This is a genomic window from Bartonella sp. HY761 (genome assembly GCF_026743145.1).
Lineage (GTDB): Bacteria > Pseudomonadota > Alphaproteobacteria > Rhizobiales > Rhizobiaceae > HY038.
This window is the reverse complement of sequence record NZ_CP104887.1, coordinates 3,190,344-3,248,014: the sequence shown is the minus strand read 5'-3', so window position 1 is coordinate 3,248,014 and position 57,671 is coordinate 3,190,344. Positions and strand designations below refer to the sequence as shown.

General features: G+C 41.0%; 45 protein-coding genes and 1 pseudogene (2 of these 46 cut by a window edge). 17 read left to right on the top strand and 29 right to left on the bottom strand.

Features of this window, described 5'->3' with window-relative positions; all coding sequences use genetic code 11:
• The 3 genes from N6A79_RS13935 to N6A79_RS13925 form a co-directional block, all read right to left on the bottom strand.
• On the bottom strand, positions 1-1,099 hold the 5' portion of the coding sequence (locus N6A79_RS13935) for a saccharopine dehydrogenase family protein (protein ID WP_182418214.1). The gene continues 140 nt to the left of window position 1, outside the view; only the first 1,099 of its 1,239 coding nucleotides appear in the window; the start codon lies at positions 1,097-1,099; its stop codon lies beyond the left edge, outside the window.
• Positions 1,100-1,362: 263 nt separating this feature from the next.
• On the bottom strand, positions 1,363-2,475 hold the full coding sequence (nspC, locus tag N6A79_RS13930) for a carboxynorspermidine decarboxylase (RefSeq protein ID WP_268546410.1): 1,113 nt from the start codon (positions 2,473-2,475) through the stop codon (positions 1,363-1,365).
• A 199-nt stretch (positions 2,476-2,674) separates the two neighbouring features.
• Positions 2,675-3,586, bottom strand: coding sequence for a DMT family transporter (locus N6A79_RS13925; protein ID WP_371739851.1), 912 nt, complete (start codon positions 3,584-3,586; stop codon positions 2,675-2,677).
• A gap of 612 nt (positions 3,587-4,198) precedes the next feature.
• Here N6A79_RS13925 and N6A79_RS13920 point away from each other — a divergent pair.
• Positions 4,199-4,324, top strand: a pseudogene (locus tag N6A79_RS13920) (DDE-type integrase/transposase/recombinase); the annotation flags it as partial.
• A gap of 220 nt (positions 4,325-4,544) precedes the next feature.
• Positions 4,545-5,534, top strand: a complete 990-nt coding sequence (locus N6A79_RS13915) for an asparaginase (protein WP_268546409.1) — start codon at positions 4,545-4,547, stop codon at positions 5,532-5,534.
• A 50-nt stretch (positions 5,535-5,584) separates the two neighbouring features.
• Here the strand turns inward: N6A79_RS13915 and N6A79_RS13910 are convergent, their stop codons facing one another.
• From N6A79_RS13910 to N6A79_RS13845, 14 genes are all read right to left on the bottom strand, one after another.
• On the bottom strand, positions 5,585-6,547 hold the full coding sequence (locus N6A79_RS13910) for a CobW family GTP-binding protein (RefSeq protein ID WP_268546408.1): 963 nt from the start codon (positions 6,545-6,547) through the stop codon (positions 5,585-5,587).
• Positions 6,544-6,843 (bottom strand): hypothetical protein, encoded by a 300-nt coding sequence (locus tag N6A79_RS13905; protein ID WP_268546407.1) that lies wholly within the window; start codon positions 6,841-6,843, stop codon positions 6,544-6,546. The genes N6A79_RS13910 and N6A79_RS13905 overlap by 4 nt, the downstream gene beginning before the upstream one ends.
• Before the next feature lie 9 nt (positions 6,844-6,852).
• Entirely contained in the window at positions 6,853-7,602 is a 750-nt protein-coding gene (locus N6A79_RS13900) for an SDR family NAD(P)-dependent oxidoreductase (RefSeq protein ID WP_268546406.1), read from the bottom strand.
• 90 nt (positions 7,603-7,692) lie between these two features.
• Positions 7,693-8,460, bottom strand: coding sequence for an SDR family NAD(P)-dependent oxidoreductase (locus tag N6A79_RS13895; protein WP_268546405.1), 768 nt, complete (start codon positions 8,458-8,460; stop codon positions 7,693-7,695).
• A 12-nt stretch (positions 8,461-8,472) separates the two neighbouring features.
• Entirely contained in the window at positions 8,473-9,810 is a 1,338-nt protein-coding gene (locus tag N6A79_RS13890; protein WP_268546404.1) for an MFS transporter, read from the bottom strand.
• A gap of 45 nt (positions 9,811-9,855) precedes the next feature.
• The gene (locus tag N6A79_RS13885) at positions 9,856-10,737 is read right to left on the bottom strand and encodes a polysaccharide deacetylase family protein (protein ID WP_262079186.1); all 882 of its coding nucleotides are present in this window, start codon (positions 10,735-10,737) and stop codon (positions 9,856-9,858) included.
• 392 nt (positions 10,738-11,129) lie between these two features.
• Positions 11,130-12,302: a VWA domain-containing protein gene (locus N6A79_RS13880; protein WP_268546403.1), complete on the bottom strand. Its 1,173-nt coding sequence runs from the start codon at positions 12,300-12,302 to the stop codon at positions 11,130-11,132.
• On the bottom strand, positions 12,299-14,728 hold the full coding sequence (locus tag N6A79_RS13875; protein WP_268546402.1) for a DUF5682 family protein: 2,430 nt from the start codon (positions 14,726-14,728) through the stop codon (positions 12,299-12,301). The genes N6A79_RS13880 and N6A79_RS13875 overlap by 4 nt, the downstream gene beginning before the upstream one ends.
• Before the next feature lie 110 nt (positions 14,729-14,838).
• On the bottom strand, positions 14,839-15,918 hold the full coding sequence (locus N6A79_RS13870; protein ID WP_262079183.1) for an ATP-binding protein: 1,080 nt from the start codon (positions 15,916-15,918) through the stop codon (positions 14,839-14,841).
• Positions 15,915-17,201 (bottom strand): DUF5691 domain-containing protein, encoded by a 1,287-nt coding sequence (locus N6A79_RS13865; RefSeq protein WP_268546401.1) that lies wholly within the window; start codon positions 17,199-17,201, stop codon positions 15,915-15,917. Before N6A79_RS13865 ends, N6A79_RS13870 begins: the two co-directional genes overlap by 4 nt.
• 178 nt (positions 17,202-17,379) lie before the next feature.
• The gene (locus N6A79_RS13860) at positions 17,380-18,801 is read right to left on the bottom strand and encodes an SWIM zinc finger family protein (RefSeq protein ID WP_268546400.1); all 1,422 of its coding nucleotides are present in this window, start codon (positions 18,799-18,801) and stop codon (positions 17,380-17,382) included.
• Positions 18,802-18,992: 191 nt separating this feature from the next.
• Positions 18,993-19,724, bottom strand: a complete 732-nt coding sequence (locus N6A79_RS13855; protein ID WP_268546399.1) for a hypothetical protein — start codon at positions 19,722-19,724, stop codon at positions 18,993-18,995.
• A gap of 70 nt (positions 19,725-19,794) precedes the next feature.
• Positions 19,795-20,619 (bottom strand): DUF6210 family protein, encoded by an 825-nt coding sequence (locus N6A79_RS13850; RefSeq protein ID WP_268546398.1) that lies wholly within the window; start codon positions 20,617-20,619, stop codon positions 19,795-19,797.
• 52 nt (positions 20,620-20,671) lie between these two features.
• Positions 20,672-21,247 carry a cob(I)yrinic acid a,c-diamide adenosyltransferase gene (locus N6A79_RS13845; protein ID WP_262079173.1) on the bottom strand — a complete coding sequence of 192 codons (576 nt, stop codon included), beginning with the start codon at positions 21,245-21,247 and terminating at the stop codon, positions 20,672-20,674.
• A gap of 388 nt (positions 21,248-21,635) precedes the next feature.
• Between N6A79_RS13845 and N6A79_RS13840 the strand changes: the two genes are divergently transcribed.
• The 3 genes from N6A79_RS13840 to N6A79_RS13830 all read left to right on the top strand — a co-directional run bounded on the left by N6A79_RS13840 (position 21,636) and on the right by N6A79_RS13830 (position 25,474).
• Positions 21,636-22,715 (top strand): NAD(P)H-dependent flavin oxidoreductase, encoded by a 1,080-nt coding sequence (locus tag N6A79_RS13840; protein WP_268546397.1) that lies wholly within the window; start codon positions 21,636-21,638, stop codon positions 22,713-22,715.
• Positions 22,716-22,847: 132 nt separating this feature from the next.
• The gene (gene rocF / locus N6A79_RS13835) at positions 22,848-23,774 is read left to right on the top strand and encodes an arginase (RefSeq protein WP_182418195.1); all 927 of its coding nucleotides are present in this window, start codon (positions 22,848-22,850) and stop codon (positions 23,772-23,774) included.
• Between the two features lie 578 nt (positions 23,775-24,352).
• Positions 24,353-25,474 carry an iron-containing alcohol dehydrogenase gene (locus tag N6A79_RS13830; RefSeq protein WP_268546396.1) on the top strand — a complete coding sequence of 374 codons (1,122 nt, stop codon included), beginning with the start codon at positions 24,353-24,355 and terminating at the stop codon, positions 25,472-25,474.
• A 169-nt stretch (positions 25,475-25,643) separates the two neighbouring features.
• On the opposite strand, the gene N6A79_RS13825 is transcribed toward N6A79_RS13830, so the two are convergent.
• Positions 25,644-25,850: a DUF1737 domain-containing protein gene (locus N6A79_RS13825; protein WP_182418193.1), complete on the bottom strand. Its 207-nt coding sequence runs from the start codon at positions 25,848-25,850 to the stop codon at positions 25,644-25,646.
• 632 nt (positions 25,851-26,482) lie between these two features.
• Here N6A79_RS13825 and N6A79_RS13820 point away from each other — a divergent pair.
• Positions 26,483-26,749: a DUF6460 domain-containing protein gene (locus tag N6A79_RS13820; protein ID WP_182418192.1), complete on the top strand. Its 267-nt coding sequence runs from the start codon at positions 26,483-26,485 to the stop codon at positions 26,747-26,749.
• A 108-nt stretch (positions 26,750-26,857) separates the two neighbouring features.
• Here the strand turns inward: N6A79_RS13820 and N6A79_RS13815 are convergent, their stop codons facing one another.
• The gene (locus N6A79_RS13815; protein ID WP_268546395.1) at positions 26,858-27,619 is read right to left on the bottom strand and encodes an XRE family transcriptional regulator; all 762 of its coding nucleotides are present in this window, start codon (positions 27,617-27,619) and stop codon (positions 26,858-26,860) included.
• A 492-nt stretch (positions 27,620-28,111) separates the two neighbouring features.
• On the opposite strand from N6A79_RS13815, the gene N6A79_RS13810 reads away from it, so the two are divergent.
• Complete coding sequence (locus tag N6A79_RS13810; protein WP_268546393.1) at positions 28,112-28,747, top strand: hypothetical protein; 636 nt, start codon at positions 28,112-28,114, stop codon at positions 28,745-28,747.
• Between the two features lie 153 nt (positions 28,748-28,900).
• On the opposite strand, the gene N6A79_RS13805 is transcribed toward N6A79_RS13810, so the two are convergent.
• The gene (locus N6A79_RS13805) at positions 28,901-29,260 is read right to left on the bottom strand and encodes a hypothetical protein (RefSeq protein WP_268546392.1); all 360 of its coding nucleotides are present in this window, start codon (positions 29,258-29,260) and stop codon (positions 28,901-28,903) included.
• A 180-nt stretch (positions 29,261-29,440) separates the two neighbouring features.
• Here N6A79_RS13805 and N6A79_RS13800 point away from each other — a divergent pair, with 180 nt between their 5' ends.
• The 4 genes from N6A79_RS13800 to dnaQ are packed head-to-tail and all read left to right on the top strand — an operon-like array spanning position 29,441 to position 32,188.
• Positions 29,441-30,034, top strand: a complete 594-nt coding sequence (locus N6A79_RS13800) for a Maf-like protein (RefSeq protein ID WP_262079164.1) — start codon at positions 29,441-29,443, stop codon at positions 30,032-30,034.
• Positions 30,027-30,878, top strand: a complete 852-nt coding sequence (locus tag N6A79_RS13795) for a shikimate dehydrogenase (protein WP_268546391.1) — start codon at positions 30,027-30,029, stop codon at positions 30,876-30,878. The genes N6A79_RS13800 and N6A79_RS13795 overlap by 8 nt, the downstream gene beginning before the upstream one ends.
• Positions 30,879-30,882: 4 nt before the next feature.
• Entirely contained in the window at positions 30,883-31,482 is a 600-nt protein-coding gene (gene coaE / locus N6A79_RS13790; protein ID WP_268546390.1) for a dephospho-CoA kinase, read from the top strand.
• Positions 31,475-32,188, top strand: coding sequence for a DNA polymerase III subunit epsilon (gene dnaQ / locus N6A79_RS13785; protein ID WP_268546389.1), 714 nt, complete (start codon positions 31,475-31,477; stop codon positions 32,186-32,188). Before coaE ends, dnaQ begins: the two co-directional genes overlap by 8 nt.
• A 398-nt stretch (positions 32,189-32,586) precedes the next feature.
• On the opposite strand, the gene N6A79_RS13780 is transcribed toward dnaQ, so the two are convergent.
• From N6A79_RS13780 to zwf, 3 genes are all read right to left on the bottom strand, one after another.
• Positions 32,587-41,205, bottom strand: a complete 8,619-nt coding sequence (locus N6A79_RS13780; protein WP_268546388.1) for a GH36-type glycosyl hydrolase domain-containing protein — start codon at positions 41,203-41,205, stop codon at positions 32,587-32,589.
• Positions 41,206-42,303: 1,098 nt separating this feature from the next.
• A complete protein-coding gene (gene pgl, locus N6A79_RS13775; RefSeq protein ID WP_268546387.1) occupies positions 42,304-43,170 on the bottom strand; it encodes a 6-phosphogluconolactonase in 867 nt (288 codons plus the stop codon).
• A 10-nt stretch (positions 43,171-43,180) separates the two neighbouring features.
• Positions 43,181-44,656 carry a glucose-6-phosphate dehydrogenase gene (gene zwf, locus N6A79_RS13770; protein ID WP_268546385.1) on the bottom strand — a complete coding sequence of 492 codons (1,476 nt, stop codon included), beginning with the start codon at positions 44,654-44,656 and terminating at the stop codon, positions 43,181-43,183.
• Between the two features lie 417 nt (positions 44,657-45,073).
• Here zwf and N6A79_RS13765 point away from each other — a divergent pair, with 417 nt between their 5' ends.
• From N6A79_RS13765 to N6A79_RS13750, 4 genes are all read left to right on the top strand, one after another.
• Positions 45,074-45,742 carry an SDR family NAD(P)-dependent oxidoreductase gene (locus N6A79_RS13765; RefSeq protein WP_268546384.1) on the top strand — a complete coding sequence of 223 codons (669 nt, stop codon included), beginning with the start codon at positions 45,074-45,076 and terminating at the stop codon, positions 45,740-45,742.
• Complete coding sequence (locus N6A79_RS13760; RefSeq protein WP_268546383.1) at positions 45,739-45,873, top strand: SDR family oxidoreductase; 135 nt, start codon at positions 45,739-45,741, stop codon at positions 45,871-45,873. Before N6A79_RS13765 ends, N6A79_RS13760 begins: the two co-directional genes overlap by 4 nt.
• Positions 45,874-46,144: 271 nt before the next feature.
• Positions 46,145-46,453: a hypothetical protein gene (locus tag N6A79_RS13755; RefSeq protein ID WP_268546382.1), complete on the top strand. Its 309-nt coding sequence runs from the start codon at positions 46,145-46,147 to the stop codon at positions 46,451-46,453.
• 527 nt (positions 46,454-46,980) lie between these two features.
• A complete protein-coding gene (locus tag N6A79_RS13750) occupies positions 46,981-47,118 on the top strand; it encodes a hypothetical protein (protein ID WP_268546381.1) in 138 nt (45 codons plus the stop codon).
• Between the two features lie 128 nt (positions 47,119-47,246).
• Here N6A79_RS13750 and N6A79_RS13745 read toward each other — a convergent pair whose 3' ends face one another.
• From N6A79_RS13745 to proC, 5 genes are all read right to left on the bottom strand, one after another.
• On the bottom strand, positions 47,247-48,179 hold the full coding sequence (locus N6A79_RS13745; protein ID WP_182418180.1) for a ribose-phosphate pyrophosphokinase: 933 nt from the start codon (positions 48,177-48,179) through the stop codon (positions 47,247-47,249).
• A 645-nt stretch (positions 48,180-48,824) separates the two neighbouring features.
• Positions 48,825-49,238 (bottom strand): Fur family transcriptional regulator, encoded by a 414-nt coding sequence (locus N6A79_RS13740; RefSeq protein ID WP_182419781.1) that lies wholly within the window; start codon positions 49,236-49,238, stop codon positions 48,825-48,827.
• 203 nt (positions 49,239-49,441) lie between these two features.
• Positions 49,442-52,159 carry a preprotein translocase subunit SecA gene (secA, locus tag N6A79_RS13735; RefSeq protein ID WP_182418179.1) on the bottom strand — a complete coding sequence of 906 codons (2,718 nt, stop codon included), beginning with the start codon at positions 52,157-52,159 and terminating at the stop codon, positions 49,442-49,444.
• Between the two features lie 455 nt (positions 52,160-52,614).
• Positions 52,615-53,271 (bottom strand): peptide-methionine (S)-S-oxide reductase MsrA, encoded by a 657-nt coding sequence (gene msrA, locus N6A79_RS13730; protein ID WP_268546380.1) that lies wholly within the window; start codon positions 53,269-53,271, stop codon positions 52,615-52,617.
• A 162-nt stretch (positions 53,272-53,433) separates the two neighbouring features.
• Positions 53,434-54,243: a pyrroline-5-carboxylate reductase gene (proC, locus tag N6A79_RS13725; RefSeq protein WP_268546379.1), complete on the bottom strand. Its 810-nt coding sequence runs from the start codon at positions 54,241-54,243 to the stop codon at positions 53,434-53,436.
• Between the two features lie 382 nt (positions 54,244-54,625).
• Here proC and N6A79_RS13720 point away from each other — a divergent pair, with 382 nt between their 5' ends.
• Entirely contained in the window at positions 54,626-55,528 is a 903-nt protein-coding gene (locus N6A79_RS13720) for a bifunctional methylenetetrahydrofolate dehydrogenase/methenyltetrahydrofolate cyclohydrolase (RefSeq protein WP_268546378.1), read from the top strand.
• Positions 55,529-55,620: 92 nt separating this feature from the next.
• Here the strand turns inward: N6A79_RS13720 and N6A79_RS13715 are convergent, their stop codons facing one another.
• Positions 55,621-56,772 carry a hypothetical protein gene (locus tag N6A79_RS13715; RefSeq protein ID WP_268546377.1) on the bottom strand — a complete coding sequence of 384 codons (1,152 nt, stop codon included), beginning with the start codon at positions 56,770-56,772 and terminating at the stop codon, positions 55,621-55,623.
• A 443-nt stretch (positions 56,773-57,215) separates the two neighbouring features.
• Here N6A79_RS13715 and N6A79_RS13710 point away from each other — a divergent pair, with 443 nt between their 5' ends.
• Positions 57,216-57,671, top strand: partial view of a polyamine ABC transporter substrate-binding protein gene (locus N6A79_RS13710; RefSeq protein WP_262079142.1) — the beginning only. It continues 648 nt past the right edge of the window; the window shows 456 of its 1,104 coding nt (coding positions 1-456); it begins with the start codon at positions 57,216-57,218; its stop codon lies beyond the right edge, outside the window.

Here is a 57,671-nt window from a genome sequence, read left to right as displayed (position 1 = left end):
CCAATAATGCAGCAGCTGCGGCTGGAACACCAGCAGTGTAAGAAATACCCTGCGCGCCAGTTTCATCATAAGCTTCTCGGTGATCGGCAACATTATAGATGAATACTTCGCGCTCTTTACCGTCTTTTTTACCCTTAACAAGGTCACCAATGCAAGTTTTGCCGGTATAATCAGGTGCAAGTGATGATGGATCAGGCAAGACGGCTTTAACCACTTTAAGCGGCACAACTTCCAAGCCTTCAGCTGTTTTAACTGGCTGTTCAGATAACAGACCAAGATTTTTTAAAACATTAAATACAGTGATATAACGCTCACCAAAGCCCATCCAGAAGCGAATATTTGGCACATCAAGATTTTTGGACAAGGAATGAATTTCATCATGTCCAGTCATATAGGTTGTGCTAGTGCCAACAACTGGTAAATCCCAATCCTTGCGCACTTCAAACATCTCATTCGATGTCCAATTATTATCCTGCCAAGACCAAACTTGACCAGTAAATTCACGGAAGTTAATTTCAGGATCAAAATTTGTAGCAAACCAGCGCCCGTGACTTCCCGCATTAATATCAATAATATCAATCGATTCCATTGTGTCGAAATAATTGTCACGCGCTAAAGCAGCATAGGCATTAACAACACCAGGATCAAACCCTGCACCAAGAATTGCGGTAACACCAGCTTTTTCACATTCCTCACGGCGTGGCCATTCATAATTGCCATACCAAGGTGGAGTTTCGCAAATCTTCAACTGGTCTTCATGGATCGCTGTATCAATATAGGCAACCTTTGCCTCTACACAGGCGGAAAGCACCGACATATTCAAAAAAGCAGAACCAACATTGATAACAATTTCAATATTGTTATTTTTAATCAGCTCAACGGTTGCCGCAACATTCATGGCATCAAGGCTATGGGCTTTGAAAACTCCATCAACTTTCATGGAATTTTTTTCTTTGACCGAAGCAATGATGATCTCACATTTTGCAATTCTACGTGATGCAATATGAAGATCGCCAAGAATATCGTTATTTTGAGCACATTTATGGGCAACAACCTGTGCCACACCGCCGGCGCCAATAATCAGGACATTCTTTTTCATTCCCGGTTTATCTCCTTATAGCTTGCTATCAATGGTTATGAAATATCCGCTCTGGCACCATGCCAATCAATATTTCAGTGAGGTTTAAGGGCTTTAAAAAACGCATAGCGCATGTTTAAAAACCCTTCTAATATAACGCGTCCCACTTAGCAAGATTGCGATTAACACTGTTGCCTTGATAAGCGGTTTCATCAACATTATTAAGCCATTTACGTGATATTATTTCACATTTTCGCTTATGGCATTTATGTTACAATTTCATGTCAAGAAAGACTGTTCATATAATCATTATAATCAAATTCGCGTTGTACACGAATACTGCCATCCAATTCCTTAATGGCAATTGCTGGCATATTAACACCATTAAACCAATTTTTCTTAACCATTGTATAGCCGGCAGCATCCTGCACCGATAGACGATCGCCAATTTTTAGCTTTTCAGGAAATTGATAGGTGCCAAAAATATCGCCAGCAAGACAAGATTTGCCGCAAACCATAATTTCATGAGGGCCGCTATTTGGCAAAATTTTAGCATTTTCGCGATAAATTAGCAAATCTAGCATATGCGCTTCAATCGACGAATCGACAATAGCCAAATCCTTACCATTATTGAGCACATCTAATACTGTAACTTCTAATGTAGTTGAGCGAGTAATCGACGCCTCGCCCGGCTCAAGAAAGACCGTAACATTATGCGTGTCGGAAAACCGCTTCAAGCGATCTGCTAGCGCATCAATTGGATAGCCCTCACCAGTAAAGTGAATACCGCCACCAAGACTGATCCAATCAACATGATTAAATAGCGAACCAAAACGCTGTTCAATTTCACTAAGCATACGCTCAAAAAGCGCAAAATCGCCATTTTCACAATTATTGTGAATCATAAAGCCGCTAATTTGATCAAGCACGGTTTCAATTTTTTTGGCATCCCATTCGCCAAGGCGACTAAAAGGGCGCGCAGGATCGGCCAAATCAAAACTTGATGAACTCATTTGTGGATTTAAACGCAAACCACGTTTAATAGAGGATGATTGCTCACCAAAACGGTTAAGTTGGCTGATAGAATTAAAAATCATTTTATCGGCATAAGAAATCGCTTCATCAATTTCATGATCTGCCCAAGCAACCGAATAGGCATGGGTTTCTTTACCAAATTTTTCGCGGCCGAGCTTTAACTCATAAAGCGAAGAGGATGTGGTGCCATCCATATAATCGCGCATAAAATCAAACACCGACCAAGTGGCAAAGCATTTCAATGCAAGAAGCGCCTTAGCACCAGACTTTTCACGCAATTTGGCAATAAGCTCCATATTGCGGACAAGTTTGGACTTATCAATAAGATAATAAGGCGTTTTGATCGCTGTTACATCTGTCATTTGCGTTTCCACCACTTCTTCAAAAGCGAAAATCTATAATTATTCTATCTTTAAAATTTTTCTATCAAAGGGTCATATAGGCATTTATCCTCAAAAGGGCAAACCAAGTTTTACCCTTTCAAAGTTTTCCAAGCTTTTATAAGTTTATCAGCTCCATGTGAAAATTAAAATACTAGACAAGCATTTCGTTAAAAATGATCTAGTGCGTAATATTAGGCACGTCGGACTTTGGAATATGATCGGTAACCACTTTTTTGCGGTGGAAGATGAAAAGACCAGCAAGAACAATAATTCCAGCCCCTAGCAAAATCATCGCATCAGGATAATGTTTAAAGATAACAATATCGAAGATAATCCCCCAAAGCAGCATGGTATATTGCAAAGGCGCAAGTACCGAGGCTGGTGCCATTTTAAGCGAGCGTGAAATGAGCAAATGCGCGATGCAAGCAACAATACCTAGCAATAAAAGCGAAATGGATTGGGAAAAATCTGGAGTTTGCCAATGGCCAACAATCATGAACAAACCAATCACCAGTGCAATACTATTTTGCCAAGCAACCGATATTGTATCACTGGTTGAACGTAATGAGCGCCCTAAAATCAGCACGAAAGTAAAGCAAAAACTGCTAAACAAGGCAAAGGCTGATGGGAGTGAAATCATATTGGTCGATGGACGCATAGCAATGACAACCCCGACAAAGCCAATACAAATGGCAAGCCACCGCCGCCAAGCAATTCTTTCACCAAGGAAAAAATGCGAAAAGACTGCAACATAAATTGGCACAGCCATATAAAAGGTCATTACATCGGTTAATGGCAAATAAATCAGTGCAGAATAAAAGAATACGGCATCACCAACCGAGCATAGCCCCCTCAAAGCGAGTAAATAGGGACGAGGCGGCTTTATAATATCTTGCGGCTTCTTTTGGCTTAGCATTGGAGTTAAAATAATAAATGCGCCAATTGATCTAAAAACAATCAATTGTCCCACGGCAAAGCCTTGCACCAAAATTTTACCCATTGTGTCATTGGCGGCAAACATAAATTGCCCCAAAATCATCAAAATAACACCCAATGCAATGGAATTTGCCGTAAAGGATGGCCGCTTCAACTTCATGTCAATCTCCGCACTTCATCACCACCTTTTGGCTCGCCCCATTGGTTTGATGCAGTTGCAATTTTAGTTGGATAATCGCTAATACTATTTTAAATTCTTTAAACCAGCGCTACAAAAAAAACCAATAAAAAGCAATGATTATCACTTTAATTGAGTTGTTTTCTTAGACCTGTTTAAATTTAAATAATTTATATTTCACTTGTAACAATAGTAATCGTTGGTTTTATGGCAAAATAATTTAAATTACCGCCCTCACCCGCGGCATATTTTTTAAAATTACACCGCAAATGACAATAAATTTAGACAAAAGTTTAGGGTTTAAAGGGCCCTGTCGCAAATATCATTTGTAATCTGCGTAAACGTAAAAAATATAAAACCTTGAGACTTATCTACCCCCTTGGACTTACCTATTTTAGAAAGCCGTGTCTCAAAAGATTAAAGAACAAATTATTTCAGCCTTTAAAAACCAATTGGTCAAGGAATGATTTTAAAGCCAATTTAAATAACACGGCAATATTGCAGTTCTCGCCCATTTTTACACTTCCATTGATAACACCACAATCAAGGTTAAAGGGCCTAATACTGATTTAGCGGTTAGATTTAGAGAAATATCTCTATCGAGCAATTGATAAACACGGCGTTTTCATTGATTTTTTGACGAAAGCATCGAGAGATAAAAATGCTGCCACGCGTTTTTTTTGCAAGACTTTCAAAGATGATCGGCTTTTTGCAGGTTAATCTCTCTTGGCAAAACTTGCCAATCGGCTAACGAGGCGATAATTTGACATAATCCTTTTAAGGCTTCAACAAAAGGGATATTTTTGCTAAGACTAAGAAGCACTTAAAACTGACGATTTAAGGTTTCAACTTCCTTATTGTCGTTGCTCTAAATCAGTGGCTTTGGCATATTTTGACCGATAAGAATACATAGATAAATTACAGGATGATTAAAATGGCATTTATTTCAATAGGTAGTCTTGGTGGTACTATTGCAATGGTCAAGGACGAGCAACATGGCGGTGTTGTTCCAAAGCTCTCGGCCGAATTATTGGTAAATGCGGTTCCTGATTTAAAGCAATTTGCACATATACAAGCTGAAACCTTATTACAGCTTCCTAGTCCGTCATTAAAAATCCAGCATATTATGGATGTTTTACATTGGGCTGAGCAACAAATTTTAAATGGCGCAGATGGCATTGTTTTAACCCAAGGAACCGACACCCTTGAAGAAACTGCCTTTTTGCTCGACCTTTTTTGGAAGCATGATAAGCCATTAATCGTAACAGGAGCCATGCGCACACCCAATGCTGCCGGCGCTGATGGGCCAGCCAATATTTTATCGTCAGTTATAACGGCCGCAAGCCCTGATACTATTGGTCGCGGGGTACTTGTTGTACTAAACAACACTATTCATGCAGCGCGCTTTATACGCAAATCCCATACACTTGATGTTGCAACTTTTATATCCAGCATTGGTGGATCGCTAGGATATGTTGTTGAAGACCGCCCAGTATTTTTCTCGTCCTTAAAAAATCTACCTAAATTAGATGCACAGTTGCTTAAGAAAAGCGTAAAAATTGGCTTTTATGAATGCCTGCTTGATGGTGATGTTGACGTGTTAGAAATGATGCTTGAGCAAAATCATTACCACGGCATAGTGATTGCTGGCTTTGGCGCCGGCCATGTTTCACAAGATGAAATGGCAATCATTACGCGTTACATGGATAAAAAACCAATTATTCTAGCAAGTAGAACCTATAGCGGCTCCACCGCAGCTAAAACCTATGGGTTTTGTGGCTCCGAGATTGATCTTGCCGCTAAAGGGGTAATATTAGCAAAATGGCTAAATCCACGCCAAGCACGACTATTGCTATGGGCATTATTGGCAAACGACCAATCAATTAGTGATATTAAAGCATTTTTTAATGCCTATAATCCTTGAATGTTGCTTCGGATGAGAACTCATTTCGTTCAAATTAATAGGTCCTGACCCTAAGTCAATGATGTGAAAACCTTAAAGGACCGCACTATATTTTCACGCTCTATGTTTCTAACAATAAAAACCAATCTTGAAAATTGATCATCCCACGGCCAACGGTCTAAATGTTCTGGTGGGTATAAGCAATGTTGAACCCCATGGATCAATATTGGATTTTCTGAATCTTCAAGATTTAAAATGCCTTTTACGCGTAAAATATTCTCACCATGTTTTTTTAATAATAGATTAAGCCATAATCCAAAGATGAGCCAATTTATCGGCTTATCATGGGTGATTGTAAAACTTACAGCTTGATTGTGAATTTTATTTTCATCTTTATTAAATATGAGAGCCTTTTGATAATCACATTTCAAGCTTTCATCTCGCAAAAACAACTGTTTCATCGTTTCCATGTTGTCTTTCAAAATAAAATTAGCATCAGGATTTAAGGCCTCTATCAATTTTTGTACAAAGATGAGCTCTTGATGGTCGACCCTATCAACTTTACTTATAAAAATTTGGTGCGATGCCACCACCTGCGTCAGCCATTCTGGGTGTAAATCATATTGTAATCTAGCATGTTCAGCATCCACAATAGTGGTTAAGCCATTCATTGAAAAACTGCCCTTTAAATGAACGTCATTCAATATGGTGGCCAATAAAGAAGCAGGATTTGCAAGCCCTGTGGTTTCTATTAATATCTTATCAAAATAGGGTATTTCTTTATTATTTCGCTTATTAAGGACATTAAACAGTGTCATTTTTAAATCAGATAAGACTGCACAACAAATACAGCCATTAGGCATAAGATAGGTATTTTCTGAAATATTTTGAACCATAATATCATCAATACCGATGCTGCCAAACTCGTTGATTAAAACAAGGGTATTTTCTTGCGAACCATTTTTAAGCAATTGTTTGATAAAACTGGTTTTACCACTGCCTAAAAAGCCGGTTATAATATGGATTGGGATCATTTATTGCCCTCAATAAAGGATAATAAATCAGGGTTTAATACATCAATAGAATGACCACTTATATTTTTACATTCGTCCCATAAATTATCAAGCCCACTAACAATGGCTGATTTGCCAGTTGGGGTCTGTAGCAAATAGCTAACACCATGAAAATCTGAAACGGTTAAACGTCGATAATGAAGAATTTTATTAATCAACTTTATTTTTTTCAATCTATTTTGGCGCAGTGGTAAATCAGACTTAACTTGATCACTCCATTCCTGCTTTTCGCCAATTAATCCGCATAAACCGCACATAACAACTCCTTAGGGCATAACATCGCCGCTATTGGGGCCAAGTGTTTGCCCAACGAAAAGATTACCCCCAGGATCTGAGGCTAATAAAATAGCTGTTGGAGCCACCTCTTTAGCTTGACCAAAACGCTGCAATGGTAATTCTTTAGCTTTTTCAGTTTTCCATTTTTCACTAATACCATCGACCAATGCCGTCGAAATTGGCCCTGGGGCAATGGCATTCACCAAAACATTATGCCTTGCAACTTCTTGGGCTAATGACTTTGTAAAGCCAATGACACCGGCTTTTGCTGCCGCATAATGTGCCAACTCAACTCCGCCTTTAATACCAAGTTGCGAAGCTATATTAATAATTCTACCCCATTTTTGTTTTATCATATGGGGTAGTGCACGTTGAGATGTTAAAAAAACGCTGGTTAAATCAATCCGCAACATTTGATCCCACATGTCAAGAGTGAGATCTAATACAGGCGCTTGGGTCAACAGACCAGCATTATTAACAAGCACATCGATGCCATCATAATGGCGAACACAACTATCAATGAGTTGATGGCAACCAGCAACAGTGCCAATATCTGCCGTAAATGAAATAACATGCTTGGTGTATTTCTTGCATTCGGCTAGAGTTTTAGCGTTTGCTTGCTCATTAATATCACTTATTAATAATTTTGAATTTTGTTTGGCAAATTCAATTGCAATAGCAGAACCGATGCCGCCACCCGCGCCGGTAACAACAACACGACACTCATTTAAAGGTTTCATAAGTTACACCTATTTGTAAGTTTCGCCTTTAAATGCCAGCTTAAATTTTTAAGATGGCATTTTTATTCTCATTGATCTGATTTATTGCGATTAATCGGGCCAACGAATGGTTAGTCCGCCATCGACAATAATCGTTTGTCCGGTAATGTAGCTTGCTTTGGTGCTGGTTAAAAACTGTATAACTTCCGCAACTTCATCAGGCTTTCCAACTCTGCCCAATGGAATAATCTTGCCGGCAGCTTTCAAACCTTCAGGACCAAGTGAGTTTTTAGCATCAAGCGATTGCGGCGTTTCAATTAAACCGGGAATAATCGTATTACAACGAATACGCCGCGGCGCAAGCTCTACCGCAATGGAGCGAACCAAACCAGGAACGCCTGATTTTGCCCCCGCATAATGAGCATGATCTTGCCAACCATAAACACCACCAGCAATGGAGGATATTGCTACCATAGCGCCGCCATCCACCATATGTCGCGCAGCAGCACGAAATGTTCGCATTACGCCGGTAAGATCAATATTAATCATCTCGTTCCATGCGCTATCGGTCATTTCTAATAAAGATGATTGCCTTAATAGACCAGCATTGGCGATTGCATAATCTAACCGCCCAAAATGGCTAATAGCCTGTTGAGTGGCATTTTCAACCGATTGTGCATCGCCAACATCTAAGGGTAACATAAGACATTGACCGCCTTGTTGTTCTACCAATTGTTGCGTTACAACAGGGTCATGGGGGTCTTTTTCATAATATCCCCCAATAACGCGAATATTATTTTGTGCATATGCTACAGCCAAAGCCTGACCAATACCACTTGCAGCACCAGTAATTAAGGCAACGGGTGTTTCTCTTTCCATGATCATCCCCCTTTATTGCATATTTTCAGGCTTGATATGCGGTGTTGCAAAAATCATTAATCCCGATAAGAAACAAGGTAGCGCCCCAAACCAGAAAGCGGCGGATGCCCATTCACCCCCAGATTTTAAAACAAATGTAATACCAATACCGGCCAAAATTGCGCCTAGCGGCCCCATAGCAAGAATTATTGCACCGCCCGTTGCGCGAATTTGGGTTGGAAATGATTCACCCATGAAAAACATCAAAGCTGCATAAGGGCCAGTTAAAAAGAACAAGCCAACACTATACAATGTAATGACAACAGTAAGATTGCTCGACAGGAAAATCATCGCGCTAAACGCAAAGCCCCCCAAAATCCAACCAATTGCAATCGTGTTACGGCGGCCAATGCGATCACCCAACATACCATGAACCAAATAGCCAGCAAAACCAACCAAATTTGATAGAACCAATATTAAAAGAGAATTTTCAAAAGATAGTTTATGGATATTAACAATGACCGATGTTCCCAAAACACTAAAGACCTGAATAGCTGCCCAATTTAATAAAACGGCAAAGCTTAGAACCAATGTCGAGCGCAATGCCTTGCCTTGAAAAGCAACCTTTATGCTGGTTTGTTGATGAGATGGTGCTGCAATGTTAAAACGCTCGGCAAGCGCTTTAATTTCATCTTTTTTACCTGCCTTTTTCAATTCTGAAATCTTTTTCATGATTTCAAATTGTGGGCTTTCTTTTAATTTTCGTGCAAAGAATGCGACAATAAAGCAAGGAATAGCCGCAAAAATGAAACAGCCTTGCCAGCCGATATAGGGCAATAATATTGCGGTTAAGCCTGCTGCCGTTAATGCGCCAACAGGCCAACCACTTTGAACGAGAGAATAGATAAAACCTTTGCGTTTTTGAAAAGTTAAATCTTTTGATTTTGCATATATTTCAGTAAGATAAGCAGCGTTAATTCCCTGTTCAGCATAGCCAAGGCCTGCAACCGAGCGCACCAATATTAGCCCCATTTTACCAAAACTAATACCGAGTGAAGTCAAAGCCGAGGCTATACCAGTCCCAACAACGGTAAATATAATACCTTTTCGCCGTCCAATACGATCAACAATTGGACCAATGACAAATGCGACCACCGTACCGCCAATTGCAATTAATGTTGCCATCTCTGTCTGTTTTGCTTCGTCCCAACCAAAGTCTTGTCCCATGACCGGCAACAGCATACCAAACAAGATAAAGTCATAGACCGCAAATACCCAAGCAAAGAATGTTATAATTGACGCATAATTAATATCTTTTTGGCTAATTGGCGTCGGTTGCCACTGGTCACCATCATTTTTAATGTTGTCCATTCAATTCTGCTCCCAAATTTCTGATTGTTCCCCAATTATATATTATTATTTTTTGCGGGGACGACGATTGGCGAAATCTGTTGCTATTTCATTCATAGTGACAAATTTTACCCCTTCATGCTGCTTGAAATGCTCTATCAAACGCTCAAGCATAAGAAGCACTTGCGCCCGTCCAGAAACATCGGGATGGATCGTAATTGGAAAAACGGCATAATCCATTTCACGATAGACCCAGTCAAATTGGTCTTTCCACATTTGCTCAATATCGCGTGGATTTACAAAACCGTGGCTATTTGGTGATTTTTTGATAAACATCATAGGCGGAAGATCATCAAGATACCAATTGGCAGGAATTTCGATTAAATCGGTTTCTTCACCGCGAATAAGTGGCTTCATCCAACTATCTGGATGTTGGCTATAATCGATTTTAGTCCATGAATCACCAACGCGCACATAATAAGGCGTATAATCATCATGCATGAGACTATGGTCGTATTTAATGCCTTTTTTTAACAATAATTCATTGGTAATATTGCTAAATTCCCACCATGGGGCAACATATCCGGTTGGCCTTTTTCCTGATAAATTAGTCAATATTTCTATTGTCTTATCTAAAATTGCTTCTTCTTGCTGAGCTGTCATTGCAATTGGATTTTCATGACTATATCCATGTAAGCCAATTTCATGGCCAGCATTAGCAACGGCTTTCATCTGCTCGGGAAATGTTTCTGCAGAATGTCCAGGAATAAACCACGTCGTTTTGATATTATATTTTTCAAACAGCTTTAATAATCGCATTGAACCAACTTCACCGGCAAATAAGCCTCGTGAAATATCATCGGGAGAATCCTCGCCACCATAGGAGCCAAGCCACCCAGCCACAGCATCAACATCTATACCAAATGAAATAAATATTTCTTTACTCATGGTTTTCCCTTTTTTGTTAATTTTAATTGATTTTATTTATGCAATCCAACCTTTGCAGCTATTCATAATTAGCCTTGATCAGCTTCATGTAAAATGGATGCCAACAAATTTGTTAGACACGCATTTTAAGCCTATACCATTTGCTCAATAATGCCAGAGGATTTTCAATTTGTTTGAATGAAGATAATATTTTTCAATAGGAACCTATTTGAAAACCATACACCATCCTTTTATCATTTACCGTGATGATAGATGGTCAAATTTTAGGCGTTATTGCCGAGCCAATACATTGGTGCAACTAATACGGCTATAATTACATCAATACAGCCCCAATTAAATTTCCCAATAATTTTTTGCGCAATCATTCAATCATATAATAGTATTAAAGGGTTTTAATGCGCGCTTTGGTCAATAAGTGGTGCAATATCGTTGGCTTCAGCCCATTGGTTTAAGTCCTGTCTTTGCAAGGCCGCTGCCATTAATGAGGGAAAACGGTCTGGCGTACAGGCAAAGACTGGACAATCCATCGCGGCAAGGCTTTGGGCATATTGATGGTCATAAGATGGCTTGCCATCATCTGATAATGCCAGCAGCACAATAAGATTAACGCCAGAGCGTTTGAGCTCTGCTGCACGCGCGAGCATTTGTTGGGCGTTGCCGCCTTCATAAAGGTCGGTAATCAGTACCAGATGGGTTTTCGCCGGTTGTTCAATAAGATCCGCACAATAACCAAGCGCCATATTAATATCGGTGCCGCCGCCCAATTGCACACCAAAGAGCACTTCAACCGGATCTTGCAATTGCTCGGTTAAATCAAGGATAGCCGTATCAAAACAGACAAGTTGGGTACGAATAACCGGCAAGCTTGCCATGACGGCGGCAAAGATAGATGCATACACCACCGAGCTTGCCATTGAACCAGATTGATCAACGCATAAGATGACATTGTCAAGATCCGCCAATTTGCGTGACTGACGGCGAAAGCCAATTAAAGTTTCCGGTACAATTGTGTTAAAGTCTTTTTGCCAATGGCGAAGATTAGCATTAATGGTACGCGGCCAATCAATATCGGCAAAGCGCGGACGCCGTGTCCTTGCGCCGCGTTGCACTGCCCCGCGAATGGTTTCGGTGGTCTTTTGCTCAAGCTGTTTCATCAATTCGTCGACCACTTTTTTAACCACTTGCCGTGCGGTATCTTTGGTTTTATCAGGAATAACACCGCGCAGGGAGATAAGGTCGGCGACAAGATGCACATCGGCTTCCAAAGTGGTTAAGAATTCTGGCTCTAGCATCATAGCGGTTAGATTAAGCCGTTTAAAGGCATCACGCTGGATCAGTTGCACCACTGGCGTTGGAAAAAATTCGCGTACATCGCCAAGCCAATTGGCGACGCGCGGCATCGAACCACCAAGGCCGCCTTTGCCTTTTTTGGTTGGTTCGCCATTGCCGTAAAGAGCGCTTAGGGCTAAATCCAGTCTTTGATCGCTCTTGCTTAATAAATCACGATTTTCGTCATCGCTACCTAAGGCCAATTGCCAGCGTCTTTGTTGGTCGCTCAAGGTCATTGGCTTTCTCCCTTATTATTGCGGGCTATCGTGTCTTTTTGCAGACCAAGAATGGTTTCCAATAAGGGAAGAGCCGCATAAAATGCTTCTGGCACATTGGAAGCTGCGTTATCATCCTTTGACAAATTTGACCCTTGTTGGGCAAAATTTGCTGGCGTTGGACTTTGCACAGCTGCTGTTTTAACAAGTGCGGTTAAACGGCGGCGAGCAATGGCATCAAAACTACTAAAGCCGCGGCGAATAATCGGTAATAATTCGGTAAAGATCGACTCGTCAATTTGCAGCAGCCATTCATTGACCAGCGCAATAAGATGGGTATCTTGCAACAAAATTTCAGGCGACCCAGATAGAAAGCTTTCCAGAAAAAGCCCTGCATCTTGTGGTGCAATCGGCGGGGTTAAATGGCGAGAAAAATGCGTTGCAACGACTGTTTGCTCCAAGGCTCCGCGTTCATGCAAAAGCCGTAAAACCCGACCAGCAATGGCAGGGCTTGTCATGTCGTGGCTAATGATTTTTGTTAAGGTGAAAACCCAATTTTCTAAAATGGTTTTATTGTCAAATTGGCTGATTGCTGGATCAAGATCCGCGATAATATCGGCAAGTGCGCTTGCTTCATCCTCGTTTAAATTGCGAACCGCCATTTCAAGATTAACGTGGATTTCATTTAGCAGTGTTTCGACCAATTTACGCAATTCATTTTCAGGAATGCGCCGTGCTGTGCCGTAACGCAATACAGAAACAAGCGGTGGAATAGCCTTCATCAAACTGCCAATATCGCTATCAACAACTGCAACTTCTTGTAAGCGTGCAATAATAATCTCCGCCGCTTGAGGCAAATCGGCAAGTAGGCAGCCCTCAACAATTTTTGCAAGTTCGCCAATCGCTTGACTGGCGCGTGCTTTGGCAATAGCGGCATTGGCTGATGCCATTTCAATGGTTACGCCATAGACCATGGCTTCAGCAAGAGCGACTGATAATTCTGGCTGCCAACGCAACCGCCATTGCTCGCGAAATGTACCGCGTCCGGCGGAGCTTGCAGTTAATTGACCCCACGGCACTTCAATAAGATTAAGGCGATGCAACAAAGTTGATTTAATAAGCCCCGCCTCACTGCGCAAATCAACCGATATATCGCTATCTAAAGCTTCAGGCTTTAGTCTTGTCTTTTTTTGCCAGCGTTGCAAATCTTCCATCAATGGTAACTGCGGCACGCTGTCATCAAGGCTACCAATTTTTTCACCAATAAATAGCTTCTTATCAATGAAGTGGAATGCAGCAGCTTCGCCTTGGCAAAGAGCGGCAAGGCTAGCATCACGCATATCATCAATATCAGGAATGCTGCGGCCATGTAACGTGGCAAGGGTTAGGGCAAGCCTTGCCGCTTCAATCACCGATGCCGTTGCGCCAGAAAAACCTTGGTCGCGTAATAAACGCCCAACTTGTGCTTGCCAATGGGAGGCAAGCTCTGCCGCATCGACATTTTGACTGCCCTTATATTTTGACCATAAATGACCATACCAGCCGGGTGCGGCAACACCTGCGCCATAGCCAGACCCAGTTGCTAATCGTGTTTCGCTCCATGGTGCCCATGTTGCTGCAGTTTTTATTGGCTTTAAACCTTTTAAACAATCTCTATCAGCAGATTGCGCATGTTTTTCAGCCAAAGCCGGCACGTGCCATGCACCGCAAATAACGGCAATTTCGCCATTATTTTCTTTGATCGCTTTGGCAATTTCAAGCCGCATATGGGCTTCACGCATCTGCTCGCGCTCAACTGCCATTGGACTACGCTCTAACGAAAAGCCGATTTCATTGCGTAAAGCACTCATTGCTTGGGTAATGGCAGGAAAAACATCGCTAGCCGCACCACGCTCTTCAATAAGAGCATTCCACCAACTTTCACCATCATCATAACCAGCAAGCTTGGCTAGCAATTCTAATGGATCATTAATCTCTTGTTTGTCATCGCTTATGGTTGGGGAGGCGAGAAGTTCGGCATTTTGAGCTTCATCACCATTCTCATCACCATGTTGGTCATTTTCATCTTCGCTTTCATCTTCTTTTGCAGCTTTATCAGTAGCTTCTTGCTTATATTTTTCATAAAGAGCAAAAGACATACCAACCGGCAAATCAATGAAACGAACTTCTTTACCGTGGTCAAGCGCCCAGCGCATGGCTTGCCATTCAGGTGAATAGGCGGCGAAGGGATAAAATACGGATTGCGCAGGGTTTTCGGCATCATAAATGAGCAATGCCAATGGCGGTGTCATGCCTTTATAATTGGCAAAATGGATAAGATTATTGGCCTCTGGTGGCCCTTCAATCAACACCACGGCCGGATCAGTGGTATTAAGCGCATGCAAAAGGCTTGCCGCAGACCCTGGCCCATGGTGTCTAATACCAAAAAGATGAACGCGCTTATCCATATAATCCAACCTAGTTATACTTCGTTCATTTCAAGATTTCAAAACTCACAAAGCATAGATGCTTTTTATTCTTTGGTTTTGTGAGCTTTTTTAAAAAATGGCTCGCAAAATTATACAACATCGCGCAAAGCGGTATAAAGATCATCCCAATTTTTCCGTGTGCGCACGACATTTTCCATATATTCTTGAAGCGCTACACTATCGGCACCGGGGTCTTTAACAATAGCGCCGACAAGATTACCAGCAAGGCTCACCGCATCAACACGGCCAGAGCCAAAATGTCCTGCTTGTGCCCAAGCCGATATGCCAACCGAAATAGCCTCAGCTGTAGAAAGTGAACCGCTAACAGTTTTAAGTTTTAGCTTGCCATTAAGGGTTTGGCCTTCACGCAATTCGCGGAAAATTGTAACAATACGGCTGATTTCTTCCGCCGCAGGTTCAATTTCTGGCAGTTTTAAGCCGCCACCAATTTCGCCAACTCGTTTGGTGACAATAGCGGTTTCTTCTTCAATCGTGGCAGGGGCGGGTAAAACCACCACATTGAAACGGCGCTTTAATGCTGATGATAATTCATTAACGCCTTTATCGCGATTATTAGCGGTGGCGATAACATTAAAACCTTGCTTAGCTGAAAAAGCAAAATCAAGTTCAGGAACAGGCAGTGTTTTTTCTGAAAGTAAAGTGATAAGTGTATCTTGAACATCTGATCCCATACGGGTTAGCTCTTCAAGGCGTACCAAGGTTCCTTCGGTCATCGCACGTAAAACCGGCGTGCGCACCAAGGCTTCTTGCGATGGGCCATGGGCTAAAAGCATCGCATAATTCCAGCTATAGCGAAGCTGATTTTCATCGGTTCCGGCTGTGCATTGCACCAACCGCTCTGATGAGCCTGAAATTGCTGCCGCCAAATGCTCCGACACCCAGCTTTTTGCCGTGCCGGGCATACCAAGCAGCAGCAAAGCGCGATCGGTAGCAAGAGTTGCAACGGCGGTTTCCATCAAACGGCGATTACCAATATATTTGGGTGAAATTTCTGTACCGTCCTTGGTTGTGCCGCCCATTAAATAATCAACGACAGCATTGGGTGACATAAGCCAACCCGGTGGACGCGAACGGTCATCATCCTTGCGTAAAGCTTCAAGCTCATGGGCATAAAGATTTTCGGCATTCTTTCTTAATTGCTCACTCATTGGGCTGCATCCTTCGCTATGGCTGTCGCAAATTTGATATAATATTGAACATTGTCCACATATTCATAAGGACATTTGTCAATATATTTTTTTAAAATTGATAAGGATTGAGGTGGAGTTAATGCTGCAAAAGCATGCATCATACGTTGAAAAGAAACTTTTCTTTCTTCTTCTTCTAGCTCTAATGTATCTTTGATATATTGGTCTAGCAGTCCCGATTGGTCTAAGGCCTCAAATTTTTCAACTGGTAAAGGTTTTTTTATAATTGTGTAGAGATGGCTTAAGTGATCAGGTAATAGAGGTGATGTCATTTTTTCAGGATGAAATAAATTTTCAATATAAAATTCGATTTCATCATCGCTTTCGATAGCTATATTATAACTTGGAAAGCATAAAAAATGCTGCCATAAATCAGCAGGCAAAAGATGGGCGCTATTTTTTAATGCAGTAAATTCTTGATGGACAAAAGCACTAACGGCAAAACCAATAATAAGCGCTTCATCATCTTTGGCCGCTTCAAATAGACTTTCAACACTCTCAAAATCCAAAGCTTCAATCAACGCATTTAGTGAAATATGGCGAAAGTCTTGAATAACCCCATACGGAGTCCCATTGTTTGCTATCTTCATTCTCTGTGCTGTTGCTGAATCAAGTGCTAAAGTCCTACGGCGTTTTATAAAACCTTTTTTTTCAACTGCAATCGATTTGATAAGCTGGTTATTTCTGTCATTAAGCAAAGTTGTCATGTGTAAATCTTTAATTAGCTTTTCAGCTTCTTGTCTCACATGAACAGATCGATCTGTAGACAGTCCCTCTAAAAATGGTCGGTCAATTTCACTAAGATAAGCACTCATGTGCCCTAACAAACTGTAGCGAATATTTGCAGGTTGAGAAGAAAAATATTTTTCTAAAAACTCTAGTCCAGCCTTAGGATCACGCCAACGTAATTTAGAAAAATACCTTACTTTTGCTGAAGGTGAGGCAGTTTGCCAATCCTCTTCAGAATGCATTTCGTCAATTTTACCGCCGTCTTCAACGCCGCAAAGTTTTTGGTAATTAGGACCCAGCATAGCAGCGTGAGATTTTGCAAAATTTGATAGTTTTAAAAAATCAAAAGGGTGAGGGCTAATCTGAAAATAATCAATGAGCATCGCAGCTGCTTCTGCAAGTTTGCTATCTGCAGAATTTTTGTCGAGAAAAGATAATAAAGCGCGGCGGCTTTGCGTCGACATAAAAGGCCATGTTTGAGCTAATGGTTCAAAGCCTTGTAAGTCATCAATCAAGCTCGGCGGCTCAAAGCGCAAAGTCTGCGCAGCAAGGGCAAAAGCTGCTAATTGGCGTGTGTCCATATTTGCTGTTTTGTCAACCAATAGTGGTAGATCATTGTCTTTTACGGGCCGCCTTGTTGTACCCAGCATAAAGGATTGCGCTAAAAGGTGGGGGGAAAAATCCGTCATTTAATCATGCCCTCCAAAGCCCGATAGTCGTTTGCGCTGATAGTGCGCGCAGCCATGTGCCATCCCAAAGCGCAAATAGCGTGAAAGCACCAACACCGCCAAGCAAGCGCATTTCATCAATACTATCTTTATGAACAGGCAAACAAATTTTTTCACCCACCACATAAAGCCCATCATTTTTTTGGTAAAGATGCACATTATCAGCCATCAGCAAATCTTGGGTGAGCCATGGCTTTAAAGTTAGCGCCTGTTGGTAATCGTTAAAGCTTTGTTGTAAATTTTGCCCACTAACGGTTAAACTTGCCCGCGTTTGGGTTGCGCTGCTTTGTTCTGCAATTAATGCGCGTCTTGGCACGGGCGAAGGATAAAACACGAGCTCGGCTGAAAAACAATCTCCAACCGCAAAAGCCAAACCAACCAAGCCAACGCTTAACGGAAAAAAGTCTAATAAGACTGCCTTTTGCCATTGATCATTGCTATCTTTGCCAATCAACCATATTTCATTGCGGCGCAATTTATCGGGCTGCACAACACTGCTGGTGCCAACCACTTGCCAATCTGCTTTAATACGCAAAGCTTGCGCGTCTTGGCATAAAGCTTCTTTTTCAACATTCCAGCCAATAGTTTCCAAAAGGTCACTATGGAGTAGTGGTGGCAATGCTTCACGATTGCGATAGGCCATGGCAATAATATGCAGCACGCCCAACTGCTTTAAAGCAAAATCAGCGCGCAATGCTTCATTTAGGCCAAAAATTGCACTGGATAATTGGTCAACCCGGCTTGCAAGGCCGCCAGCTTTGGCATCAACAAGGCGGGCTGCCAATATACGGCAATCACTAATTGCGCGCACATCAAAACCATTAAGCCCCCGCGATATTTGGTCACTAAGCCAAATATCAAGCGCATCTAAACCATCGCCTACCAATTTTTCACGCTGTTTGCGGCTACGCTCACGCGCATCAGCCGAGCGTTTGGCAGCCTTTGCAGCATCTTCAGGATCTAATGGCTTTTCAATATCCAAACTGGCAAGATCAGCAGAAAGTTTTGGCTTTGGCTTATCATCGGCTTTGTCACTGCCAGCTTTTGCAGCAGTTGATGGGCCGCGCCGGCGCGATAGCCAATCGCTTACCCAGTCGGGGCGTTCGGCCTCTACAAATTGCGTAGGGGTTTCCGCCCGCATCCACATGATTGCCAGACTGTGTTTACACGGAAATTTACGGCTTGGACAATTGCATTTATACCCCATATCACTTTCGCAAAATACAGTGCGATAAGGCGTGGAACCAGAACCTTGACACTCGCCCCATACCAATCCACCATCATCACAGGCAAGAGTTGGCCATTTGGAGGCTTTACGCAGTTTTGAAGCCGCGGCAAGCGAGGCTTGATCTGGTGCTATTTGCTCGATTTTTTCAATAGAAACCATAAACCCCCGCTTAGATTTTCAAGTAAATCAAGACTAACTTGGCATTTATAAATTGCAATAAGTATTTTTCATCTTTCCCAAACAAAATTTACAACAATCAATAGCTATTAAAAAAGCTTCAATTATCTATTGCAAAATGACGGTGATTTTAGCTTTCTTAATTAATATACGTTTTATTTGACTAGAGGCAGTTACTTCAAAATGTTATACAAAGCCGGCAAATCTTTATCATCATGCAAATCATCGGGTAAATTATGTTGAGCCAAAGAAATTAATTCTGATATATTGTTGCGATAGGTTTCAATGTTTTGCAGTTTCATTTGCATATAATCCATTTCATCATAACATACCGATAAAATTGTTTTAGCGATTGCACTTTTATCCAGTGGCACTGCATGTCCATCCATTTTCATTTGTTTATATTTATCAAGATTGCGTAAAATAGTGATAAGTTTTTGGCTCGTTGCAGTAGCATTTGCACAAAACTCAATGTCGTTTGCCCAAGTTAATATTGCGGGCTTGAATTGGCAATCATCATCATTTTTAAAGAATTGCGCAAAATCTCCGCTCGTTTTTTTTAGTAAAATATGAAGCCACTGATTGCATGATTGGGGTAGTTTTCCGTCATCGATGATAAAACTATTTGATATATTAAATTCGGTGAGTAAATCATTAAACTTGTCATAAAAGTGCTTATTACGGTTAAGGCCTAACTCTCTAGGTAGGTTAGAAAATAATGAAAGTAATGCTTGTTTGAATTGCAAATTATTACCTATAGGGAAGGGGATCAAATTTGCGCTAATTGTTTTCTCGACAAACGGTGAATTGCCTATTTTTATCTTATAAATCATGGCGTTTGGACAAGGCAGTAAAATCACAACATCACGATAATTGTTCAAAACAGTGGAAAATTGACAGTCCATTTAAATATCACCTTACATAGAAAACACATGCACACATTAAAAAATAAGTGATTTAGGCAAAATATTACAATTAACTATAAGCTTCGTTGTTTGGTGCGTTAGGGTAAGGATCTCTATCAAGAAAAATTGTTGCTTTCATCGCCGCAATTTTTTCTTTAAGCTCCACACAAGCTTGACATGAGATATCAAGCGCTTGCGCCTTTACTAATAGCTCTTCCATCAAACTAATTGATATTAATATTTTTTTTGTTTCAAATGCAATATAGTCCATTTGTTTTCGGCATAATTTGCCGATTTGTTTTGTTTGCTGCCCTAGCACCCGGTCTTTCCAACTTGTCGTATCGCGGCCGCGTGCTTCTAAGGATTGATAAATTTTCATATCAAATTTTAAGTGGTCAATATCGACATGATGATTTATCGGGGCAATGTCGCTTAAATATAAAAGGCTCCATGTTAAAATAGCTTTTATTGGATAGGATTCACCCTTATGGTGAAACACGTCACCGCAATCTAATTGATTATCATAGGCAAGCGGTTTTTTAATCAGGATATGAATCCATTGATTGCATGAATCATGTAATTTTTCCTCGTCTAGTGCAATACTATCGTCTAAAGCAAAGAGCCTTAGCAATAGGTTTAACCGTTGATAAATATCCTTATGGTCATTTAAATAACCACCATCATAGCTTTGTCCAAACAGCGATAATAATTCGTGTTTTAGCGATAGATTATCAAAAATAGGTAATGGCAATAAATAGCCTTTGCTGCTCATTTCGTCCTTTAATCGGCCACCAACCTGATTGGTATAATCAATGCCATTGTCATTGGGGAGAATAAGATATAAATCCCCAATATACCAAATATAGGATGTCTCCTGCATTGAACCTCGTTTCATGTGTGATCTTCCAAAAAATTCACCTATATGAGGAGTACTAGCTCAATCAAATTTAGCGGTTTTCACCAGGCACCCAAAGAACATCACCACCCTTATCATTATTAGCGTAGCGCGCCGCAACAAAGAGCAAATCGGAAACGCGGTTAACATAATGCAAGGCGGCAAGATTGATTGCCTCCACTTCTTGCAAGCCTACCATAGCACGCTCCGCACGGCGAGTAATTGTGCGGGCAAGATGCAGATAGGCACTTGCATGGCTGCCAGCAGGTAAAATAAAAGAACGCAATGGTTCTAATGCTTGGTTCAAAACATCAATTTCTTGCTCAATACGGCTGACTTGCGCGGCAACAATACGTAAATCATGGCTTTCTTGTAAATTATCATCACGCAAAGGAGTAGCAAGATCGGCGCCTAAATCAAAAAAATCATTTTGAATACGCAAAAGTATGACATCAAGCATGCTGCCTTGTTCAATATAAAGCCGCGCTATGCCTATTGTGGCATTTGCTTCATCAATTGTGCCGTAAGCTTCAATACGGGGATTGGATTTCCGCAGGCGCGAGCCATCAACAAGCCCAGTCGTACCGTCATCGCCAGTACGGGTATAAATCTTGTTCAGTTTAACCATTTATCTGCCTCTTATCAAAAAATCCTGCGATAGCTGTCTCATTATATCGGCTCAAATATATGAGCCTCAATATAATTGAAATTTTAACTCGATATTACACAGCTTTACATGAAAGCCAAATGATGAAAAGCAAATTTTTATTTCAATTTTTTGGGAAAGGATTACACATTTTTTAAAATCTTTTCCTGCAAAATTTCAGTCAATTTTTGCGTAAAACAATACAACAAAATAAAAAATTAGATCATGATATTGCCTCAACAATAAATGGACCTACTCTCGAACTGAATTTAATATAACGAAAAATTGCAGCAATCTTCAGCCGTTAAATTTGCATGATGAATTTATTTTTCTTATAAGAATAAAAATAATGATAGAGAAAGGGGAGGCTATGTTTAAACAAGCAACAGATAATAATCATTTTCGCTCTAGTCTTATTCAAGCGCCGATGGCTGGCGTATCAACCCCGCAATTAGCTGCCGCAGTAAGTAATGCTGGTGCCATTGGCTCGCTTGGTATTGGCAATTTGAAGCTCGATGACGCGGTTTTAATGATTGAGAAAACCAAAACCTTAACCGATGCTGCCTTTAATATTAACTTTTTTTGCCATGAGCCTGCAACTGCGCTTGATGAACAAAAAGATCGCCAAAAAGAAAGCCATTGGCGTCAAGTATTAAATGAAAAATTATTTAACGGAAACTGCCAACTAGATAAGCCCCTTGAAGCGGTTTACGGCTCGATAAAGCATGATATGTCTTTTGCTGAGGCTATTTGCGATTTACAACCTAAGATCATTAGCTTTCATTTTGGCATTCCTGATGAAAATATCCTTGCGCTATTTCGCAAAACTGGCGCGACTTTAATTGCCAGCGCAACCAACCTTATCGAGGCCGAACAAATTGCCAAGAGCGGCTTTGATGCGATTATTGCACAAGGCTATGAAGCAGGTGGCCATCGCGGTATGTTCGACATCGACCAGTTTGATAGTCGGCTTTCTACCCATGTTTTGACCAATCTTCTTGTCAACCGGTTTAATCTTCCAATCATTGCGGCTGGTGGTATCATGACTGGGGCAGATATTGCCGCTTATAAAAAAATTGGTGCAAGTGCCGTGCAACTTGGCACTGCCTTTATTGGCTGCAAAGAAAGCGCAGCAAATGAGCATTATCGGCAATTATTAAAGTCTGATGCAGCCTATAACACAACGATGACGCAGGTCATTTCTGGCCGGCCCGCTCGTAGCCTTATGAATGATTTTGTTGGTTGGGGCATGAGCCTTGATACCAATATTATTGCCGACTATCCTTTTGCCTATGATGCGACAAAACAGATCATGTCCATTATGGCAAAGGAACAAAATTTTGATATTGGCGGTTATTGGGCTGGCCAAGGAGCACCATTTGCCCGTTTCTTACCAGCAAGTGATCTAATTACCTTATTAGAACACGAATATTTAGCTAGTTTTAATTAGCATCAAGTTAAATAGACAAAATCTAACGAAAAACACAATGATAACGTCAGTTATTGTTGTCATTATCATATCACATAAAAATGCCATAACTCGTTTATAGTTTGCATTTTTTTAACAAAGAGTGGAAAAAATATGGATATTCGCCTCGTAGGTATTGGCATGCAAGATGGATCACGGCGTTTGGGCTGCGATATGGGGCCAAGTGCTTATCGTGCAGCTGGCATCGTAAAGGCCTTAGAAGATTTGGGGCATAATGTAATTGATACTGGCAATATAACCCCTGCCTCTAAGTCAAAACTCCACCACCCAAATAAAGAAATCTATCATTTACCACAGGTTCATGATTGGATTGAGGCTATTACTGAGCGTGCCTATCAAGAGCGCTCCCAAGGATTTCCAATTTTTATGGGGGGCGATCACGCTTTATCGGCTGGTACTGTCGCCGGAATGCAACGCTATGCACAACAAATCGGCAAACCGCTTTTTGTTTTATGGCTTGATGCCCATACTGATTTTCATACACTTGATAGCACCAAAAGTGGCAATTTACATGGCACACCTGTTGCCTATCTCAGTGGTCAAGCAGGTTTTGAAGGTTATTTCCCTCCCCTTGCCAATCCAGTTCCGCTTAAAAATATCTGTCTTTTTGGCATTCGTAGTGTTGATGGCGCTGAACGTACCGCGCTTAATAAAACACCAATTACCATTTGCGACATGCGCAATATTGATGAGCTGGGTGTCGGTGTTTTATTGCGCCGCTTTTTGGAGCGAGTTGAACAAGCCAAGGGTATTTTGCATGTCAGCCTTGACGTGGACTTTCTCGATCCTTCGATTGCGCCTGCCGTTGGCACAACCGTACCTGGCGGGGCAACCTTTCGTGAAGCCCATTTGATTATGGAACTTTTAAGCGATAGCAAGTTGGTTTCTAGCCTTGATCTTGTTGAACTTAACCCGTTTCTTGATGAGCGAGGCAAAACCGCAACCTTGATGATGGACCTTGCTGCAAGCTTGATGGGAAGACGCGTTATTGACCGTGTTACCAGAAGCTATAATAGCTAATATTTTTAAAATTAAAGTTTTTGATAAAAATATGCACAACTAAAAATATGATTGGTTTTTAATAAAAAATCTCATTGGGTCAGAGCTCGTTAATTTGAAGCAAATGGTATAAGAAAATTTTCCATATCTTGAAGTTAATTAGCGCTGACCCTTGTCTTTTATTATGTGTATTTTAATGAAAGACGCCTTTCATTTAAATTAATAGGTCCTGCCCCTAAACAACCAATTGGCCTAAAGCCACTGCCGCACTGAGCATTGCTATGCCTTAAATAGCTATTTAACGCGATAAATATATCAATCTTTGCAATTTCTTTTGCATAGATTGATAAAATCTATATGTTGTTCGAATGAATTTAAAAAAATCTAACCGATATTTTAGCGTATTGTTAAAATACGCGGAACGATTTGAAGGACAAAATGAGCTGGTTTCATCCGTTCTTTAAAATAAGACTTTACTTAATTAGCAATAAATACTTTATAGCAATTTCATTTCGCTGCCCCATATAAAGATTATAGACCGATATAAATGCAACCAGCTTTTGTTCTTGGTGAAAAATGATTTAAAGAGATTGATTATTATGATGAATGATAGTGTTGCCAAGGCTGAGTGGAATATTCCCACTCGTATATTATTAGGTGAAGGCCGTATTAGCGAAATTGAAGCGCAGCTTGATCATTATAATTTTAAAAGCCCTATCATAATTTGTGATAAGCAAACTGCCAATTCGGCAATTGTTAAAAATCTCTTGCGCCGACTTGATCGCGGCAATTATTCATTTGGTAGTTTTTCAGAAGATATTGGTTACGTTAGTGATCAAAGCATTGGTTTTGCCGATGAAATTATCATGAAAGGCGAATTTGATTGCGTTGTCGCTCTTGGTGCTAGCCGTATCATAGCTTTTGCGCGCCTTGCGGCCAATAACTTAAAAATACCCGTCATTGCGGTTCCTCTAACTGCTGGCAATACAACTGAATTTTTGCCTTATGGATTTTCATACCAAACCGGTGAAAAATATCCCGCAGTTACTTTGCATAAGATAGAATTACCCAAACTCGTTCTTTTTGACACAAGACTTGCTTGTAAACAAAATAGGGCATTATTGGTCGATTCTGCTCTTGCTATTCTTGTCCACGCCATTGAAGCTTGGTGTGTGGGCGGCTTTGACCCTTTGGCTGACAATCTATCCCTAGAGGCCACCAAAACTATATTTGCGCAATTGCCGCAATTAATCAATAATCCAACAAACCATGAAATTCATGCCCATTTATTAAGTGCGGCGGTCATGGCAGCCCTTGCAGGCACCCAAAGACAAGGGGCAACAGCTGCATTAGCGCGCTGTTTAAGTTTTATCTATGGCGTGGGTTACGGCAAGGCTGCAGGGCTTCTTCTCCCCCATGTCCTTACCTATAATCTTGAGGTGCTTGACCCACGACTAACCGACCTTGCTAACCACCTTGGCATTAAAGGCGGCTCGACAGGGCTTGCCAAAGCCTTACTAAAATTACGCCGCTTGGCTGGCGTACCAAGTAAATTGACCAATCTTGTGGGAACCGCAAAGATAAAACGCAAAGAAAAATTAATGCTTGAGCAAATGTCGGTTAATCACCCACTTGCCCACATGTATCCTATCCGTTTTACGCAAAAAGCAGCTCTTACTATTATTAATGCCGCTATTGCAGGTAAAATGAAACGCGAATAGCGTCTTGTACGGCGTCCAATAAAATAAGCATTACAATTTAATAACATCATTAGAGCACTTTAACCAACTTAATAAAAATGCTCTAATTTTATAGTTTCGCGTTATTTCATGCAAAAACAAAACAATTTTTAATAAATTTTGTACGCCACCACTTTTATTACATAATATTTCAATATTGGCTAAGCTTCATGTTTTCAGTATATTGAATACCATCAACTTCCTTAATCACTGCTTGACCGCATTGCATAACGCCATTTTCAGGATTGGGAGCATAAGTGGGGCTGCCATAAAGCATCCAACCATTATTTAACGCAGCCGTCACCTTATGGCAAAAACTAGCATCATCAGGTCCGGTTAAAAAGCGATATAATTTCATTATAGCCTCTCCTTGAACATAAAATACTTTAAAGCGATTTTATTCTGCCGAGGGTCAGGACCTGTTAATTTAAATGAAATGGCACAATAAACAGCAAAAATATACAAGGAGGAAAGCGAAAAGTGGGTGGTATACCCAGTTAAGCTTTACGACGCAGTAGATTACAGCTGTTTTTGTGTCCTTTCAGGATATGGTAAATTTTCGCGATAACTTTGTCGAAGCCCCTTGAAAATATTTATATTTCCTGCGGTTCTTCTCCTTGTTCTCACAAAAATTTCCTCATACCATTTCGTTCAAATTAATAGGTCCTGACCCTAGCTCATTCAATCACTATAAATTAATGGTTTCAAGCATTAAATTGTGCTCACTCCACCTCATTCATTTAGCAAACGACTTTAAGCCCTGCCCTTAATATAGGATAAAATGGATGACTTGCATAGCTTACCTATTGCGACAAAAATGCTCGACATACCCTATTGGATATAAAGTCCAAAAAGAAGAAAGAAATTGTAATTTACCTATGATAAATTATTAACAAGCGCCTTGAAACCTCCTATATTATCATGAATGATGGAATGGCTGATGCTAATCAGCTCTCAAATGCCAATAAAAGTAATTGATCGGAAATTTATATGACAAAATGGTTGCAATCATTTTTGGGTGACTCACCAGGCAGAGTTTTTATCAAATTACTAATATTTTCGCTTATTATTGGTGCTTTGCTTAACTTCTTTGGCTGGACACCATTTAATGTTTTTGAACGGTTGTGGGATATGATTGCCCATTTATGGCGTACTGGCTTTTCATCTGCCAGCCAATTGCTCAATGTTATTTTTGTTGGTGCAGCGGTGGTGGTGCCAATATTTATCATTATACGCATATTAAATTGGCGCAAATAATCTGGGTAGGTTTATATCTTCCAAAGTGAGAGTAAAAAATTTTCACTTCACATAACACTTAACAGCCCTAAATTCATTGGTTGATAATAATATTTGGCGTGAATTCCTTTAAGAAATCACGCCAGCCAAAGCAATAAAATGTACCGATACAACATTTGCATGGGGAAAGGATAATTCTTTCATTGGATTAAACTGCTCTAAAACCAATTCTTGTGCATTGTGGCGCAGAAATTTTTTGATGAAAGCATGGGGCGTGGTTTCATTTTTGATTATAACTTGCGCAACAACATAATCACCTTTTTTAACACGGCGATTTGGATCAATAAAAGCAAGTTCACCATCTTCATAGCGTGGATACATAGAATCGCCTGAAATCATGATCGCGTAAGCATCTTCAACATCTTCCAATTGTGGTGGACATAGAACATCAAATAAGACGGTACCATTCATTGGAAAATCCCCATCAACACCACCAACGGCCTGGCCAAAAACCGGCAGCCGCCGAGTGCCAAATTTTAACCCCTTAACAATCCTACCATTGGCTGACTCTGCCAGATCATTGCCATTATCGTTATATATGCCCGATGATGGTTCTAAGTGGGCATCTTGGTGCAAAGTTTCCGCATTTCCTTCACCGTTCATAAGCCATTGTGCAGTTGTCTGCAAAACAACGGCTATTTTTTCGAGTGTATCAATACGCGGTGACAACGATTTCCCTTCACGAATATTACGCAAAAAGGAATCGCTCAACCCCGCCTCTAGCGAGGCCTTGCGCTCACTCTTGCCCAGCTTTTCAAGCCGCTGTTTTATACGGCCGGCCAAACTGTCAAAATTATTCTTATTGTTTTGGCTGTCTTTGTTCTGGATCACAGGTATATATCCCTTACAAGATCGATTCGATATATTTTTAATATCTTGTCATAAATACTGATAAAATCAATTTATCATAAAAAAACAATATTGTTTTTATTTTAATGGTTTAAGATAATTATCCACCAGCAGTTGAGATATCCAATAAATTTACCTTGATTTTAACGGTAAATTTACCTTATATTCAAGCAATCATCAATGATGATTATATGTTGGGTGCATTTGATTTTTTGCAAAAATAGATGGAAAAAACGAATGATAATTTCTATAATCTGGCACTTGGATTTTGAAACAAACCAATTGCACAAAATTAGCTGGATAAAGATGTATTAAGCCAAGTGATTACCAAATAATTTTATCATTTTTAACCAAGCCGCCTCTTCTATTCCATTTCCAATTATCCAAGATTTTTGAAAGAGACAAAATCATCACTTCTTCATAATCACCAAAAGAACAAAACAAGAACAATTATTAAAAATGTGAGGAATTTTTATGAATAGCAATTTTTCAATCAGCATTAAAAAACGCGGTCGCCCTAAATTGAAAGGCAAATTACGTGAAGCCAATGGTCGGGTTAGCCGTGCCAAAGAGCCTATCCAAAAATTGGCCATTGAAGCGCGAGCCAAAGCCCATAAACTAACAATTGCGCAGGCAAGTGATCCCCGTTCTCAAAGCTATATTGGACGGCTATCGCTATTTGATCGTGCAGGCGGTATCAGTGCCGATCAATATCAAGCAGCAATACGATTTTTAGAAATTCGTAATGATTATCGCCGATCTCTTTTATCACCCGGCGCCTATTATGAAGCAACCGGCATTCAGCTTGGCAGTGAAAATATGGAAGAATATTCGGCCTGGGTTTTACGGGCACGAAGACGCTATAGTGCGACTTTGAAAGCGATTCAGGAAGCACAATTTGATAATGGCAATGAAAATCTTTATGCGGCAATTCAATATATCCTTATCGATGATAGGGAATTGCCGCATTTACTTGGCGCTACACGCATGGTGCTCAATGCTTTACATCGCCATTATTCTCACTTTGAGCCTAATCGGCGTAAAAATATCTGGTCTGGTTATATTTCCTTAGGCCAAATGAATAAGCGACCTAAAAACGAGGAAAATTAGGGTTTAAACACAAGGCTAGAATATTCGAGAGCATTTTTACCAAGGCGGCAAAAGTGCTCTAAATTTCAAATTTCCTCCTTGGCAGCAAAATTGTATCTCAACATTATTTAAGGTGGCAGCCTATATATTGAAGGTATTTTAACAATAGGCTTTTTATAATATGTTATTGTCAATCATATCACTGATAATTGCTTCAAGCACATTACCAAAACTATCAAGTTCGCTGTTTTTTCCAGTTTCCCATCCGGGCGATGCAAACCAGTGAATGAATATAAATTTACCAGTTAATTCGCCTTTGGTGATAAGACAAACATAATCATCTGATCCTTGTTTATGAGCAAAACACAATATGTTTCGATACGGATAGTGGCTATTAATGCCAGCACTTGTTTTTATAATCTCGTCATCACTTAAAAATACCCAAGGATCAAAATCCATTTTTCGATTGCGTATAACTGTTAGATTTTTATACAGCCTATCTTCAGGACTGTTATTATTTAAAAATGTCAACATTAGTTAGCTACCTTTATATTATGATATTTCATAGATTTTGACCTTGGAACTATTTTTATAAAATTTGGTAATTTTAAAAGTCGGATTGTAATATTTTAATTGTTTTAAAAGATCATAATCGTTAAAGATTAAGCTTGTTGGCCAAGTTAGCCTATTGTTTTAATTCCTTGTTGGTTTTTCATGACAGATGATCTTATTTTAGCATCCCTTAGCCCTTTTCGCGCAGGACTTTTAAAAAATGCCGGTCTTTCCGTTGCGATTGAGGGCGCGCACATTGATGAACGCGCAATAGAGGGTGAATTGGATGCCGTTAGTCCGATAAAATTGGCTGAAACTTTAAGCCTTGCCAAAGCCTATGATGTATCAAAACGCTTTCCTAATGCGCTTGTCATTGGCTGCGACCAAACTTTGGAACTTGATGGCAATGTGGTTCATAAACCAAAAAATATGGAAGAAGCACGGCGGCGGTTAATGGCCATGTCGGGGAAAATTCACTATCTGCATAGTGGTATTGCTTTGGTTAAAAACCAAGAAACGATTTGGAGTAGTGTTGAAACGGCCAATATGCATGTGCGTATTTTAGAGCCAAGCTTTATTGGCCATTATCTTGAACGGGTGGGTAATCAAGTGTTGGCAAGCGTGGGCGCTTATCAAATTGAGGGGGAAGGCATTCAACTCTTTGATAAGATTGATGGCGATTATTTTACCATTATTGGCATGCCACTTATTCCATTATTAAATAAATTACGCCAATTGGGGATTATCAATGCGTGAACTTTCTAAGGCTTTTGTCACTGGCTATCCAATTAAACATTCGCGCTCGCCGCAAATTCATCGCCATTGGCTTAAATCCCATGAAATCGAAGGCAGCTATGATCCATTTGAAGTTGCGCCCGATAATTTCAAAGATTTTATTAAAAACTTAAGGCAAAGCGGTTTTAGCGGCGGTAATGTTACCATTCCTCATAAGGAAATGGCTCATGATTTGGTGGATCGGCGTGATGATTTAGCCAATGAAATTGGAGCCGCCAATACCTTATGGTTTGAAGGCGATGTGCTGTGGGGGTCAAATAGCGATTCCTATGGCTTTGCCAAAAATCTTGATGATTTTGTTGATGATTGGGCGGGAAACTGCGCATTGGTGATTGGCGCTGGCGGTGCGAGCCGCGCAATTATCCATGCTTTACGAGAACGCGGATTTAAAAAGATTATGTTGAGTAATCGCACAAAATCGCGGGCTGAAAATTTAATGGTGCATTTTAATAATGATGTCGATGTGATCGAGTGGCAGGATATGAATGATCATGTGCAAGCAGCAGATCTCATTGTCAATACTACCTCCTTGGGACTTGAAAATCATCAACAAGATGCAAATTTTATGCCCATTGACTTTAAACAAGCGCGCCGTGATGTTATTATTAATGATATTGTTTATACCCCACTTAACACACCTTTTTTAAAGGCTGCTGCGCAAGAAGGACTTAAAACGGTTGATGGTATTGGTATGTTATTGCACCAAGCAATTCCCGGATTTGAGCGCTGGTTTGGTGTAAAGCCAAGCGTCACACCGGAATTGCGGGCAAGCATCTTGCAATCAATGGGTGAAAAAGACAGGTAATTGCATGATTATTTTGGGGTTAACTGGTTCTATCGGCATGGGAAAAAGCACAACCGCCGCATTTTTTAAAAAATATGGCATTGCGGTTTATAGTTCCGATGAGGCAGTGCATGAGCTTTACCTTGAAGAACCTGCTTTAAGCCTTATTGAAGAGACTTTCCCCAATACAGTGATCAATGGTGAGGTTTCGCGGCAAAATCTATCATCTTACGTGGTTGGCAATAGCGATAATTTGAAAAAACTTGAAGCGATTATCCATCCGCTGGTGCGCAAAAAAGAGCAAGATTTTATAAAATTTCATCAAGATAATTGCGAAAAACTGGTTGTGCTTGATATTCCATTGCTTTTTGAAACAGGTGGTGAAAGCCGTGTGGATAAAATTGCTGTTGTTAGTACGCCGTATGATATACAAAGAACCCGTGTTCTTGCCCGTGAAAATATGAGTGAGGAAAAATTTGCCGCCATTTTAAAACGGCAAATGCCTGATAGTGAAAAACGCGCGCGCGCTGATTTTATCATTGATACCAGCCAAGGTTTAATTGCAGCAGAACAAGCGGTACAAAATATTATAAAGACCCTAACGGAAAATACAAAAAATGCGTGAGATTATATTTGATACGGAAACCACCGGTCTAGATAAAACCAGCGACAGGGTGATTGAAATTGGTTGCGTTGAAATGGAAAACCGATTTTTGACCGGACGCACGTTCCATGTTTATATTAATCCGCAAGGTAAGGCTGTTCATCCAGATGCTTTGGCAGTGCATGGCATTTCTAATGAAATGCTGGCAGATAAGCCAAAATTTGGTGATATTGTTGATGAGTTTTTGGCCTTTTGCGATGGCGCTAAATTGGTAGCCCATAATGCGATGTTCGATCTTGGTTTTATTAATGCTGAATTGGATCGTATTGGCCAATTGCCGATTAGTGTTGACCGTATTATTGATACGCTTGCCTTGGCGCGGCGTAAACACCCAATGGGGCCAAATTCGTTGGATGCGCTTTGTAAGCGTTATGGCATTGAAAACAGTCACCGCACATTGCATGGCGCATTGCTCGATTCTGAAATTTTGGCCGATGTTTACATTGAACTTATCGGCGGTAAACAGGGTGCGTTGGGGCTTGCTGCTGACAATAAAAGCAGCAATTCAGGCAAAAACAATAAAGACCAAAATGTTATTACTCTCCCACCGCGGCCAAAATTTTTAGCCCCCCTATTAACTGATGAAGAAAAAGCCGCCCACATGGCTTTGCTTGAAAAAATTGGCCCTAAAGCCCTTTGGTATGCCAAAAGTGAAGATAGTCAATAATAATTAAGAGGCTAACCTTAGATAATTTGGGTTAACTAGAGTTAACCCCAATATTTAAGCAAAGCCGGTAAGCTATATTTGAGCCTTGCCTTGATGTTTTCAACTCACGAGCGAAGGAAGCTATTAACAGAATCGTGAAATTTTGCAAAACAAATACAATTGATTAGCATTACAAAACGTAATTACTCAGTAGAAAGCGGGCTATTTTTGCGCTAAGCTATGCATCTATTTTAAAAACGCACCTTTTTATAAAGGTTCCCCATAAAATACTTTAAATTAAAAATGGCAGATTTTTGCTAAAAAAGGCGAAACCAAAAAAAGCCCTTTGACTGTTATTACAGGCAAAGGGCTTTTTTTTATTTGGGGCAAATTAAACGCACTTACGGTAAGGCAAGAACCTATAATTTGGGAATTGAAACAGTTACATTAAACTCGCCATTTTCTTCAAGCTTAATGCCCTCATTGGCTATTATATCCTTGTCATTTACACAGATCTTCAACTCGCTACCCTTTGGCGTAACGGTTATGTGGTAAATGGCATCACCATTTTTATAATCAATCTTGAACTGTTTCCAATCACTTGGAATCGATGGATTGATATAAAGCCGGTCGGCCTCTTTACGAACACCCAAAATAGCCTCGGTTGCGGCGCGATAAAACCAGCCAGCCGATCCCGTATACCACGTCCAACCGCCCTGCCCGCGACGCGGCTCAACTGAATAAATATCAGCCGCAATAGCATAAGGCTCAACCTTATAGATTTCAGGCTTTTGGCCATGGCTAATGGGATTGACCATGGAAAATACCTTATAGGCGTCATCGGCTTTACCCATTTTTGCCAATGCCAAAATGCTCCATAAAGCGCCATGGGTATATTGCCCACCATTTTCGCGTACGCCCGGTGGATAGCCTTTAATATAGCCCGGTTCTTGTACTGTTTTATCAAAAGGTGGCCAGAATAGACGGATAAGGCCGCCCTCTTCATCAAGTAGATGCTCAAGCATAGATGCCATAGCTTGTTCTTGGCGATCTGGTGCGGCAACACCTGACAAGACACTCCATGATTGGGCAATGGTGTCAATTTTACATTCATCACTCAAATGCGAACCAAGCGGTGCGCCATCATCATAAAAACCGCGGCGATACCATTCGCCGTCCCATGCATTATCATGCAAAGCCTTGGTTAAATGCTCAAGATGACCATTCCAAGCATTAACATGGGCTTCATCGCCGCGTGCCTTGGCAAGGGGAATGAATTGTTGCAAAGTGGCACAAAGGAACCAGCCAAGCCAAACGCTTTCGCCCTTGCCCTCAATGCCAACGAGATTCATGCCGTCATTCCAGTCGCCACCTAGCATGAGTGGCAAACCATTTTCGCCGGTACGTTTTATCGCTAAATCAAGCGCCAAAGCGCAATGATCATAGAGCGAAACACTTAACCCTGAGCGCTCTGGCGTGAAGTAGGAATCATGCTGGCCTTCGTTTAATAGTTCCCCTTCGATAAAGGCGATCTTCTGGTCTAAAATATCGCTATTGCCTGTAACTTTAACATAAAGCGACACGCCATAGCCAAGCCATACTACGTCATCTGAAATAAGCGTGCGTACACCTGATCCAGATTGCGGCAACCACCAATGCTGAACATCACCTTCTTTAAACTGGCGTGATGCGGCATTGATTAATTGCTCACTAGCAAGGTTAGGCTCGAGCAACAGCATGGATAAAGTATCCTGCAGCTGATCGCGGAAACCAAAGGCACCACTTGCTTGATAAAATGCAGCACGTGCCATAATGCGGCAAGCATAGGCTTGATAAGGCAACCAATGATTAACCATCATATCAAAAGAAGGATCTGGCGTTTTTACCTGTAAAGGTGCGGTAAAATCGCGCCAGAATTGTTTTTGCTTGGCCAAGAGATCAGCAAAATCTGATTTTTTTGCTTCATCCAAAACAACTCTAGCCTGATCAATATTATTGCCATTACCAAGATAAAAAATTACCTCTCTTGTTTCACCTGCAGCGATTTCAATATCAACTGCAAATGCGCTACAAGGATCAAGCCCCGCTTCAACACGATTAGAAAGATCTTTTGCATCGCGGATAGCTTGCGGATGCTCGATCACTCCCAATGAGCCGATAAATTCATTGCGGTCTGCACTGACACTGCTTGGCTTAATCGAGGCGGCAACAAAGCTTACAAAATCAGCTTTTTCAGTTTGATAAGGATTGCGGACGAATAAAGCACCGCGCGCCTTATCATGAGTTGGTACAATGTAAGGTGCATTTTTAGCGCGTACTGATCCTAAAACCCATTCGGTATAATGGTAAAGGCGTAAGCGCTTTTTCGTAGTCGAGTTGTTTTTAATCGTCAATCTTGACAATTTTACCGGATTAACCGGATCAACAATATGGGTTAACTGGTAATCCACCTTGTCATGGGTTGACGAGAATTGCGAGTAGCCCTGCCCGTGACGCGCTTCATAAACCACATTATGATCGCGTTCCACCGCAGATACTGGTGAAAAACTGCGTAAACTATCACGATCAACAATATAAAGTGCTTCACCGGGACGATTCGAAACTGGATCATTCGCCCAGCGCGTTAATTGATAATCGCGGCTATTGCCAGCCCAAGTGAAACTTGAACCTTCGCATGAAACATGCATGCCAAAATGCTCATTGCTAATGACATTGATCCAAGGATGAGGAGTGGTATTGGCACCAATAAGACGCGTGACATAACTACCATCACTATCAAAGCCACCATAATTATTCCAGAATTGCAAATCCTTGCCATTGGCAAAACGGCGATCATCAACCTTACTAATAAGGCCGATGGCCGTTGCCTTTGGTTTTATATTGGCTTCTTTATCAATCAAACTTGTTTCATCGCTAGCATTAGCAATGATCAGGCTATTATGTGGCGTAGATTTACCTAATGCTTTATCATTACCAACACCATTTGAAAGCTTGCCACTGATTGGATCATTGGCAATGCTTTCCATGCGCTTTAATTGTTCTGCCAAGGTACCATTTGCGGCATGAAGAACAATGCGAGCGCTGCTAAGTAAAGTATCAAAACTTGCATCACTAATTTGGTCGCGGCGAATGGTAAAGATATGGGGCTTTCCATTACTATCATTGGAGCGATTACGGTACCCTTCACACATCCAATCAATAGCGCGCTGTGTGTCTTGAGCATAGGAAAAAGCACGCTCATTTAAAACAACGCAATCAACAATCAAGCCGCGTGTGCGCCAAAATTCATGGGCGCGTAGCAAATTTTGTAAAATGCCAATATCGGTTTCATTGCTAATGCGTAAAACGAAAATTGGATAGTCACCCGATATTGACATTGGCCAAAGGTCAGATTGCTTACCAAGACCGGTTGCAATGCGCTCTGATGGCAGCCAAGGCCGCTCAGGATAGATGAGATAGCCAGCATATTTTTGATAATCAAGCGCTTGCTTTGGTGTAATGCCAACCTGATATAAAGTCACTTGCGAACGCGTCCAAGCCACGGCAAATTCACGCGGGAAGGCATTTGGTTGGCGATAATAAGCAATGTTATTTTCTAGCTTTTCACGATTATCGGCAACAAGTGTCCAAAAGACGAGGTCAATTTTTTTGTGGGCGGGCACGCGCACCTTGCAGCGAATAGCAGCAATGGGGTCAAGCACACAGCCTGATGAACCAACAAATGTCTTATCACGATCAAAAATAGTTGGTCGCCAGATGGTTCTACCACGGCCGATAAAGGCAGCGCGATCTGTTTCAGCTTCCGCCTCACGGATAGCTCCTGCCGCATCGGTAACAAAATGGCTTACATAAATATCGCGATCATTGGGGCTACGCTTACGGCGATGAGCAAATATAGTTGCGCCGTCATCCGCAATTTCTGTTTCCACAAACATGCGCGAGAAAACTGGATGGGCTGCATCAGTATCTGCGGTGGTTAAAACAAGTTCGCCATAAGAGGTAATCTCGATAATGCGATCTTTGCCCGTGGTATTGATAAGCTCAATTCGCCGTCCCTCGCCATCGCCCTCAGAAGCAACAATCACTTCAACGGTTGATTTTATACCATCAACCGTTTTGTGATATTCCGCTTTTTCAGCGGTGAAGACACAAAGACAATCTTCCTCGCTGACACGGGTTGGCTCACTGGTTGCCGACCACCACCGGCCAGTTGACACATCGCGTAAGAATAAGAAAGTTCCTTGTTGGTCTTGGGCGCTATCGGCCTCAAAACGGGTCACCATTATATCATTCCAACGGCTATAGCCTGCGCCCTTTGAAGTGAGCATAACATTATAGCTGCCGTTAGATAATAATAAGGTTTCACGCGCTGCCGCCAATGGATCATTGATAATGCGCATTGGTGCATCTTCAAAGCCGCCTGCATCGGAGCGCATGGGATTTGCAGTTTTGGCATGGACAACGGGAATTTCACGCGGTGCTTTTTCTTGCAATAAAAGCTCAGTTGCTTCAATTACCGGATCAGAATGAAAACGCTCGCGCATAATGCCATCAAAAATGACATTCGATATAGCAAGAATAGACATGCCGTGATGGTGGGCATAATAATTATGCACTATTGCACAATGCTTACCCTCTGGTACACGCGCTGGGGTAAAATCAACCGCATCATAAAAGCCATATTGTCCCAAAGCACCAATTTGGCGCAAATTACGCAAATTGCTAACTGCTTCACTTGGGCTATATTGCGCAGCTAATAGGCTTGCATAGGGGGCAATAACCGCATTACGCGATAGGCCGCGTTTAAGGCCAAGACTTGGTACACCAAAGGGACCATATTGATAATTCATCTGCTGGTCGCGCGCATTAAATGCCGCTTCCGATATGCCCCAAGGTAGTGAGCGTTCACGCGCATAACGAATTTGCTCACGCACAACAAGTCGGTTGGTTTGGTCAAGCAGCGAGCCAAGCGGCTCACGCATTACCAAAGGTGGCATCAAATACTCAAACATTGAGCCAGACCAAGATAACAAAGCGCCTTTCCAGCCAACAGGTACAAGCAAACGACCAAGACGGAACCAATGCTCAACCTTAAGATCGCCCTTAGCAATCGCAAATAGGCTTGAAAGCCGTGCTTCTGAAGCTAGCAAATCATAGCAGCTTTCATCAAGCTCGTTTTCTTGGACGCGGTAGCCAATGGATAATAAACGGCGTTCCTTGCGCTCAAGGAAATCAAATTTCATATCAAAGGCATATTGACGCGCTTGCTCGGCAAGACGGATTAAGTGTGCCCGCAAGAAATCACTATCATGGTCGCCGGTTATATCCTGCTCATGGGCGGCGCAAGTGTCTAACAAACGCTCGGCCCAAGCCAAAGCTTGCGCAGAGCGGCTGCTATGCAATTCGCTGTCAAGTTCGCGTACCAATTTTGCAATATCACTTGCCATTAGGCTGATATCATGAATACGGAAGGTTGCGGTTTCCGGCTCATTCAATAATTGGAAAACAGCACGGCGGAAGTTTTGTGTGCGGTCAAAAATACGCGCACGTAAGGGGCGTAAAACACGCCGATCATTTGGAATTTCCGCCAAGGCTTCCTCAATAATATCATTAACATCATTAAGGCCGGCAAAATCGCTTTGTACATAAACGGCAGGCGCTTCCGCCCAAGAACGCAAAGCTGATGATAGGGTGACCAAATGGCCGGCAAGATTGCCCGAATCGACAGTTGAAACATAAAGCGGCAATAAAGGACGCAAACTATCGGTTTCATACCAATTATAAAGGTGGCCTTGATATTTTTCTAGCTTGCCAAGGGTTTCAAGCGAAAGCTCAAGACGGCGCAAAGTGTCACTAAAACTAATCCAACCAAAATCACGAGCTGAAACAATTGCTAACAAATAAACACCAATATTGGTCGGCGATGTGCGCTTGGCAACAATTGGTTCTGGTTCTTCTTGAAAATTATCAGGAGGAAGGAAGTTATTTTCCTCATCGGCAAATGTTTCATAATACAGCCAAGTGCGCCGTGCAATACGGCGAAGTTCTGCTTTATCGCTGGCATGAAGTTCAAGCGAATCTTGTACTGCAGCCGAGCGGCTAACAATCCAAGCGATAAAGGGTGAAAAAAACCAAACAAGACCAAAAGGAAGGGCAAGTAATGCGGCAGGTGCGGTTAATAAAATTGGCAAGGCAATGGCAAAAAGACCAATAATACTTGCTGGCCACATAAGACCAATATAAGAGATTAAATTATTAGGCCCCGATTTTGTTGCGGCTGATGAGCGCCATTCCAATAAATTCTGATGAGAAATGCCAAGCCGATAAAGGGTGCGAATTATTGCGTCCACCATATAATAAGCGGTGTGAGCAATAAAAGTAACCCGCAAGGTAGCCTCTGCGGTATTTGATGAAATGCTGGTTAATACCGCCTGTAAATGGCCGCGCATTGAATAATCACGATTAACCGAGATTATGCCGCGCAATACACCCAAGGTTGGCGCAATAAACATGCCGATAAGCAAAAATGCCTGCCATAAAAGTGCCGTTGATAACGGCATTAAACACCAACCAGCAATCGAGGCAGCACACCATAAAAGCGGTGTTAGTGACCTGCGCAGATTATCCTGCATTTTCCAACGGGTGATAAGGCTAATGCCACGATTTTTAAACAAATAAGGCAAGAGTTGCCAATCGCCACGCACCCAACGGTGATGACGGGCAGCGTCAACTTGATAGGCGGTTGGATAGTCTTCAATCACTTCAACATCGGTAACGAGAGCCGCACGTGCATAGCCACCTTCAAGCAAGTCGTGGCTTAGAACGGCATTTTCATCAATGCGGCCATCCATGGCGCGTTCAAAGGCATCAATATCATAAAGCCCCTTACCGGTAAAACTACCCTCGCCTAGCAAATCCTGATAAGTATCAGAAACCGCAAAGACATAAGGGTCAATACCGCGATTTAGCGAAAATACACGTTGCAAGAACGATGCTTCTTCACCGGTGGTGAGCGATGGTGTTACCCGTGGCTGCAAAATACCATAACCGGAAATAACATTATTGGTTTTTGGATCATGAACGGGACGATTGATTGGATGAGATAATTTACCCACCATCAATGTAACTGAATCCGGTGTTAAACGCGTATCGGAATCAAGTGTCATGATATAACGCACATTGCGCGGTAAATTGGGGTCGATGGGAAAAAATGATGTATCTTGATCGCCGCGTAATAAAAGATTAAGCTCGTGCAGCTTACCGCGCTTACGCTCCCAGCCCATAAAGCAGCCTTCGCTTTTATTATATAAGCGGCGGCGGTGTAAAATGAAAAATTGCGGTACATTATCACCAAAATAATGGTGGTTTAATTTGGCGATGGCATCGCGAGCATAATCCAGAAGATCAAGATCTTCCTTAGTTTCTTCTTCTTTGGCATCGGGCCAGTCGCTTAACAATACAAAGCCAATTGCGCCATTGGGATTATTTAGATAATGCACTTCAAGATTACGCACCTGCTCATCAACACTATCGCGCGAATTGATCATGGTTGGTACCACTACCAATGTGCGGGCGTCTTCAGGAATGCCATCCTTATATTCGTAACCAATAAGGCGGTGGGGCTCCACCGTCCATGAAATGAGCAAATTATAAAGGGCAGAAGCAATATCCATCGATGGAAAAATGGCAAAAGCAGTAAATAGCAGTGCAAAGCTTTGCGGTAGCCCCAAAAGATGCAAACAGCAATAGACAATTGCCAACAAAACAAGAGTAAGGACGGTAACTGGAACAGCAATATTCCAAATGCCAAGTCCCTTGAAAAAACGCATGAACTTATCAGAAAATGTTGGCTGATAATCGCATTTTTTTTCAAGACCACGACGCCCCTCACCGACTAAAAACCAAGCAAGCGAGCGGATAGCAGGATTTGCTTTAAGATTTTCTTCGCTGCGTGTTTCATCGGCAAGTTCTAAGGCCTTACGGGTAACAGTCAATTCATCATTGGGCGAGCGACGGGCAAGTTTTTCAATGATTTTCCGGTAATTATTGCGCGAATGAAAATCAACTTGTGAAAAATCACTATTATTACGCAGCAAAAAGTCAACATGGCTGACGCTTTCAAACCATGACGTCCAATCAACGTCATCAATCGCTTTCAAAGACTTAATGACGTTACCCATGGTCACGCCGCCGGTTGCTTGGCGACTATGCTCATTGGCCATGATTGTTTCACTGTCAATATTTTGTCTGCTTAACTCATCATCAATCAAGGTCAAAGCACGGCTACAATCCACCGATGCGCCACGTAAACGGTTAAGCAAATGTGCGGCAAAACTTGTGTCCCCCAAAAATTCGCGATAACCAGCAAAAAGTTCGTTGACGTCGTCTTCCTCACCCATGGCAATAATTTTGTCGGCCACTTCATTAGCGTTAAAACGCATTTGGCGGGCTTTTTCGATACGCAAGCAAAGACGGCGAGCATTATCGATGAGTAAAAAGCGGATAGCTGATGGCAAAGCCCATAATTCACCAATACGTAATGGCTCTTTTTCTTGATAGCCCTCGACCATTTCAGTCAAGGTTTCAAGAGAAAAGTTACTATCAGTATGGGCAACATAAAGCCAAGCCATTGCGAAAATACGGGCAATCTTGTCATTATTACCATAGGCTGGCAATTGCTTTAAAAAGCCGCGCGGAAAATCGCGCCGCGTTTGCTGGATAGCTTTATCAATGGTGTAATGATTATCAAGCAGCCATTGCGCTGCCGGTGTTACCGTTTCATTATTACGTGCGGCTGCATCGGTTGCGCGAAAGACATAAAGAATGATCTTGGAATCTTCTGATAGGCGGCCACCGAACACAAAAGGATCATATTCAGGCAAGGAAATAGGCTCATGTCCTGCCATTTCATTGGCAAGCTCGCGCAATTGACTAGCAGATTTATAAACCGCACGGATAGGGCGGGCTGCTAATTTTTGGCTTTGCCAATTATCTTGTCCGAAATGAAACCAATTGCCCGATACAATGTTTTTTACCATAAATCACTATCCTTATGCCCAAAAAGGCGATTAAGACCGTATTTTTAACCTTTATAAGCACCTATCCCTTTGTGGTGCTCAAAAGACATATTCTGAAGTATTTTCCATTTAGTTTAAAATGAAAAAACACCTAACATATTGTTTATATTTTTTTAAGAAAACACTTATTAACTAATCAGTACCATTATCAGCAAACCAAATACTGCAATTAAAAACATAGCCATTGCAACATGGTGAAGATGTAAAAAAATTGCGTTCAACCAACTTATGCTCTCCCTTGTGTTTGTTTTATAATCTAAAATAAAGCGCATGGAGTGCCTTCGTTATAATAGCTGTAAAACCTATCAATTCAAAGAATAATATTTCATAAACGCCCAATTAGCTTAACCAATTCTGTATAGAAACTTCTATCCTGTCCATTCTGAATTATTTGCAAATTTCAATTTTGGCAATCGATTTTATCCCTTATAAAAATATTAAAAATCAACAATATAATTATTGTAAGCCTACAAAAACTAACGTGCCTAACAATGAGATGCAATCAGCAGCCTTAGCATTTGGTTCTTACAATAATTACAAACAGAATATGGAAATTTTTTTAAAATTTACGAAATCATCCAACACGTTTTTTTTCACTATGTAATGATTACAATTTACACAGCAGCGCGCTTTCATAGATTTTTAGAATAAATCTACTGCCCTAACTGATTTTATCAAACATCATCATAAATTGGATAAAATGTTGCTCTTGCCCAAAGGCTAAAACCTAGTAGCATTTTTTAAGCATAAGACTTTGATAAAATTGAAAAATAATCATAGCGACCATATGAAATATGTGGAGAAGATAGGTCTTAAACGCAAGAAATATAAAAATTTAACGTGGAACGACAAAATTATCGATAAAATTTTCCTGTACGATTTCAATAAACAAGTACTGACCCTAGCCACTTTTATTATGGCCTATAGAAAGAATAAATTGCAGCAGGCAGCGCCGATATCAAATAATGAGCGGACTACACCGACAAAAAGCCTTTAATTTAAGAATGTAGGATAAGCCGTTTTACACCTTAAAAAACGGCTTATCTTTATTCAACCGATTTATTGTGGCTGATTGTCTTCTCTATTGCCTAATGGCAATTCTGGAAGGAAGTCCTCAATATCTAGTTGTACTTCACTTTCACCGATTTGCTCACGCACTTCAATCATTTCAAAATAGCTTTCCGCAGCAAGATAGGGGTTGCGCTCGCCCTTTTCTGTCGATGGCGACCAGAAGAGCTGCACTGGCGTTGCCGCATTGCGCAATACTGCACGTACTGGTATTTCAGCTGCTTCACCAAGTTCTAAAGCTTGTTCAAATTTTTCGAGCTTTGCCTCACCCTCAATATGAAGGGCGATAAAATGTGCCTCGATCAATAGCGGTAAAGTAAGTGTAAGGCGCGGTTCTTCCGCCCCTCTTGCGTGAATTGGAACAACAAGGGCACGCGATTGTGGATCGATTGCTTGCTTTAAGCGGTCGCCGCCTGGGAAAAATGACGCGGTATGGCCATCAAGCCCCATGCCTAGAATAACCACATCAAAAGGGCGAGGAATATTATTAATGCGGCTTGCCGCAGAAAAAGCGGCCAGTTCTGCGGTAGTTGAGCGCATATAAAGCCCGATAAAGCGCGCTCTTTCTGCATAATTCTTTAATAAATGTTGGCGCACAAGCCGTTCATTGGAACGAAGATTATCAGGCGCTACGAAACGCTCATCAACCAAGGTTATGGTAACCTTATCCCATGCAATATCAATCTGTGATAAATAGTTGAAAAACAACTTTGGTGTTTCTCCGCCAGAAACAGCAAGAGTTGCTTGGTTGCGTTCATTAATCGCCAAACTAAGCTCGGTTGCAACACGGTCGGCAAGCGAACGGGCAAGATCTTCTGGTCGATCAAAAGTATGGCGATCTATATGTAATGCAATCATAAAAAGGGCCTCAATCCATATCATTCCACGTGCGACCATCGCGCTCGATCAAAGCGATCGAGCCAGACGGGCCCCACGTACCTGCTGTATAACCTTGGGCAGGTTGTTTTGTTTCATTCCATCCATCAAGAATTGGGTCAACCCATTTCCATGCCGCTTCAACTTCATCGCGGCGCATAAACAAAGTTTGGTTGCCGCGCATAACATCCATCAACAGCCGCTCATAGGCATCAGGATTACGCCCTGCAAAGGAGTTGGCAAAACTCATATCAAGCGGAATTTGTCTTAAACGCATACCGCCTGGGCCGGGGTCTTTCAACATCATAAATTGCTTGACACCTTCATCAGGCTGCAACCGTATAACCAAACGATTAGCCATCACAGGGCCTGCATCGTCGCCAAAAATAGAATAGGGAATAGGCTTAAAAGTAACAACAATTTCAGACACCCGCTTGGTCATGCGCTTGCCGGTGCGCAAATAAAAAGGTGTGCCTGCCCAGCGCCAATTATCAATATCGACCCGCAAAGCAACGAAAGTCTCGGTATTGCTTTTATCACTGCCAAGATCCTCAAAATAAGACGCCGCACGTCCGCTTTCCGATGCACCAGCCATATATTGACCACGCACCGTAGCTGTTTGCACATTATTGGCATTGACTGTACGTAGTGCCCGCAAAACCTTTAGCTTTTCATCGCGCACAGCATCGGCACTATTGATAAAGGGGGGCTCCATCGCAACAAGGCATAATAATTGTAACATGTGGTTTTGTACCATATCACGCAAAGCGCCAGCTTTATCATAATAGCCTGCCCGTCCCTCAAGCCCGACCGATTCCGCAACGGTGATTTGCACATGGTCAATATGGTTAGAATTCCATAATGGTTCATAAAGTGCATTGGCAAAGCGCAAAGCCATCAAATTTTGTACAGTTTCCTTACCAAGATAATGATCTATTCTGAAAATTTGGTTTTCTTGGAAAACTTGACCGATTGCATCATTAAGCTCGCGCGCTGTTTCAAGATTTTTACCAATTGGCTTTTCAACAATGATGCGCGTATCCTTGGTAACAAGGCCATTTTGTCCAAGCCGTACCGCAATATCACCAAATAGAGCAGGGCCAACCGCCAAATAAAAGGCGCGGACATCAACCGGTGCTTCCTCGATTTTTTTCTTCAAATCGCCCCAACCTTTATCGCTCGTTGCATCAACGGCTACATAGGAAAGGCGTTTTAAAAACTTTTCAATCTCTTCGTCATTAATATCATCTTTTGCAACATGCTTATGAAGGGCAGTAGCCGCAAATTGCCGGTATTCCTCATCGCTCATCGGGCTACGCGAGGCACCGATAATACGCACAGGTTCTGATAACTGGCCAACAAGTTGGCGGTGATAAAGTGCGGGGATTAGTTTACGCTCGGCAAGATCGCCAGCGCCGCCAAATACAATACAATCAAACGGAGGAATTGAAATACTATCATGGGCCATGAAGAATACCTTATCCTGATTGGTTAACCAGTTGTTGAAGTGGCTCTATTCATTACAAATAGAAAATCCTATATTTATTCTATAAACCCCTTATGGTTAAAAAGGTTCATATATTTAATGCGGTTTTTTTGTATATTTATTCAACGTAATCCGTAACACACAAGCAGAAAAACAAGTCAAACTATGTGACATGACTGCTTCGCAATTATTGGTATATTAATCACATTGCTCCATAAAGAAAATAGTTTATCTAACTGTTTAACGCGATATACAATTATTATTCGATATCCTAAAACTAATTTAAATGTCCATCTTATTTTGACGGATATCATTTTCCGTTAACCAATTTACGGCAAACTCTTACCATAATTTGCATGGGATAGGTTGGCGTTTCCAACCTTTTATAAGGGGAAAACTTTGTCAAAAGATTATGATATCAACAACCAATTATCGTTAAAAGGCAAAACGGCATTAATTACTGGGGCAGGGGCCGGCTTTGGTGCCGCAATAGCCCAAAAATTAGCGCAAGCGGGTGCCAATGTGGTACTTGCCGATATTAATTTGAAAAAAGCAGACACTATTGCCAAGCATATTGTGACTGATATTGGCAAAATGCAAGAAAATGCCGCCATTGCAGTTCAAGCTGATGTAACCCGTGAAGGTGATATAGATCATATGGTTACAAAGGCGCTGCAACATTTCAAAAAAATTGATATTTTCATTGCCAATGCCGGCTTTGCCCATCCGCAAGCGGATGTAACAGATGTTGACGAGCCTACTTTTGATCTTATACTCGCTGTCAATATTAAATCCCTTTATTATGCTATAAAAGCTCTTGTCCCGCATATGAAAGAAAATGGCGGCGGCTCCATCATTACACTAGGTGCCACCATGGCAGAACGGCCACAATCTGGCTTCAGCTGGTTTGGTGCCGCAAAGGGCTGGGTAATGAGCGCAACACGTGCTTTAGCACTTGAGCTTGCACGCGACAATATTCGTGTCAATTGCGTATGTCCAGCCCAGTCGGATACCGCAACTTTTGACGTTTTCTATGGCAGCCTTGCCGAAAAAAACGTCAGGAATTGATTAACTCAATTCCACTTGGCCGCCTATCTAACCCTCAAGACGTTGCCAATGCTGCCCTTTGGCTTGCAAGTGAGCAATCATCCTTTACAACAGGCGCTATAATACCCGTTGACGGCGGCTATAATCTTTAGATGGGCAATCATTTTTGGCTATTAAGTTGCAAATAGTTGTTTTGAGCACTTTACCTTGGCAATCACATTCATGGATGCCATTTTTAATAAGCTTTAAACGTCATAACCTATTTTTGATAGCCATCAAACATTCTTTAAAATGTCACTTAATGTTCATGAAACAGAAACAATCCGTTGTATTTTAATAGGCTTCCCCATTAAGTCTTTCCGATATATTCCTTATTACAGATAAAGAAAAATTAAATTAAAACAACACATAAGGAATAGCACCATGAAATTATCAGCTTTGACATTAGTCGTAATTTTGGCAACAAGCTCTGTAGCATTGGCAGAGAATAATCGCGGTTTTTTTGGTGATGGTTCACCTGAAAATTCTTATATTTCTGGACAAGGTGCATCGGCAAATATCAATAATAAAAGCAATTTGCCAGCCAGCTTTAATGGACGTGATGCGTTTGGAGATGGCTCGCCTGAAAACGGCTACACAATCAATATCCAGAACCGGTCCAACACCCCATCAAATTTTTTATCCAATGATGAAGGAAGAAATGGTTTTGGCGATGGCTCACCGCTTAACTAATAGCTTTATGCTCTAAAAGCATAATTTTTGCCTCTTTGAAAAACCGCTGTATGGCTCGTCCATCAGCGGTTTTTGCTTGAGCTATACAATTAAAGCACGGCATAGAAGAAAAAATACGTTTTAGTCATGATACAAATAGCTTACAAATTGAAACTCTCAACGAAATTGATACAATATGTCGATATTAATCTGTCTTCTGATCTAAAATATATTGGCTAAATTCTTAGCTATAAGAAAAAAATATTTTAAATCAAAATCAAGGATTATTATCATGAAATTATCAATTTTCACATTAGTAGCAATTTTAGCAACAACCTCTGCATCATTTGTTTAAAACGGCCGTATATTCTTTAGCGATGGATCGTTAGAAAATAACTATGTTGCGCATATCGCTACAACTGATCATAGCCAAAACAATCTGTCCTTCGATAATGGCGCGCGAACTGTCTTTGGTGATGGCTCTCCTGAAAATCATTATACAACACGCACTCATTCTTCTGCTCAAGGCATATTAGTTAGTGCTTTTGGTGATTATAGTAGAAATGGCTTTGGCGATGGTTCGCCGCGCAATGACTAATAAGGCTGAAAGATTATTGAAGTTAAGTGAAACGGCCAAGCTTAAACAAGTTAAAACCGCAATAACCATCATGGATATTGCGGTTTAATCATGATTATGATGCTCGACATTATAAATGCCAGTGCAATTTGATAGCTAAATGTGAATTTTTTAATTCTAGCTGTTTTTGTAAAATTCCCCGTTGCAAATGCAAAAAAACGAGGAATATAAATAATATTAGTCAAACAGACTGGAAACCGATTGTTCGGCCGCGGTGCGTGAAATAGCTTCGCCCAATAGGCTAGCAATAGAAATGACGCGAATATTACCGGTTTGTTCAATAGCAGTGGTGGGCTGAATAGAATCAGTAATCACCAATTCTTTCAACTTAGATGCACCAATACGAGCTGCTGCGCCACTTGAAAGCACACCATGGGTAATATAAGCAGTAACGCTGGTTGCACCTTTTTGTAGCAAGGCCTCTGCTGCATTACAAAGTGTACCACCAGAATCGACAATATCATCAAGCATCAAGCAATTTTTACCCGCAACATCACCAATAACATTCATCACTTCTGATTCGCCTGGACGTTCGCGGCGTTTATCAACAATAGCAAGCTGCGCATCAATGCGTTTAGCAAGAGAACGGGCGCGTACAACACCGCCAACATCAGGCGATACCACCATTACATTGTCAGTTGTATAATTGGCTTTAACATCACGAGCTATAACAGGAACCGCATAAAGATTATCGGTTGGAATATCAAAAAAGCCTTGAATTTGGCCCGCATGGAGATCCAACGTCAAAACGCGGTGCGCACCTGCTTCAGTAATGAGGTTAGCAACCAATTTTGCAGAAATAGGCGTGCGCGGCCCAGGCTTTCTATCTTGGCGAGCATAGCCAAAATAAGGAATAACTGCGGTGATCCGCCGAGCTGAAGACCGGCGTAACGCATCAATCATAATCAACAGTTCCATTAAATGGTCATTTGCGGGGTAAGACGTGGATTGCAAAACAAATACGTCTTTACCACGAACATTTTCATGAATTTCTACGAAAACTTCTTGATCGGCAAAACGGCGCACTGTCGCAGAACCTAAAGGGATATTGAGATATTTCGCAATATCCGCAGCTAAACGTGGATTTGCATTTCCGCAGAAAAGTTTCATTTGTCCATCCTCTGGCACTGTTGCTTTGCCTAAAGAGCTTTTTTAAAAAGTAATGCCATTTTTTTACATTATTCTTCTAACGACTGCGAAAAATAATGCCTATTTCCAATTAATGGTTAAAACGATTTTGGTAAAACTTATTTTCAGGTGATGAAGAGTGAAATTAGTCATTTACCATACATGTTACAAATAAAGTGCTAGTATAGCAAACCCTATATCACGCAACATGCAAAACCGCATATTCCATCGCATAGTCCTATGGCTGTTGATGACTGTTTTTAATATAATTCCAATAAAGGCGTTTTAACGTTCTGAGGATAAAATGCAATAAGACATTTTACATTCAACAGCATTTTAGCAAAAAATTTATAAATGTGGTAAATATGCCAAGCAAGATGATAAACAAGTCTCATAATGAAACAATTAAGTCTATTGCATTGTGTTAGGGTTTCAAACGCATTTTGTTTTAAACACTAAAACATCTTTACAATCATATTCAATATGATTGGGAGGGCGGTAAAAAAACGTTGACTTTATTTGACTTCATTGTGCGTAAGGCCAGTGAAACCCGTGATTTAAGAGCTTATAAGTCAACCTCATAATAACTAAAAATATTGTTCATTTCAGCAAATGATTTTTTTAAAATTATTTGCGTTTGCGACCATAAAGTTCAAAACGATGATGAATAATATCATAGCCAAGTTCACGAGCAATTTCCTCTTGCAATTTTTCAATTAAGTCAGAGCGAAATTCGATAATCTCATTGCTGTCAATATCAATAAGGTGATCGTGATGCTGACCTCCTGCTTGCTCAAAACGTGATGGGCCACCTTCAAAACTAAGGCGATGGATAGCACCGCATTCTTCCAAAACCTTCATGGTGCGATAAATGGTGGATAGCGAAATTGTATTATCAATAGCATTGATTTTATTAAAAATTTCAAAGGCATTAGGATGATCATCGGTGCTTAATAGGAAATCAAGGATGATGCGCCTTTGACGCGTGATGCGTAAACCAGCTTCGCGCAATGCCATTTCATAGCGTGATTTTTGATCCATAGCTGCCTTTGTCATCACCTGCTTACCGTTTTCCCATGCTAAATTAAAGTTTGCCTTACACTTTGCCAATATATTTATTTTATTATAAACCTGCGATCAATTATATAAATAAAAAAACATATCCATTGCAAAAAATGGATATGTTTTCCAATATAAAAAGCTTTACTTATAATAATATGCGTCACCAATGCGAAGCATAGATTTTATGCACGAAGTACGCCATGACAATGCTTATACTTCTTGCCAGAGCCGCAAGGACATTGCTCATTACGACCAACTTTGCCCCAAGTTTCAGGATCATTTGCGTCACGATCAGCAGGATCAACGATCCTTTCTTCTTCAAAAGGTATCGCAAGCGCCGCTTCTTCAAAAGAACCAAATTCGTCAGCTTCAGGATGATTTTCAGTCATCGGCGGCAATTGTGGGGAAGGGGCTTCTTGAATAATTTCAAAGCGCATTAATTTCGACACCACATCGCGGCGCAAATTAATTAGCATGTTTTGGAACAGCTCAAAGGATTCTGTCTTATATTCATTAAGCGGATCACGCTGCGCATAGCCACGGAAACCAACAGCTGATCGAAGATGATCAAGATTGCCCAAATGTTCGCGCCATAAAGTATCAATTGTTTCGAGCAACATGGCTTTTTGGAAATATTGCATAAGCTCAGGACCAAAACGCTCGTCACGTTCTTTAACGCGTGCCTCGAGTGCTTCGCGAACCCGCTCAAGGATTTGCTCTTCACCAATACCTTCTTCATGGGACCAATCTTCAATTGGTAAGTCAAGATGCAAGGTCTGGCGCAGATCTTCAGCAAGTTCCGCCGGCTTCCACTGTTCAGAATAAGTACCTGCAGGAATATAATGATCAACCATATTATCAATCACTTCCTCACGCATTTCAGCGATGAGTTCATGAAGATCGGTTGAGTCTAATACTTCATTACGCTGCTCAAAGACCACTTTTCGTTGGTCATTCATCACATCGTCATATTTAAGCAGGTTCTTACGAATTTCAAAGTTACGAGCTTCAACCTTTTTTTGCGCCTTTTCAAGCGCCTTATTCATCCAAGGATGGGTAATTGGTTCGCCTTCTTCAAAGCCAAATTTTTGCACCAAAGCGCCAAGTTTGGAAGAACCGAAAATGCGTAAAAGATCGTCTTCGGTTGAAAGGAAGAACTTAGAACGACCAGGGTCACCCTGACGTCCAGAACGACCACGCAACTGGTTATCAATACGGCGGCTTTCATGACGCTCGGTTGCAAGAACATAAAGACCACCAGCTTTTAGCGCAACTTCCTTCAAGCGCGCAATATCTTCACGAATGGCTTTTGCCATTTCATCGCGCTCTGGTCCTTCAGGAATATCAGCCAATTCCTGGCTAATACGCATATCGGCATTACCGCCAAGCTGAATATCAGTACCGCGACCTGCCATATTGGTCGCAATAGTGATCGCACCTGGTACACCTGCTTGTGCAACAATATAGGCTTCCTGCTCATGGTAACGAGCATTGAGCACTTTTAGATCAGTAATACCTTCCTTGCGAAGACGGTCGGCAAGATGCTCAGATTTTTCAATCGAGGTGGTACCAACAAGTACTGGCTGATGCTTGGCATGCGCCTCGCGAATATCTTTAACAATCGCCTTGGTTTTATCCTCGATGGAGCGATAAATAACATCATCTTCATCAATACGGATAACCGGAACATTGGTTGGAATTTCAATAACATCAAGCCCATAGGTGCTGGCAAATTCTTCAGCTTCCGTTGCACCCGTACCAGTCATACCAGCAAGTTTTTTATACATGCGGAAGTAATTTTGGAACGTGATAGATGCAAGCGTTTGGTTTTCAGGCTGAATCTTGACGTTTTCTTTGGCTTCCAAAGCCTGATGCAAGCCTTCAGAATAACGCCGACCCGGCATCATACGCCCAGTAAACTCATCAATAATGACAATTTCATCATTGCGGACGATGTAGTCCTTATCGCGTTGGAAGAGTTTATGGGCTTTCAAAGCATTATTAAGGTGATGGACAATGGTGACATTTTCAATGTCATAAAGCCCTTCAGCTTTTAAATAACCAGCTTCTGCCAAAAGCTTTTCTAGCTTTTCCGTACCTTCTTCGGTGAAAGTTGATGTCTTTTGCTTTTCATCAATTTCATAATCTTCTGGCACCAACGGCAAAATAAACTTGTCAATAAGGGTATAAAAATCAGAGCGATCTTCAAGCGGTCCTGAAATAATAAGCGGCGTACGCGCCTCATCGATCAAAATAGAATCGACCTCATCAACAATCGCGTAATTATGTTCGCGTTGAACCATCTGGCCGCGCTCAAAAGCCATATTGTCGCGCAGATAATCAAAGCCAAGTTCATTATTGGTGGCATAGGTAATATCGCAATTATACGCGGCACGGCGTTGGTCATTGTCAAGATCATGAACGATAACGCCAGTGGTCAGCCCTAAAAAGCCAAAAAGTGGGCGCATGGTTTGCGCATCGCGGCTAGCAAGATAATCATTCACCGTAACAACATGAACACCCTTACCTTCAAGGGCATTAAGATAAATTGGCAAGGTAGCGGTTAGCGTTTTACCTTCACCGGTACGCATTTCAGCAATACCACGTTCATGCAACACCATGCCGCCAATAAGCTGCACATCAAAAGGGCGCATACCCATGACACGTTTTGATGCTTCACGTATGGTTGCAAAAGCTTCATTCAACAAACTGTCCAGTGTGGCGCCATCAGCAAGACGTTGTTTGAATTCGGCAGTCTTTGCACGCAACTCGTCATCACTAAGGGCAGAAACCTGCTGTTCAAGCGCATTAATCTGCGCAACACGCGGGCGCAAACTTTTAACACGGCGCTCATGCGCTGAGCCAAAAAGTCTGCGAGCCAAACCACCTAAACTGACCATTACTGGTCCTTTCCATTCTTAAATAAAACCACTTGGATTAAGTATTAACCCAAGTAAACCACTTTTAAACCTAAACAGCTTTTATAAGTGCAACAACTATAATGCAACTCACAAAAGTGCATGTCATTATAAAACCTGCTTTAAAAACCAAATAATGACTTGAATAATCTTAAGCTTTTAATGATTTCACTAAAAAAGCAATTATAGCTATTTCACGTGAAACATTAAAAAAAACTAAATCAAATCTTTGCCTTTGATGGATAAAGCCATCAACCCCGATTTTTCAAGAAATTACTATATAAACAGAATATAGAAATTTCTTGACAGATAAGAAGCAATAACCAAATTGTCAATATATATAGCTAAAATCGCCATTACAAAGTGCTTAAAGAACAACTAATTATAATAGAATTATTATAATTTTGTGGCACAATAAAGGGCGTAACTAAGTCATTTTAAGCTTTGACGCCAAGACCAATAGGGCAAGATACGCCCGTGCCTTGTAAACCACAATAACCATTGGGGTTTTTAGCAAGATATTGCTGATGATAATCTTCGGCATAATAGTAAGGAATATGCATTTTTATTTCGGTAACAATATCACCTAGGCCACGTTGATGAAGGGCGTTGCCATAATCTTTGGCACTTTGTTCAACAATAGCAAGCTGATCATCATCATTTACATAAATGGCAGAGCGATAATTATTACCCATATCATTGCCTTGACGCATAAATTGGGTCGGATCATGTTCTTCCCAAAACAGTTTTAAAATCTGTTTAAGGTCAATTTTGCTTTCATCATAAACAACCTCGACCACCTCAGTGTGTCCTGTGCGGCCGGAGCATACTTCCTCATAAGTAGGATTAGGCGTTGTGCCTCCTGCATAGCCAACACTTGTCACGATCACTCCTGGCAAGGACCAAAACAGCCGCTCGGCGCCCCAAAAACACCCCATACCAAGATAAATGCTTTTTAACGGCGATTGCCATTCGCCTTTAAGTGGCGCACCATTAACGAAATGCTTGTCTGCAGTGGCGATTGCATGAGACCGACCGGGTAAAATTTCATCACCCTGCGGCATTTTAGACTTATCAAAACCAAATGATGTCATAGAATGCTCCTTAAGCTTTGTATTCGTATTAAATGGTAAATTGTTAATATGAAATAAAGTACCGGCTCAATTTTATTATTGCCATATAGCTTTCAAATAAGCATTTGCAAAATTGGGTGCATTTGTTTCCAATGCACCCTTGTTATTTCTTTCAATGAAATTTTAGTTGCCAAGCTCTTTCGAGCGTTCACAAGCAGCTTTTACGCACTCAACAATCATATTTTCCATGCGCTTATCACCCATTAAAACGGCAAGACCTGCAGCTGTCGTACCATTAGGACTGGTGACGCGCTCACGCAAGAGCGATGGCATTTCAGGCGAACTGGCGGCCAAAATACCTGCGCCTTTTACGGTTTGGCGAGCAAGCAACAAAGCAGTATCTTCATCAAGACCAACCTCCATACCAGCGCGCGCCAAACACTCAATCATATGGAAAACATAAGCGGGGCCAGAACCAGAAAGTCCGGTGACGGCATCCATTTGATCTTCTTCAACCTTAGCAACTTCACCATTTGCATGTAAAAGCGCGCGAACAAACTCTTCTTGGCCAGCATTAACATGGTCGTTGATGCAATAGACCAACATACCTTCACCAATTGCAGCAGGTGTATTCGGCATCGTGCGCACTACAGCTGTTTTTTCACCAAGTAGCTCGGTAAATTTTGCAATTTTTACACCAGCCATAATGCTGACAAAGGCAGCTTTATTTGCAAATTTTTGATAGGCTGGGGCAATCTTGTCAAACACCTGCGGTTTTACGGCAAACAATACATAATCAACAGCGACATTTTCTCCAATGCCCTGCGCATCGTCATAAACATGAACGCCAAGCTGTTGAGCGCGTTGGCGCAACTCTTCATTTGGTTCAACAACATGAATTTGGTCAGGCTTAGCGACTTTTTTATGCAGCCAGCCCTCAACCATGGCACGCCCCATATTACCACAACCAACCAACACAATATTATTGCTCATCTCATCATCTTTCTATTTGATCCTGTTTTAAAACAGAAATCTTGATATTTTGCATCATGCTTAAAAGCGACCATAGGCTTGAAGCCGAAATAGTTCAAACACTGTTTTTATAAAAACCAAAATGCGCCCATTTTGTCACAGATTTTATAAAAGCAAGGTCCTAACCTTATTTGTGGTAAATTAATTCTTTTAAAAGAGTACCATCATCGTTTAACTTTGCTAGCAATTTCTATATAGGTTTATAAGAGTTATAGTTTGAAAAGTGACCTATAATACGATTATAACAATTTGCACAAAGAAAACAGGCTATTGCTGCTTGAGTGAAGGGGAAACTTCATGGTGGTGATAGGCATTAAGTAAACACACAATTGGAGCTTTACGGATGGCCGATATTATTGATGGAAAACTGTTGGCAGCACAAATTATTGAACAGATCAAACATGAAACTGGGCAATTAATGACAAGCCATAATATCCGTCCCGGTCTTGCTGTGGTTATTGTCGGGGAAGATCCAGCAAGTGAAATCTATGTTTCCTCAAAAAGTCGCAAGGCAGAAGAATGTGGCTTCAAATCGGTAACCCATAAACTTGATAGCGATATTAACGAAAAAGACCTATTGCGTTTAATCACTAATTTAAATGGCGATCCAGCCATTCATGGTATTTTGGTGCAATTACCGCTGCCAAACCATATTTCAGCTGAAAAAGTAATCGAAACTATTTCACCACGCAAAGATGTTGATGGCTTTCATTATGTCAATGCGGGTAAATTGGCCATTGGTGCAATTGATGATACTTTCGTACCATGCACACCCGCAGGCGCAATGATTATGATCCGCCGCGTCCTTGGCAATGATCTTTCTAATCTTGATGCGGTGATTGTCGGTCGCTCCAATATTGTTGGTAAACCAATGGCTAGCCTATTACTTGCTGCCAATGCCACAACAACTATTGCCCATAGCCGCACTCATGACCTGCAAGACGTTGTGCGTAGCGGTGATATCGTGGTAGCTGCCGTTGGCAGACCAGAGCTTATTAAAGGCGATTGGATTAAGCCAGGCGCAACAGTGATTGACGTTGGCATTAACCGCATTGATGCACCAGAAAAAGGCGAAGGCAAAACCCGCATAGTCGGCGATGTCGAGTTTGATAGTGCAAGCCAAGTCGCAGGTGCTATCACGCCAGTTCCCGGCGGAGTAGGGCCGATGACCATTGCCATGCTTATGGCCAATACCCTTAAAGCTGCCTGCCTATCTGTTGGTGTTGCCGCTCCACAATTTGATTGATTTATATTAGCTTGAGCATTTTACCGTTTTCATAATGGATCAATGCTCAAGCTCATTAAATGGCTTTGCTCAGCAGACAGGCTTTTTAAAAATCAATCAATATTTTTTAAAATTTTAAAAATTCGCAGACCATAAATATAAAAATCATCCGGACTTACGATTAAATCGGCAGGATTTACATCCTTACGAACAGAAAACCTAGGAAGCTCACTGCGCCAATAAAGCTCTTTATCATTAACGGCTGACGATAAGGCCGCCAATAAAGCAGGATTAAATCCTATATAGTAATGTGGATTTCTGGCAATATCGAGTGCAAATGGATTTTCACCTTGAACATAATACGCTATCTTTTTAACCGATGCCTCTTGTTTAAAAAAAGCAATGACAGTTAAAGTACCCTCATATTCAGGGGTTGAGCAATAATAAAGACCACAATGCTTAAATTGGTTTAAAACAGTTTCAAGTGCTTGTTCTTCACCATTTGCAAATAACTCGCTTACTGCGGCCAATGCTGTTTGGGGTAGATAATCGCGATCTTGATCTACGATCAATGCTACACTGCCAATATCAATAAATAGCTGGCTTTGTTCTTGCCATATATCACCTTTTGCCTCCGGCATATTCATATATTTGCGGTAATCATCAACATATCCCACATGAAGTGCATAACGGTAGTAGGTTGCTAAATTATTCTTGCCGATCGTGTCAATATAACCTGATTGTAACTCATTGATTGCATATTCATCCAATTGATCAATCTTTGAGCCTAATATTTTTTCAATTTCTGGATAACTATCGGTTAATAATCCTATGTAACTGATATAGGAATTATCCTCATAAAATTTGTAAAAATCATTACTTATTAATTTTTGGATTAGCTGTTGTTGATATTCTCCGCGAAAGAAATATATCCAGCTATGACGCATGATAGTATCTTTACACGATGAATTTTTACTATCTACTTTAGACAGTATTTTAAATAATTCGTCACGATTTAAGCTAAAAACCTTAGCTAATTTTTGTTTTACGTCGATGGTAACACCATCATAATAATGCAACTGTTCCTCATAGGTTTTAAATATTCTTTCATCATGCATAAGATGGCTATCATCTAGGTCTGAAAAAATTTGCTCATAGGAGCAAGTAGGATCTTTTACAGCCTCCTTGGCGCTTAAAAGCAAGACTGCTCCCATAATACCAAAAGCTAACAAACTAAAAATTATACCCCACCATGTTTTTTTCAAAACGATAATCCCTCTTTGTTATTTTTTTAGTATTTACAAAAATAGCAGCTTTAAAAAGGCAGTAATTCACTATTATAGCTAATAAAAACAAAACATTACTAATTTTTTTGCTTTTTTGTAATTTTTTGTTTACTTACATTTGATCATAATATATCGTAATTTGATCAAAATAAACATGATCCATAAAATGCAGTATCAAACTGCCTCATCAAAATAACAGGATCGTGATAAAAAATGGGATACTGGTCAGGGAGGTAATCTACCAGTAAAATTTGTTTGTTATAATCTGCACAGTTTACATGCAATACGAAAAGCTAAGGTTTACAAGCCTGGCAAATTCCTGCACTGTTTGTGCAAGATTTATAACTGTTTTTTATGCTGTTGTTTTAAAAACGCGGCAAAAGAATATAATTTTAACAAACATAAGATTTAGGGTGAACGTAATGTCTGTTAAGAAAATTTTTAAAACCTGCCTTATTACTGCAGCCAGCGCTTTAGTGACCCTTGGTGCAGCAGAAGCGCAAAACAAGAAGCTGTTTATTTTTAACTTCTCCAACTATTTTGCCGATGATACAATTTCTAATTTTATCAAACAAAGCGGTATTGATACCAAGCTTGACTATTTTGATACCCATGAAATGTTGGAAACACGACTTATTACTGGCGGTAGTGGCTATGATGTTGCTTTTGCTAGCTCTCCAGTGGCAAGCCGGCTTATTCCAGCCAATGCTTTGCAAAAGCTTGATAAATCGAAACTGAAAAATTATGGCAATATTGATCCATTCTATTTAGAAATGATCAGCACATTTGATCCAGGCAATGAATATATGGTGCCTTATATGATCACCACGACCGGCATTGCTTATAATGTTAAGAAAATTAATGAGCGGATGCCTGAT

What these genes read in the sequence shown, in the direction of transcription:
- nspC (WP_268546410.1), bottom strand. Translation starts at nt 2,475, where the DNA reads ATGACAGATGTAACAGCGATCAAAACGCCTTATTATCTTATTGATAAG.
- N6A79_RS13915 (WP_268546409.1), top strand. Translation starts at nt 4,545, where the DNA reads ATGGCATTTATTTCAATAGGTAGTCTTGGTGGTACTATTGCAATGGTC.
- N6A79_RS13910 (WP_268546408.1), bottom strand. Translation starts at nt 6,547, where the DNA reads ATGATCCCAATCCATATTATAACCGGCTTTTTAGGCAGTGGTAAAACC.
- N6A79_RS13905 (WP_268546407.1), bottom strand. Translation starts at nt 6,843, where the DNA reads ATGTGCGGTTTATGCGGATTAATTGGCGAAAAGCAGGAATGGAGTGAT.
- N6A79_RS13900 (WP_268546406.1), bottom strand. Translation starts at nt 7,602, where the DNA reads ATGAAACCTTTAAATGAGTGTCGTGTTGTTGTTACCGGCGCGGGTGGC.
- N6A79_RS13895 (WP_268546405.1), bottom strand. Translation starts at nt 8,460, where the DNA reads ATGGAAAGAGAAACACCCGTTGCCTTAATTACTGGTGCTGCAAGTGGT.
- N6A79_RS13890 (WP_268546404.1), bottom strand. Translation starts at nt 9,810, where the DNA reads ATGGACAACATTAAAAATGATGGTGACCAGTGGCAACCGACGCCAATT.
- N6A79_RS13885 (WP_262079186.1), bottom strand. Translation starts at nt 10,737, where the DNA reads ATGAGTAAAGAAATATTTATTTCATTTGGTATAGATGTTGATGCTGTG.
- N6A79_RS13880 (WP_268546403.1), bottom strand. Translation starts at nt 12,302, where the DNA reads ATGACCTTGAGCGACCAACAAAGACGCTGGCAATTGGCCTTAGGTAGC.
- N6A79_RS13875 (WP_268546402.1), bottom strand. Translation starts at nt 14,728, where the DNA reads ATGGATAAGCGCGTTCATCTTTTTGGTATTAGACACCATGGGCCAGGG.
- N6A79_RS13870 (WP_262079183.1), bottom strand. Translation starts at nt 15,918, where the DNA reads ATGAGTGAGCAATTAAGAAAGAATGCCGAAAATCTTTATGCCCATGAG.
- N6A79_RS13860 (WP_268546400.1), bottom strand. Translation starts at nt 18,801, where the DNA reads ATGGTTTCTATTGAAAAAATCGAGCAAATAGCACCAGATCAAGCCTCG.
- N6A79_RS13855 (WP_268546399.1), bottom strand. Translation starts at nt 19,724, where the DNA reads ATGGACTGTCAATTTTCCACTGTTTTGAACAATTATCGTGATGTTGTG.
- N6A79_RS13850 (WP_268546398.1), bottom strand. Translation starts at nt 20,619, where the DNA reads ATGAAACGAGGTTCAATGCAGGAGACATCCTATATTTGGTATATTGGG.
- N6A79_RS13845 (WP_262079173.1), bottom strand. Translation starts at nt 21,247, where the DNA reads ATGGTTAAACTGAACAAGATTTATACCCGTACTGGCGATGACGGTACG.
- N6A79_RS13840 (WP_268546397.1), top strand. Translation starts at nt 21,636, where the DNA reads ATGTTTAAACAAGCAACAGATAATAATCATTTTCGCTCTAGTCTTATT.
- rocF (WP_182418195.1), top strand. Translation starts at nt 22,848, where the DNA reads ATGGATATTCGCCTCGTAGGTATTGGCATGCAAGATGGATCACGGCGT.
- N6A79_RS13830 (WP_268546396.1), top strand. Translation starts at nt 24,353, where the DNA reads ATGATGAATGATAGTGTTGCCAAGGCTGAGTGGAATATTCCCACTCGT.
- N6A79_RS13825 (WP_182418193.1), bottom strand. Translation starts at nt 25,850, where the DNA reads ATGAAATTATATCGCTTTTTAACCGGACCTGATGATGCTAGTTTTTGC.
- N6A79_RS13820 (WP_182418192.1), top strand. Translation starts at nt 26,483, where the DNA reads ATGACAAAATGGTTGCAATCATTTTTGGGTGACTCACCAGGCAGAGTT.
- N6A79_RS13810 (WP_268546393.1), top strand. Translation starts at nt 28,112, where the DNA reads ATGAATAGCAATTTTTCAATCAGCATTAAAAAACGCGGTCGCCCTAAA.
- N6A79_RS13805 (WP_268546392.1), bottom strand. Translation starts at nt 29,260, where the DNA reads ATGTTGACATTTTTAAATAATAACAGTCCTGAAGATAGGCTGTATAAA.
- N6A79_RS13800 (WP_262079164.1), top strand. Translation starts at nt 29,441, where the DNA reads ATGACAGATGATCTTATTTTAGCATCCCTTAGCCCTTTTCGCGCAGGA.
- N6A79_RS13795 (WP_268546391.1), top strand. Translation starts at nt 30,027, where the DNA reads ATGCGTGAACTTTCTAAGGCTTTTGTCACTGGCTATCCAATTAAACAT.
- coaE (WP_268546390.1), top strand. Translation starts at nt 30,883, where the DNA reads ATGATTATTTTGGGGTTAACTGGTTCTATCGGCATGGGAAAAAGCACA.
- dnaQ (WP_268546389.1), top strand. Translation starts at nt 31,475, where the DNA reads ATGCGTGAGATTATATTTGATACGGAAACCACCGGTCTAGATAAAACC.
- N6A79_RS13780 (WP_268546388.1), bottom strand. Translation starts at nt 41,205, where the DNA reads ATGGTAAAAAACATTGTATCGGGCAATTGGTTTCATTTCGGACAAGAT.
- pgl (WP_268546387.1), bottom strand. Translation starts at nt 43,170, where the DNA reads ATGATTGCATTACATATAGATCGCCATACTTTTGATCGACCAGAAGAT.
- zwf (WP_268546385.1), bottom strand. Translation starts at nt 44,656, where the DNA reads ATGGCCCATGATAGTATTTCAATTCCTCCGTTTGATTGTATTGTATTT.
- N6A79_RS13755 (WP_268546382.1), top strand. Translation starts at nt 46,145, where the DNA reads ATGAAATTATCAGCTTTGACATTAGTCGTAATTTTGGCAACAAGCTCT.
- N6A79_RS13745 (WP_182418180.1), bottom strand. Translation starts at nt 48,179, where the DNA reads ATGAAACTTTTCTGCGGAAATGCAAATCCACGTTTAGCTGCGGATATT.
- N6A79_RS13740 (WP_182419781.1), bottom strand. Translation starts at nt 49,238, where the DNA reads ATGGATCAAAAATCACGCTATGAAATGGCATTGCGCGAAGCTGGTTTA.
- secA (WP_182418179.1), bottom strand. Translation starts at nt 52,159, where the DNA reads ATGGTCAGTTTAGGTGGTTTGGCTCGCAGACTTTTTGGCTCAGCGCAT.
- msrA (WP_268546380.1), bottom strand. Translation starts at nt 53,271, where the DNA reads ATGACATCATTTGGTTTTGATAAGTCTAAAATGCCGCAGGGTGATGAA.
- proC (WP_268546379.1), bottom strand. Translation starts at nt 54,243, where the DNA reads ATGAGCAATAATATTGTGTTGGTTGGTTGTGGTAATATGGGGCGTGCC.
- N6A79_RS13720 (WP_268546378.1), top strand. Translation starts at nt 54,626, where the DNA reads ATGGCCGATATTATTGATGGAAAACTGTTGGCAGCACAAATTATTGAA.